Origin of the sequence: Leptospira adleri (assembly GCF_002811985.1) — a bacterium.
Classification (GTDB): domain Bacteria; phylum Spirochaetota; class Leptospiria; order Leptospirales; family Leptospiraceae; genus Leptospira; species Leptospira adleri.
Map to the genome: position 1 here is coordinate 1 of NZ_NPDU01000010.1, position 57671 is coordinate 57671.

Sequence of the window (57671 nt, forward strand, 5' to 3'; positions counted from 1 at the left end):
TTGGCATTGACGAGTTCGATTGTTTTTTCGATCGGTATCACAGCTGTTGTTACAGCAGTTGGAGCCGCAGCCGCCGTTGTCGCCTTCGCACCTTATACCGCGATCTCGATGGCAGTGTTTGCGGTTACTGCTGCGGTTACATTGGGGATGGTATTGTTTGTGACTGCGGGGGCGGTTGCGGTATTTGCATTGGGAAGCGTAGTGAATTGGAATACACCTCAGACATATTTAGCGGGTGGTTATTCGAAGTCGAGCTGGAACAATATCCATTGGGATGAGAAAGCTGCAAGGAAATGGGCTTGTTACATGAGTGCGGGACAGTTGGCAATTATGATTGCAGCAGGTGCGGTTTATGGCGTCCCGGGGCTTGGAGTTCCAGGTTACGTTTATGGACCTGGTGGAACTGCGACGGATAGTCTTTCAGCCTTTGAAATTGCAAAAGGGCTTCCTATCGAAAGGATAGTATTTTTTGGTTCGATTGCTCTTACATTAAAAAGCGCCATACAAGGAGATTGGGAAAATGTTGGTTACGGCATTGTTGGGTTCGCTACCGATTCCCCTATTGGTTTAGCTGTTAACTATGTGAAGGGCACAGTAAGAACTTGTGAAGGTGATTTATAATTTTATGAAACTAAAAATGGCTGTAATAGGCTTTATTAGCCTTCTATTACTGGGTAATTGTTACATGCGAGGTACTATCCGATTTTCATCTTCAGTACCGGACTTTAATAGCACATATGTAAAGTTTAAAATGCCGATTTTAAACAATTATAAGATAAAAAATGAATTCAGTAGTAAAGATTCTTACGTATTTTTTGCAGAGACTAAGAAGATAGGGATATTAAATAATATACAATTCACTGCATTTGATACTGGGTATATGAACCCTAGCGAAAGTTATTATTATCACAAGCAAGATGGGTTATATAGGAATATATTTTTGCAAATCGGCGGAAATATGAGAACGCGATTTTTGCAAGACTGTGAATATCGAATGCCTGCGCCTGTAGGCCGTAATAAGTATTTTTTCGAAGTTGGTTTTCAAGCATATCTTAGATCCGGCAGTTTAGAGTCCGAATTTGATCTTCCACCGAATCATTCGATTCGTTTAAACTTTATTCCCAAAGATATCGAAGTTCAAAGAATACATTTTGCAGATCAGGCTTTTAAAGATCCCAAGGATCGAGTCCCCATGCTTGTAAAAGAAAGGATTTTCGAAATCGTCGCAACCGTTGAACCGAACCCAGACCCGGACGAAGACAAGATTTGCGAGATCCCGAAGGATTAGAATCTACCCCCGCGAGCGATGGAAGCGTGGTCAAGTTATTGCGAATAGTGTAAAAAATATATTTCCAAAGTAAAATGTAATAACTTGACCGGAGCTGAGAGCGCGACCCGTAGGGACGCGGCCGGACGGGCAACCTTCAGCTACGGCGATGCGGCACACGCGAACGCAGTGATGTTTGGGCTTCGTTGAAATTGTGAAGCCTTATGCGTTAGGCGGGATTGAATTTTGATTCGGATTTTATAGGGGGATATATGATAAAAACGATATCTGGGTATTTTAGAAGGATTGTATACAAGCTCTTCGATTTTAGTGATTTTACCAAAGAGAAAAACAGACAAGTAAGTTTTATCATAGATGATTCTTTTATAGACAATGTTGAAAACGGTAGTTTTGAAATCATAGAGCCTCTCTGGTGGGCGATTAACGTTTACGAGGGAGAGGAAGAATATATTGAAGATCTAAAAGGATTTTCAAATGAACAAAAATTCCTATTTGCCATTCACCGATATTCAGCCGAAGTAAATAATGGAGGGCATGATCAATTTTTCTTTAACTCTTCAGGAATTGTTGCGGAGGATGCGCTTGAAGGATTTAGAAAGATAGGTTTAGATGAAAATTATAATATTCTAAAAGAATCGATGGATAGGCTCGGCGGAAAACCGTTTAAAGATAGGGATAAAAGAACGATTCAATTGGAAGAATCAAAAGCTCTTTTCGATGATCTTGATGATTTGTTTTATAAGACGGATCTTGAAGAAAAATTGAGGGACTTTATCATAATGAATAGGAATCAATTCTATTTTATAGGAACCTTCGATGCCCCATCGTATTAGAACTCTTCTGTCTGACGGCCGATTTCAGTTGATTTTAGCTGTAACGTGGAAGGAGCTTCATCTGAGATATGTCTTGGATTCGAATGAGACTAACGGATTATTCAGTTATCTCGCTGATTGACATTTCTCTGAAAAAAAGATATCTATTTTTGTAAAGTAGTTCCTGCCTCCTTTTTTAAGTTTGATCTCCTGAAAGAATACTAGAAACGAGTCCTTTCGGGCACGGTTCTCCCGTTGCCCATTTTTTGTCTTTGTGTCTCGCAACGTGGATTTTAAGTCAAAGTGGGTTTTTCAATAAGCACGAAGGATTTGGTCGCGTGCTTCTTTTGGATCCATTGAGGAGCCGCGCTTGACTCAAAAAACCGACCCTTCCTAAGAAATAAGTCACATTTTCCTCCAGGTCTTTGGCAGAAACTAAGGTCGAGAAATTGAAGGTTCCCGTTTCGGATTCTTAAATTTTTCTTGACATGCAGGTATATGACTGCATAATGATTTTTGCATGCGCAAGGAGTTGCCGGGGGCCGACAAAGTTTTCAAAGCGTTGGCTGATCCGAACCGTAGAAAAGTATTGGATCTTCTTTACGCAGAAAATGGACAAACGCTTTCTGCCCTCTGCGAACACTTGGATATGCAGCGGCAATCTGCGACACAGCACATTGAAATTCTGATCGACGCGCTTCTTGTAACGGTCGTTTGGAAGGGCCGAGAAAAACTTCACTTTATCAATCCCGTTCCGATCTACGAGGTTTACGAGCGCTGGGTAAGAAAATTTGAGCAGAATCGGCTTAGACTTTTGCATGATCTGAAAACACAACTCGAAGGAGAGAACCATGAAAAAACCTAATTTCGTCTACGTTACTTACATCGCGAGCACGCCCGAGAAAGTATGGCGCGCATTGATCGACGCTGAAGTGACGAACCAATATTGGGTCGACCCTCTTTCCGAAAAACCGGCGCACATAAACGTTTCGGATTGGAAAGTCGGCTCGGAATGGAGACACGAACGCGTTGACGACGTAAAAACGGTCGATATTGCAGGTAAGGTTTTGGAAAGTCTCCCTCCTCGACGTTTGGTTCTTTCGTGGGCGAGGCCGAACGAATTGCAGGAAGAATCAAAACACTCGCGAGCCACGTTCGATATCGAACCTTATGGCGAAGGCTTGGTTCGTTTGACCGTAACTCACGAGGATCTGGACGATCAGATGCATTTGGGAATATCCAAAGGTTGGCCGATGGTTCTTTCAAATCTCAAAACATTTCTGGAATCAGGTCGCGCATTCCCGCAGCAAATCGCGTAATAAAAAATATTCATAATTAAGAATATACTATTTTAATAAAATATTAATGGAGAAAAAATATGAAACTTCCCTACTCGGGTGGATGCGCTTGCGGCGAAATTCGCTACAACATTTCCGATGAACCTATCTTTATGAACGATTGTCAGTGTAGGGATTGTCAAAGAATGAGCGGTACCGGTCATGGATCTTATCTTACGTTCCCTTCTCGGAACAACGTAAAGCTGAACGGTGAAGCGGCTTACTTCGATATGGTCGGCGACAGCGGCAATACCAAGGCCGGTCACTTTTGTCCCAAATGCGGATCGCCGGTATATTTGACCTTCGCCGCAATGCCCGAGCTGTTTACCGTGCACGCGGCAAGTTTGGACGAACCAAGCCGGTACAAACCGCAGGTTGTGACATACGTTATGCGCGGTTATGACTGGGATCATCTTGATCCGTCGCTCCCGAAATTCGACAAGATGCCTCCTGCATAAGGGATTCTTAAAGTAAGAATGGTATGAAGATCGTTTTCTCCGAAATCCTTTGGCCTTGGAAAACGAGGATTTCGAAGCCGCGAACACGACAAAGCTTCTTAAGCTCCATCGTTTTTTATAAGAATCGGCTTTGTTTCCAAAAGATTACGATATTCTTTTTTCTGTTTTGCGGAAATATTCAATATACTTTAAATTCGCTTTTCATTTCGTTCATTTGAGAGTATAACTTTGAAGGAAACTTATAAAAGGGAAAAGAATTAGAATGAAACAAAAGAAAGCGGACTCAAATTCTATAGAAGAAAAGCCTAAGATATTCAACACTCCCTTTGCCAAAGTTTATCCCCTTTATATTCAAAAGGCGGAGAAGAAAGGAAGGACTAAGGAGGAAGTCGACGCCATTATCTACTGGTTAACCGGCTATGATAAAAACGGTTTTTTGAAACGGCTAAAAGACGGAGTGAATTTCGAGGAATTTTTCGACCAAGCCCCTCAAATCAACAAAAACGTATCTCTCATCAAAGGAGTTATCTGCGGATACCGCGTGGAAGAAATCGAAGACGATCTGATGCGGAATATTCGATATCTCGACAAGCTGATCGACGAATTGGCAAAAGGGAAATCGATGGAAAAAATTTTGAGGGGATCGAATCCTTAGAACGATCGATTCTTCCCGGATGCGCGCGAGTGCGACTGACGTTAATTTTGCCCGGCCCGCTAATTTGATTAGAATCTTAAAGAGCGTTTCGAGATCCGTCATTCCTTTGATCAAGATTCTTAGTTAGCGTAATTCTTTTTGCGTATTATTGCGGATGGATCGTAGACCTTAAAATTTCAGATTCCAGTTTTTTCTAAAAGGGGAGGTGCGTATCGTATTTCCTGAACGGTTCTGTTTTCTTCGAAGGATGGGTGGTTGAGAATGGGTTTTATTTTGAAAACGATCGTATCTCTCTAAATGGCAGAGTAATTAAGAATTCTTTAATGTTTCACGAAATATTCCATCCTCAGTCGGATGGAATATTTCTGATCGAAAGAAATCAAGGAGCAGTTGTAAATCCGGTGGTTTGCGTAAAGTCCCCTCCGAGAACGTTATCCGTAACATCTCGTATTGCTCCTTTAACCCTGACTTTGTAAGTGGTATTGGGCAATAGGCTTCCTCCGCCGGAATTGACGCGTATCCTATTGTTTCCGGTGAAGACCGTAAGAGCGTTCAAACGAACGCAGTTTGCGAAGTTATCCGGAGAAATCTGAATATTCCCCGTGCAGGCTCCGTTTGAAATATTCCGGGTAAAATCGTTGAAATTCATTTCTTCGGAAAAAATAATTTCGACGTTATAAGCCGTGAAAGGCTGATTTACGCTTCCATCATTCGGAGTAATCGCAAGAATCGTAGGCTGTGTGTTGTCAGAATCGTTGCCCGTTGTAAACCCCGTAGCCTGAGTTCCTCCTGCAAATGCGTTTCCGGACAAGTCTTGAATTCCGTTTGTAAGTCTTATCTTATATACCGTTTGAGCGGCTAAAGGATCTATTAGGAAAAAGGAATGGTTCAACCCGAGATTGGTTCCCTCGTAACGGAAAACAGTATTCAATCTTACGCATGTATTGAAGTTATCGGCGGAAATTTGAACCGTTCCCGAACAAGTATTGTTGGAAGAATTCAAAACGAACGAAGTCGGATTCATTTTTTCAGTAAATCCCAAGGTGAAGATTCGGTTTCTCGCGATTGCGACTTGGTTGTCCGTCGGAAAAATTTGCGCCAGTTGAGGAGTTGTGGAGTCGTTGTTCTGCGTAATGAAACTAAAAATTTCCTGACTCGCCGGGTTCCCGGCTGTGTCTTTAGCGCCTGCGGTGATTTTTATCCGGTACTCGGTAAAGTCGTTTAATGTCGCAGCGGGTTTGATCGCTACGGAGCGCATCTGATTGAAAAACTGCGGCTGAGCCGCGATTCTTTTGCAACTCACAAAATTGTTATCCGAAATCTGAACGCTACCGGAACAAGTCGTATTCAAAGTGTTGACGCTGACTGAGGTCGCGTCCATCGCTTCAGTGAATGTAAGGGCGATCGATGCATTGGTGGCAACCAATAAGTCTCCGTCCATCGGAAGAGTATATTGAATTCCGGGCGCGGTTATATCCGCGCTCGCGGAAGTGCTGAAGGAAGTGATCACGTTAGCCGAAAGCGCCCTTCCACTTTCGTCGATGATCGAATCCGATACCCTGATTCTATATTGAGTCGAGGTCGCCAGGTTGGCCGCCGGATCCAATCGGAAAGAGTTGCTGTTTGTTCCGGAGGGCGAAGTCGGAGCGGAGTTCATTCGAACGCAGGTTACGAAGTTATCGGAAGAAAGGCTTACGGAGCCGGAACAGTTCGTATCCGCGGTGTTGGTCGTAACGGAATTGATGTCGATCACTTTAGAGAAAACCACCGTCAACTTCGCGTTAATCGGAATATTTACAGCGTTGTGAAGCGGTGTGGTTTGGGAAAGAGCGGGAACCGAGGGGGAAGAAGACGGAGGAAGAATTCCGATATCGGAAGGAGTAGACTGCGGATTCAGCGTTCCCGGCGTACTGAGCAAAGGGACGAGTGCGGTTTCTACCCCGCCTTCCTTCTTATCATCGCAGGAAAGAACTGAAATTGCCAAAAAAAGCATCCAAGCGAGGTTCCACAGTGTTAGAACCGAGTTTCGATTTTTTATATTTTTCATTCCGATATCTCCGTTTGCTTTCATCTCAAATGATCGATTTTTTTCCATGAGCCAACGCTCATATTATTATAACCTTTGAATAGATTTTATTACGAAGACGGGCCCCTTTTCCATTCCTCAAAATACGTCGTTTATTCCCGTTCCGCGGAATGAAAACTTCGGAAATTGGAAACGAATTTGAACAAGTGCGTGCGACGTTTATGGATTTCTTTTTATTCGGACCAGCCGTTTTTCAGAATCTTAAAAAGTGTTTCGAGAGTCGCTCTCGGATGCGGGGAATCGCTTGCTCTGTAAAACGCGTCCGAAATGAAATGAGCTATAGACGCCGCCTCGGTTTCGCCTAACTTTGTTTTAGCTTCTTTCTTTAGAACCTTTGCGAGCGAGTTTTCGTATCTCATCATGATTTGTCTTTCGCAAAGGGAAAGTTCCGGCGTCGATTTGATCAGTTTTCTAAAACCTCCGACGAGTTCCCGATTCGCCGGATTGAAAGCCGGATTTTTTAATCCGAAATCAAGGAGAGCGTCCAGTATGGAGGTTCCTTTCTTTCGGGATACGACTGCGTCGATAAGCCTTTCTTCTCTTTCTACATCCTCGTCGAAAACCAGGGACTCCTTATTTGCAAAATAATTGAACAGGGTCGGAACGGAAACGTTTGCGAGTTTGGCAATTTCGGCCGTAGTCACTTCGTGATATCCCCGTTCGATGAAGAGTTTAGTCGCCATGTCGGAGATGGCCTTGCGGGTCTGTTTCTTTTTTAACTCCCTTAATCCCATACAAAAAAGCTCCTTTTTACGAATCGAAATGAAAATATAGGAAAATTATATTGACTTAAATATTTTAGTCAATATAATTTTGTGAATAACCGATTATTCGGAAATATAAAAGGAGACACGTCATGAATCAAATCAACCACGTTCCGATCGCAATCATCGGCGCCGGACTCGGCGGTCTTACGCTCGCTCGCATCCTCCACGTTCACGGAATCGAGGCCGATATCTACGAAGCGGAATCCGCTTCCAACGTCCGCAAACAGGGCGGAATGTTGGATATCCACGAATACAACGGGCAGATCGCGCTTAAGGATGCCGGGCTCTTCGAGGAGTTTATTGAAATCATTCACGCCGGGGCTCAGGCTTCCCGCATACTCGACAAGGCGGGTAACGTTCTTTTGGACGAACCGGACGATGGTGTCGGCGGTCGGCCTGAAGTTCTGCGAGGAGATCTTCGCCGGATTCTTTTGAATTCAGTTCCCGAAAGTTCGATTCACTGGGCGCACAAAGTGGATTCGGTTTCTTCGCTCGGCGACGGGCGCCACGAAATCATTTTCGCGAGCGGCTCCGTCGTCACGACCGACCTTCTCGTGGGTGCGGACGGCGCTTGGTCGAAAGTTCGTCCGCTTCTTTCCGACTCGAAACCGGAGTATGTCGGCGTCACGTTTGTCGAAACGTTCCTATTTGATAGCGACTCTCGTCACAAAGCAAGCGCGGATATCGTCGGAGGAGGAGCGATGTACGCGATTGCTCCGGAGAAAGGGATCGTCGCTCATCGAGAGCCCGGTGGAATACTGCACACATACGTTCAGTTGAATAAGCCGAAGGATTGGTTCGACGATCTCGATTTCTCGAATCCGAAAAACGCGTTAGCCGACATCGCTAAAGAATTTGAAGACTGGGCTCCCGAGTTGGTAGCGCTTATCACCGAAGGCGAAACAACACCCGTACTTCGTCCGATTCATACGCTTCCTGCGGAACATAAATGGAATCGAATACCGGGCGTGACGTTGCTCGGAGACGCCGCTCATCTTATGCCGCCTTCCGGAGAAGGGGCCAATCTTGCGATGTTTGACGCCGCGGAACTCGGGAAGGCAATCGTCGCGAATCCCGGCGATTGGGAAGCGGCGCTTATCGATTACGAAGCGCGCCTTTGTTCCCGCAGCGCTTCGGAAGCCGTAGACTCGGCGGAAGTTCTCGATCTTTGTCTCGGCGCAAATTCGCCGCAGAGTCTGGTAGATTTTTTTACCGGAATGAAGTCGGTTCAAGGGCGGATCTAAATTAGGAAATTATAATGAATCAAAACAATCGAAAATCCGTTTATGACGTAATCGTCTCGGGAGCTGGTCCGGTCGGACTTTTTCTTTCCTGCGAATTGGCGTTGTCAAAATGCTCGGTTCTTATATTGGAAAAGACGAAAAGTCCACATTCTCCATTAAAACAAATTCCTTTCGGGATCAGGGGACTTTCGACTCCTTCGATCGAAGCGCTTTATCGTCGCGGGTTGTTAGAGGAGCTCGAGGTACACAAACGTCTCAAGAATCCTCATCAAAACTCGGGACAGGGATCTCGTCGTCAAGCGGGTCACTTCGCCGGAATTCCATTTTACGAAGAAGATATCGATACTTCGCAATGGACGCATCGTCTTTTAAGTTCGACGGAAACCAGTTTAATCTCCGAAATGGAAGAGCTTGAAACGTTGCTGACTCGAAGGGCTCAGTTTTTAGGAGTGAGAATCGAACGCGGACTTGCTTTGACTTCTTTTGATCAAACCGAAGAGGGTGTGACCGTTCATTCGGACGATCGCACCTTTCAAGGTAAGTGGCTCGTAGGTTGTGATGGGAGTCGAAGTCTTGTTCGTAAGTGCGGCGGTTTTGAATTCGTCGGTACGGAACCGGAATTTACCGGATATTCCGCTCAAGTCGAAATCGCAGATCCGGAAAAGTTAAGGCCGGGCAGAAACGTAACTCCAACGGGTATGTATCTTCAATCACAGCCGGGTTATCTGGTGATTCAGGATTTTGACGGAGGTGAGTTTCATAATTCGAAAAGGAGGATAACGCGGGAACACATTCAAAAAGTATTAAGAAGAATTTCGAACACGGACGTTACTGTCGCCGCTCTTCATACGGCTACCACTTGGACGGACCGAGCGCGACAGGCGACAGCTTATCGAAACGGAAGAGTTCTTTTGGCGGGCGACGCCGCGCACATTCATTCTCCGTTGGGAGGTCAAGGTTTGAACCTTGGGTTGGGAGACGTTATGAATCTCGGCTGGAAGCTCGCCGCGACGCTTCAGGATCGGGCGCCGGAAGGTTTGCTTGATAGTTATCAAAAGGAGCGACATCCGATCGGCGCACAGGTTCTCGATTGGTCGCGCGCACAAGTTGCAATCATGAAGCCGGCTCCCTATGCCCGCGCTTTGAACGCGATTTTTCGCGACCTCATAAATACGCGCGACGGAACCACTTACATCGCGGGAAGAGTTTGGGGAATTTTCACTCGCTACGATTTAGGAAACGCTCACCGTTTTGCAGGTCATAGCGTTCCAAACTTCGAATTTGAAGATGGAACAAAAATCGGCGAACTCCTAAACGACGGACAAGGAATGCTGGTTGATTTTAACGGCGATCCCTCTCTTGAAACTTTAGCGAGAGGTTATAAGAATCTCAATTATATTTCACGTAAAGTAAAAGACCGTTCGGGCTTCAGCGCGTTACTGATACGTCCGGATGGGATCGTAGCTTGGGCATCGGACGACCAACCGGATCACAAAGAACTCCAGACGGCGATCCATCTTTGGTTTGTTCGGAACGAAGGAACGGAATAAACAGAAACCCCGCGCACTCGGGTTTTATACGTTATACGAACTCTCGTTCCCATTAAAGAGTCTGCCTTAAAACCTGAAAATGTAGGATCTCCTACTTCCTCGGAATGAGGCAATAACGCCCAAAATCTCCTAAAAGCAGATTGCAGTGATTTGTAGTATCTCACACAAAGAATTAGAATTTTATAAAACGGTTTTTGTCTTCGGAGATTTTAAGAAAGTCTCTTAATAAAAGTAGAATATATCGAGTTCACGTTCTCGACGTGAAAGAAGGCGATAGGATCTGGTTCATAAAAAATTCTTTTTTTGTCGCGATTATCAAAAAACAAACCTACGAATCCGTTCCGCGGTCGTGAAAAATTTTCGACGGGCGGAGTATCAAAGGAGTCTAACTTCGGTAATTTTGCATTTTGCCGGAGAATACTCAGTATTAAAATCTATAGGGTCGAGGAGGATTCTGTCGTTTTGTTAAACGACATCTTTGTAGATTCTATATGCAATTTTAGGGAATGTTCCCGATTCTTAAATATCAAAACTTGAGGGAGACTGTGTTTAATATAACTTCAATCTATCAAAAGAAAGAGAACTATCATTTCGATTTTTCTTACTATCTGGAGGTCCACATGCCAAAATCGATCTCCCTTCTTTCCAAAGGAAAAGGATATCGCGGAGTCTCGGTCGAACGGGGGATCGATCTTCCGGACGGACAGTTGGATTCTTCATTTGTAGCCGTTTGCAATTATTACTTTGATACGCCGGAAGATTTTTTGAATGCGTTTTTACCGCACGCCGGGGAATTACAAGAAGATATCAAAAACTATACGAATATAGTTCCGATCAACCAGGTGAGTTCCGTTGAAATTTTTGTCTCTCCCGGAAATAAGTAACGTTTGGCTTGATGCGGCTTCGGTAAAAATCGAAGAACGATCCTATGGAAAATAACATATTCAATCAGATTGCGAACGGATACGATACGAAAGAAAGAAAAGAATTGGCAAGGATCATCGTGGACGCAATCAAAGCCGAACTGAAAGAAAGCAAAGACAAATCGTTGTTGGACTACGGATGCGGCACGGGTCTTGTCGGTTTGGAATTGGCGCCTTTGGTCCATAAGATAATTCTAATGGACTCCGCGGAGAAGATGTTGAATATCGTAAGGGAGAAGGTCGCGTACGCGGATATAAAAAACGCAAAGGTGATTCGTTCCGATTTTACGGAAGAGGGGTCGGGCATTAGAGCGGATGTGATCGTCGCTTCCTTGGTTCTTCTTCACGTTTCGGATCCGGAAATACTTTTCAAGAATTTTTACTCTTCGTTAAATACAAACGGGAAGTTGATCGTCGTCGATTTTGATAAGAATGAAAACGTAAGTCATCCTAAAGTTCACAACGGATTTGTTCAAGAGGATCTAAGGTCGAAACTTTCCGGCGCAGGATTTACGAAGACAAAAACGAGGACATTCCATCACGGTAAGAATATTTTTATGAACCAAGACGCTTCGTTGCTGATATCCGTAAGTGCAAAATAAATCCGATATCGAACAGTCGGCTTCGACATTGCCGTTACGTTATCTTATCGAGTCCCGCAAGTCCGTCCGCAAAATCCGAGTTGGTCTATAGGCCGGAGTTACGCCTAACGTTAGCGGTGTATGTTTCGCCTCGGGATTCGATTTTGGATAAGGAAGGCGTCTCCTCGGATGTTATTCCCCTCGGAGAGAAAGGCTTGTGGGACGGAATGCGATATCCGTTATCCAGTTCTTCGATTACGGATTCTTCCAAGAGGACTCGAAAGGATCTGCTGATAGATTCGGGCGTCGTTCCGAGCAGGGAGGCCAATTGTTGTTTTGTGATGGGTAATAAAATAAATCCTTCCGTCGCACCGGATTCTTTTAAAAAAATAAGAATCCTTTCTTTTACCGAATATAACTGATTCTCCAATACCTTGCTTCGAAAGTAGCCGACGTGCTCGATTGCAAGAGCGGAGAAGTGAAACAAAGCGTCTATGTTTTTGAATAGGAAAGATTTGAATTCCTTTTTTGGAAAGTGATTCAGTTCTCCTCCGTATAAAGTTTCACAAAACAAAGGATAAACGCAGGGCTCCTCGGTCTGAAAGATGAGCTGTGTCGCAATAAATTCTCCCGGATAAAAAATCTTTAATATCATTTCTTTCCCTTCCGGATTGAGGGAATATACTTTGAAAATTCCAGAAACTACTTCATAAAAACCTAAATAAGGATCCTTTGCGTTGTACACTCGATCCGACTTTTGATATACCTTTCGAAGTGCGAGCGATTCGATCTCGTTTCTGAATTTTTTTTGAATCTCAGTCCAGTGTTTGTTTCGAATGGATTTTCGGATTGGGTATGTAATTCGCATCGTGTTTCCTAAGTGTTTCTTTTACGGATTTCATTTTAGGTGAAGTAAAATAATATAAAATTGATATAGATCAAGGACAAAATTAAAAATTCTGTTAAGATTCCGTCCTGCGGATTTCTCAAAGGGAATCTTAGAAATCTTTATTATGGAAAAAGGAATGAAACATGCTTACTAAGTTCCAGGCAAAATTATTTTTTCTACTCGGAACCGCTTTGTTTTCCGTCGTCTTCTTATTTCTCACTTTTGATTCCATGTGGTATGTCTATTCGCACAAATCGAACCGGGATCTTTCGCCAAGCGTGATCGCAGGAAAGGAAATCTGGGAAAGAAATAATTGCATGGGTTGCCACACGATCCTGGGCGAAGGAGCCTATTACGCGCCGGATCTCACCAAAGTCTATGAACGAAGGGGACCCGAGTGGATCCGAGTGTTTTTAAAAGATCCCGAGGCGATGTATCCGGGTGAAAGAAAGATGGTGAAATATTCTTTTACGGACGCTCAAATCGAGGAGATCATCGCATTCTTAAAATGGAATGGAGAACTGGATCTGAAAGGTTTTCCTCCGAAGCCGGATTTTAAACAAGAAACAAAGACGGTTAACGTTCAATCGGCGAACGTCGCGCCTCCCGAAAAATTCAAACAGATCTGCACCGCTTGTCACGCGGTCGGCGGTTCCGGTGGAAACGTAGGCCCTGCGTTGGATGCGGTCGGTAACAAATACGACGCCGCGTATTTGGAAAACTGGCTGAAGGACCCGCAGAAGATCAAACCGGGAACCGCGATGCCTAAACTTCCTCTGAGCGATTTGGAAATCAAGGACCTCACGAAATATTTATCCCAATTAAAATAGAATCAGAAACGGAATCATATTGGAGCGATCATGAAATATAAATCTCAGAAAATAGCTTACTGGTTTTTTGCAACTTGTATGTTACTTCTATCCTTGCAGTTAATATACGGATTCATTATGGCTTTTGCGAGAATGGGATTCGACGGATTACACGATTGGATTCCGTTCAATACCGCGAGGGCGACTCACACAAATCTGTTGGTCGTTTGGCTTCTCACCGGTTTTATGGGCGCGGCTCATTATATCATACCGGAAGAATCGGGTAGGGAACTCTATTCCGAAAAACTGGCTTACGCGCAACTCATTTCGCTTATCATTGTCGGAGTCGTTTCCATCTTGGGATTCCATTTCAATTTCTGGGAAGGCAGAAAGTTTTTGGAAATTCCCCGTCCTCTCGATTATCTGGTAGTGATCAACGTTCTTACGTTTCTTTTCAACATCGGAATGACCGTTTGGAAGGGAACGAAGAATTCCACAACCGGACTCGTTTTGTATTTCGGTTTGTTCTCCGCCGCGCTTTTGTATCTGCCGGGTATGATTCAGTTCAACAGTCAGACCGTGGATTCTTATTTTAGATGGTGGGTTGTACATCTTTGGGTGGAAGGTGTTTGGGAACTTATCATGGGCGGGATTCTTTCCTTTCTGTTGATCAAACTTACCGGAGTGGATAGAGAAGTGATCGAAAAGTGGCTTTATGTGATCGTAGGTCTGACTTTTCTTTCCGGAATTTTAGGAACGGGACATCATTACTACTTTATCGGAGTTCCCGAATATTGGAAATGGGTCGGCGGATTCTTTTCCATGCTCGAGCCGCTCGCGTTTTTAGCGATGGCGATGTTCGCGATTTCCATGTATCGTAAGAGCGGAAGAAATCATCCGAACGCGATCTCGCTCTATTGGACGATCGGAAGCGCCGTGATGTCTTGTGTCGGGGCGGGCTTCCTCGGTTTTGCGCATACTTTACCGCAAGTTAACCTATATACTCACGGAACCTTGATCACCGCGATGCACGGGCATCTCGCATTTTGGGGAGCCTATGCGATGATCGTCTTGGCGATCGTAACATACGCGATGCCTCTTCTGACCGGAAGAAAACTCTGGAACAATCCGATGGGCTTATATGCGTTCTGGGCGTCTAACATCGGTATGTTGGGAATGACCGGCGCTTTTGCGGTGGCGGGGATCGCACAAGTCTATCTGGAACGAAAGTTCGGACTCGATTTTTTAGTGGTTCAAAAGGAGATCCAAGTTCACTTTTTAGGACTTACGTTAGCCGCAATCTTATTCACATCGGGAATCGTCGCATTTATCATAAACTTTATCCGCTTCGGGCAGCCGACGGACGAAGCGTTGAATGCGGAGGATTCTTCGGGAGATATCGTTCTTAAGTTTAAATGAAGAATTCTCCGAATGCCGAAGACAAGGATCTACCGCTCGTTACGGTTGATCCGCCCTTTTACAAAGAGACCGGTCACGAGGTGGTCGCATTCGAACAGGCTCATCGAAATAAACTTCCTCTTTTGATCAAAGGGCCGACCGGCTCCGGTAAGTCTCGTTTTGTGGAATACATGGCCGCGAGAATGAGACTTCCCTTGTTGAGCGTTTCTTGTCACGAAGAAACGTCGGCGGTCGATCTTTTGGGTCGTTATCTGATTCAAGGGACGGAGACCGTTTGGCAGGACGGACCTCTTACTAGAAGCATTCGTATGGGGGCGATTCTTTATATAGACGAGATTGCAGAAGCGAGACCCGATACGATCGTGGCGATTCATCCTCTGACGGATTACAGAAGGGAAATTTATCTAGATCGGCGAAACGAAACGATCAAAGCCCCCGACTCATTTATGTTAGTCGCCTCTTACAATCCAGGATATCAAAAGGGTTGGAAAGAATTGAAACCCTCCACAAGACAAAGGTTTGTCGCTTTACAATTCGATTATCCGAAGTCGGACGTGGAAGAGACGATCTTAAAAGGAGAAACCGGAATTTCGACGGAGTTTGCGGCCAAACTTGTCAAGCTCGGTCAAAAAATTCGAAACCTAACCGAGCTGGGGCTTACGGAATCCTGTTCCACGAGGTTGCTCGTAGACGCGGGAAAGATGATCGTAAGCGGACTTCCTCCTCGTCTATCCTGCGAGGTGGCGATCGTACAACCGTTGTCAGACGATCGAGACGTAGTAAACGCTCTCAAAGATTTGGTTTCCTTGTCGCTGTAACTTCCGTGGGTTGGGAAGAATTTACATTCAAACATCTATTGCGCTTTACGCAGCGTTGGATCGGGTTCGGAGAGAATGAAACGCCGATCGAAGCCCGCGTAACTCTGACAGAGATCAAGGATCGGCTTTCCATTCTTGCTAAAGCGCTCACGGGAGAAAACATAGAAATTCTCACCGCCGAAAGAGAAGGCGGCTATCAGAGAAACCGTTTCTTTCTCCCGAAGGAATATTCCCACGCAAACGACGCCGATCGAAATTCCGAATTTTATATATTTAGAATATTATACCTTACCGAACAAAGACGTTTACGTTTAAACTGGAAGGACGGCTCGGATAAGGGAAAGGAAGAATCGAGAGAAAAAGCAAAGTTTTTCTTTGCGATAGTTCTGGAAAGTTTGAAAGAACGTTATCCGGGAGCGGCCGGACTGATTGCCTCGGTGATCGAAATCGAAAATACATTCCAAAATAAGAATATTCAAAATTCTAAAATAATCCCGGATCTGTCTTTTTTACACGGATCGTGGATGTCCGCGCCGTTTGAAACGAACGATAAAAAGGACGTTGGAACCCCGAACGTCGCGTCAAAACGCGAGAATTCAATCGAGACCGAGGAGGAAGGGATCGCGAGAGAAAAAGCGGAAAGCATTGAAATCGATAAAAAATCCCAAGAAGATTATACGCTTCAACATCATTTTGAAAAGGTGGATACGATCGAAGAATTCAACGGGAATTGGAGGGATTTCGACGGCTCTGACGAACTTTCGGAACAGAAGGAGGCGCTTCAAGAATTGGACTTGCGAAATACCGTTCGTTCGGACGATCCGACTCATTCCATCTTTCGAACCGAGTTTCTTTTCGGATCGGGAGTTCCCGATATCCGCGACGCTCGGGCGGATGAAAAATCGATTCCTTACGACGAATGGGACGTTTCCAAAAAGAAATATAAAAAGGGATATTGCAGAGTGTTTCCGCAAGAACTCGTTCGTGAGGATCCCGTTTTTTCAAGAAGAGCGCTTGCCGAAAACATATCCGTCTTGAACACTTTGAGATCCCGCTTCAATCGATTTGTAAACGAACGTACCGCCGTCAAACGTCAGTTAGACGGAGAAGATTTGGATTTGGATTCGATCGTGGATTATCTCACGGACGTTCTGTGCTCGCGAAGTCCTTCGGAACGTATTTATTTATCCAAAAGGAAAATGCTGAGGGATATTTCGATTTTAGTTTTGACGGATACGAGCCTCTCTACGGATTCCTTCGTCGATAACAGACGAATCTTGGACGTGGAAAAAACCTCTTTGATCTTATTCGGTCAGCTTTGTTCCGAGTTCGGAGACCGATTTCAGATGGACTCATTTTCTTCTCGGACTAGAAATCACTGCGATTATTTTTCGATTAAAAAATTCGAGGAACCTTGGGAGAAAGCTAAAAATAAAATCGGCGCGATTCAAGCGAGCGGTTATACAAGAATCGGTCCTGCGATAAGACACGCGTTGGCGCGTATAAAAAGAGAGACGAGTTCAAAACGTTGGATTCTTCTTTTATCAGATGGAAAACCGAACGACTACGACCGATACGAAGGTAGATACGGGATCGAAGACGTGAAACAAGCGATTCGGGAATGTGAAAAATACAAAGTCGGTTTTTACGCGCTCGCGATTGATAAACAAGCGAAACAATATCTTCCTTCCATGCTCGGATATAGCTCCTATCGAATTCTTCCCAATCCTTCCCGGTTGCCGGACGCTCTCACCGACTTTTACATGAAACTTTTGAGATAGATTCTTTATTCGAATCGATAAACTTCTCTCAAGTTTTTCCTTCGTTTAACAAAATTGATCGGCGCATTCGTAAAAAGGAATGTTTTCATGGTCGCATTACGCGCGTTATACGCTGCGCGACCGAAGGCAAGTTGACACAAGTTAATGAATTTCGGCGTGTTTTGTGGGTTAGTTGTAAAAGTCCTATGAAACCAGTTTTAACAAAACAGAATCGGGTTTCCAACGATGTTCTGATCATCGGCGGCGGGTATGGCGCACGCGTCAAGCGGTATCAGAGGCTTATTTGGACGGTATTCCTACATTTCTTGCAGCCGAGCTTTTTCCGGTAAATCAGACGACCGACTTCAATTGTATGGGCTACTGTGTGTCGGCGAGCATCGGAGTAAAACTTATGAACCCGGAAAAAACGGCGGTCGGGATCGTAGGAGACGGAGCGTTTCTTATGGCCGGTCTCGAACTGAATACCGCGAGTTCACAGAATTCGGGAGTGGGTATATTCTATTTTTATGATGGAGAACTTTCTCAGATTTTGCAAGGACAGCAGATATCGTACGGAAGAAAAACTTGTACTGTTTTAGGAGAAATGAATCTCAAGGGAATTGCGTCCGGAGCCGGCGCAGCGTATTTGTGTCTAACTTCCAACGAGGAGATCGTCTCCTTCGTTCAAGAATCGATGAATATTTCGAGACGGGACAGTCGGCTGTGGTCGAGGTAAAAGTTTATTCTTCGAAAGCCGCTCGATTTACAAAATGTAGTAAAGATAAACTTGGGCAGATTTCCTTTGGGAGAGAAGTTTCGATTTATCGGTCGTGCTCTATTGAGAAAAATCATCGAATAACGAACCTCTAATTTTAAAACTATTCTTGCGAAACGGAATACGAAGAAGAATTTTGTGGAGTGAGCTTGATCTCGTATTTCATTTTTTTATTCTTTCACATCTTTGCCGCGGTATTCTGGATCGGGGGAATGTTGTCATATGTTTTTGTCTTTCGCCCCGTTTTAAAAAATCCGAATTACAAAAACATAAAGATAGATTTGTTTTATGAACTCGCATTGCAGTTTAGAAAAATCGCTTATTATATCTTTGCGGTCTCTTTCGTAAGCGGGTCCGCGATTCTTTATTGGAAAGGTTATAGGCCGACCGATTTCCTTTTTCTATTTCAGAACCCGTTTTCGGTGATTGCTTTTAAAATTTTCTTATTTTGTATTTTGATCGTTAGTTCCGTATTTCATGATTTCTTTTTAGGCCCGTTAACTCAAAGACTGATTCACGAAAGCCCGGCCCTTTGGGAAAGATACCGCCGCAAAGCGGCGTTTTTCGGAAGGATCAATCTTCTTCTTTCCATTCTGATCGCCGTCTTGGGAATTTTATTTTCCAGAGGTCAAAATTCCCTTTTGTGATCGTAAATTCTTCGATGCTTTGTGATAACCATAGACGTAGGAACTCACACATTTTTAGCACGGTGGAGAACGATCCGAATTCTTACCAAAAACCGGACGAGGCGTAATTTGTAGGAACTCACACGTCGTATCCGAATTTTATTGAGCCAGACTTTGCCCGTCCGTGGCCGTTTGGACGCGAGCGCCTTGAATCCCATTTTTTAAACGGACATTCTTCTTTCGTCGAATTCTTATTTCCTAAGAGAATCGATCCGAGGTTGGATAAGTATATTCCAGTACTTGAATATTATAATGATAAAGGATAGGATCCAAAACGTTGCCGAGATTCCGTACCCGACAGTGGAAAACCCGAAAAGGGGAAATAAAACCCGGACAAGAACCGCCGATGTAATACAATAATATCCGAATACGATTTCTTTCGACGCAGAAATCATTCTTCCTGTATGACCCAGCGATACGCGTGTGATCATCCCGTAGATAAAACCTCCAATGGCGCCTACCGTGATGATGTGAAAGGCGGCGGATAAAGGAAAAAAACCCAGATGGGCAAGGCCGTAGAAAAAAATTCCGAGAACGAGCCAGGAATATGATAAAAGAAGAATCCACAAAATCGGTGTTTTGCGGGTTTTCCAGGGTTCCCATAAAAACCATCGTGCAGCTTGCAGCGCGGAAAAAATAAGAGCGAAAGATCCGGCCGCAAGTTGAAAATCGGGAAGCCAGGGGAGAACGGATTCCGCTCCGATGAAAAGAAAGGAGCCGTAGTTAGTTAAGGTTTCGATTTTTTGAATTCTTTTCGGACTTGCACTCGCGACCGCTACCGTCGTAAAAAAAGGTAGGATTCTTCCTGCGATTAAAATGACGAAGACCAGAACCAAAAAGATGGATGTATGGATCCAGTGCAAAGTCAGAGAAGAAGGAATAGCTTGCAACATGGAAAGAATCGTAAGTCCGTGGGCAATTCCGAATAACGCGTAGCAGGCGACGATGACACGATTGTGTTCTTGTCCTTTTTGCATCAGCTTCGGAGCGAGTAAATACAAACCGAATCCGTCACAAAGAAGATCGCTCAAGAACGCGACGTTCGAAAGAATTGGAACGTCGATCCAGCAGAATCTTCCCATAAACCAAAGAGAGAATAGAACCTGAAGCGATCTTTCCCGGATCAGTACGGTTTTTGTCCAGTTCTGCGCCGCGGTAAAAAGAAATCCTAATATTGCGGCGCGAGCAAAACCGAATACCATTTCATAAGAATGAAACGAAATCATTCCTGTGATCGAAGGCGGCTTTAAGAATGAAAAAAGAATCAGGATCCACAATAAGATCGATACGAGCGCGTGGATCGACGCAGCGAGAAAAAAAGGACGAAACGCGTTTGTCCACAGATGAGTTCTTAAATTTAAAAGTAGATTCATCCCTTCATACTATGCCCGATCCGTTTGTTTTTCCTTGATTTGAATCAAATATACGTCATAGGAATTGTTTGAGTCCTTCTCTGTTCAAAATTTTAATCTGTCCTCTTTCCGCATCTATGATCTGAAGGTCTTTCAATTGTCTGAGAATTCTTGAAAAAGTTTCCGCTCTCAGAATCAACATAGATGCGATTTGACCGTGATTGAGCGGAGGACAATCCACGGGCAGATGATATAAAAAATGAGCCACTCTCTGCATCGAATCCATGGTAAGACCCCGATTGATCGTCATGTTCAACGCCTGTATCTTTTGAAATAAAGACTGCACTAGCAAGTGATTGAGGGAGATATTGTTTTTGATCTCGCTTTTTAGTAAAGACAACGGAAGTCGAATCACGACGGCGTCGGTGATGAATCTTCCTGAAGCGGGATATGGAATTCCGGTTATGATCGCGAGCTCCGCGATCAGAGAATGCGGCGAAAAGAAATTCATCGTGATCTCGTTTGAATTTCCGTCGTATTTAAAAATTTGCACTCGCCCTTCCGTGAGTAGATCCAAAGAATTCGGAATGTCCCCCTCGTGAAAAAGGAATTCTCCCTTTTTATAATGTTCCGTTTTTCCTTTGGAGAATATGGAAAGAATCTCCCGGTCTTCGAGTTCTTCGAATAAATTCAGTAACACAATTCGTTTTCCTCCTTGCGTTTCATTTGATCAAAAATCCGTTTTATACCTTAGCAAGAATCCTAATTCTTTCTCCTCGTGTTTCATTCTTTTTTTAAAAGGGATAAGATGACAATTGTCAATGCGCTCTTTTGCCTCCACTTGATTTGGATCAATTTAGAAAAATGAATTTCGACTATAATCGAAGAACGATTCTGCGACGTGTTGATCGGATGTTTTGACCTGCGGGACGGATTCAAGTTAGAGTGAGGAACCAAATGAAGATTCGATTTTTTAAACAGCATTTTGGACGTATATCGAAAGAACTCGCGACGGTAGTCGCAATTTCTTTAATATTCGGAATTTCATGCGGGAAGGGAAAGACCGAAGAAAATTCGGCATCCTCGGAAAATTCCAAAGGAGTCGGTCCGGTGGCTTCGGTTACATTGGCGGCGTTGGATGAATCTCTTGCAGACAAAGGCAAGAAACAGTTCGAGGCGAAGTGCAGCGCCTGTCATAAGTTCGAAGAGAAGGTAGTTGGTCCCGCGCTGTCGGGCGTTACCAAACGGAGAACTCCGGAATGGATCATGAACATGATTCTAAATCCCGTCGAGATGACTCAGAAGGATCCGATCGCTCAAGGACTTCTCGCCGAACACCTGACCCAGATGACTTTTCAAAACGTACAGGAAAGTGAAGCGCGGGAGATCCTTGAGTATTTTAGAAAAATGGACAGTAAGAAATAGGAGGAATTTATATGAAGATAAGATTGATATTCTTTAGATGTCTTTATCTACTCTTAATCGCAATGGCCCTGATCACGGGTTGTAAGGGAGGCGCGTCGACCGCGACGCTCGCTTCGGACGCCGCAAAAAGGGTTTACGTCGCTCCCGGCGATAAGGACGAAGTCTACGCGTTTTTATCCGGCGGCTTTAGCGGTCAGATGTCCGTTTACGGAGTTCCATCGACTCGTTTGTTTAAAATCATTCCGGTCTTCTCAGTGTTTCCTGAAAACGGTTACGGTTACGATGAAGAAACCAAAAACATGTTAAAAACTTCTTATGGATATATTCCTTGGGATGACAGTCATCACATCGAGGCTTCGATGACCGACGGGAAACAGGACGGCAGATGGCTGTTTATGAACGCGAATAACACTCCTCGGTTGGCAAGAATCGATTTGAAATCCTTTGAAACAAAAGAGATCATCGAAATTCCGAACACCGCAGGAAATCACGCTTCTCCTTTCGCCACCGAGAATACGGAATACTTGATGGCGGCGACCAGATTCTCCGTACCAATTCCGCAGAGCAGCGTGAAAGTCGAAGATTTTTCCAAAGGCGCGCTCAAAGGAACCATTACGATGGTTAAGGTCGATCCAAAATCGGGAAGACTTTCAATCGAATTACAAGTGTTAGTTCCCGGATTCGATTACGACCTTTCCCACTGCGGAAAAAATAAATCGCACGACTGGTGCTTTTTTACGAGTTATAACTCGGAACAAGCGCACAAGATGCTGGAAGTCGGCGCTTCTAAAAACGATAAGGATTATATCCTGGCGTTCAACTGGGTGCGTGCGAAACAATGTTTGGATCAGGGAAAGGCGACTAACTTCGGCGGAGAATACTACAGAAACTTTCTTCCCGAAAATCAGCCCGCGGTTTCAGAAAGGTTGAGCGGAGTTAAAATGCTTCAACCCAAGGATTGTCCGGGCATTATGTACTATATGCCTACTCCGAAAAGTCCTCACGGAACCGACGTGGATCCAACGGGAGAATATATCGTGGGCGGAGGTAAGCTGGCGACCGTGATTCCCGTTCACTCTTTTACAAAATTGATGGAAGTAAAAGACAAGCCGGATCATCGATCGGGAGAAATTTCTAATATTCCGGTTTTAAAATATGAATCCACTTTAGCGGGAGAAGTCAAAAAACCTTGCTTAGGTCCTCTTCACACCGAGTTTGACGGAAAGGGATTCGCTTATACTTCCTGCTTTGTGAGTTCGGAAGTCATCAAATGGGAACTCGGAACTTGGGAAGTTGTGCAACATCTCCCCGCTTATTACAGCGTCGGTCACTTGTCGATCGTAGGGGGCAGCTCTAAAGATCCTTACGGGAAATATCTCATAGCCTTGAATAAGATTACAAAGGACAGATATCTTCCGGTGGGAATGGAACTTCCGCAGAGCGCGCAACTCTACGATATCTCCAGCGGTAAGGCGGAACTCTTATCCGATTTCCCAACGGTGGGGGAACCTCATTACTCGCAGATGATTCCCGCGAAACTTCTGATGGATAAGGCCGCAAAGATCTATCCTTTGGAAGAAAATAAACATCCTTACGCAGTTAAGAATGAAAAAGACGCTCGTGTGGTGAGGGAAGGAAATACGGTGAGAGTTTATATGACTCAGATCAGATCTCACTTCAAACCCGACATCATCGAAGTAAAAAGGGGAGACACCGTCTATTTCCACGTAACCAACTTGGAACAAGACTTCGACATCCCTCACGGTTTTGCGGTCGCAGGAGCTCCGGAAATGCCGAATCTTTTGATCATGCCCGGTCAGACAAGAACCTTCAAATGGCAGGCTTCTAAACCGGGAGTTTTTCCTTTCTACTGCACCGATTTTTGTTCCGCTCTTCACCAAGAGATGCAACAATACATCCGGGTGAGTCAATAGGCCAAAGAGATGAAGAGCTTATTCTTCAACAAGCTGACTAACGTTCACCGGCTCCTGATTTTAGGGGTCGGTGTCGTTTTAATTTTCGTCTTTTTTGTTCCTATCTGGTATATTTCCCTCGCGGCTCCTCAGTATCCGGAAGGTTTGGGAATGCAGATTTGGATCTACAAAGTAACAGGAGCGACTCCTTATGATTTACAGAACATTAATTTATTAAATCATTATATAGGGATGCACGAGATAGTTTCCGATTCGATACCCGAGCTTCTGTTTATGCCTTATGTTTTGGGTTATCTGATCGTTGGGGCTTTGTTTACCGCGGTTTTTCCGAGAGTGTATATGGTCTTTCTGGGAATCTTCAACTTTGTATTGTTAGGTCTCGTGGGTTTGATGGATTTTTGGCGTTGGGAATACAACTACGGCCACAATCTAAATCCTGAGGCGCCGATCATTGTGCCTGGTATGGCGTATCAGCCTCCTTTACTCGGCTGCAAGGAGATGTTGAACATAACCGCCTGCAGCTTTCCGTCTTGGGGCGGAATCGTATTGTTGATCGCGATTTCGATTCTTGTATTGATCGTGGTTCGGGAGAAGTCCAGGTCAAAAAATGAAGTTTAGAATTTCCTTATGGACCATTCTTTTTGCGTGCTTGAGTTTTGTTTCCTGTGTGAGGAAGGAACCTGTGATTCCGGAACGAGGTAGGGAGAAATGTTCCCACTGTTCCATGTCTATCGTAGATATGAGATTCCAATCGCAGCTTTTGACCGATAAGGGTAGAAGATACTACTTCGATTCCATCGAATGCCTTCAGTCTTATCGGGAAAATCTGAACTCGGAAGTAATTCTTTCCTGGGTGACCGATTTTGAAGATACAAATCGAATGCTGAAGGAAAACGAGGCGACGATCGTTCAATCTCCGGATATCCATTCTCCAATGGGAAAAGGATTGGCGGCGTTCGCCTCCTTTGAAAAGGCGAGCGAATATTTGAGAAATCATCAGGGTTTCGTCGTAACCTCCGGCGTAAAAAAATAGGACAGAATGAAGAAGGGTCTAAAACAATTCCGCTCCTTCGAACGGAGATTACTTTCTAAATTCTTAATATTGTTCCTGATATCTTCCGGAGGATTTTTCAAGGAACTGGAATCGAAAGAAATCCGCGTATGTCGTAGTTGCCAGTTCGTTTCGATCCAGAAAGCGGCCGATTCCGCAAACTCGGGGGACAAAATTCTTATCGAAGAAGGAATTTACGAAGAGCCTTCCATCATCGTGAAAAAGCCTCTCGTGATCGAAGGAAGCGCCGAGACGGTGATAGACGGAAAAAAACAAAAACACGTGATCGACGTACGGTCGAATCAAGTAACGATCAAAAATCTAAAAATCAAAGGAAGCGAAGTTTCGGACACGAGCGAATATGCGGGAGTTCACGCCGAAAAGGTTCAAGGTTGTGTTTTTGAAAATTTAATATTCGAAGACAACGCTTATGCGATTTATCTTGCGGAAGTCGACGGGTGTAAAGTTCTCAACAATCGTTCGAACGGAAACGCGGAAAACGAAGTCTCGGGAGGAAACGGAATCCATCTGTGGTCTTCCAAGAACGTACAAATCGAAGGAAATCGATTGGAGCGCCACCGCGACGGAATCTATTTGGAATTTTCATCCAATCTAAAAATAGAGAAAAATTTATCCAGAGACAATATTCGATACGGAATGCATTTTATGTTTTCTTCGGATAACGATTTCAGAAAGAACACATTCGAACATAACTCTGCGGGAGTCGCGGTAATGTATAGTAAGAATATTCTGATCGAGAACAACGTTTTTGCGGACAACTGGGGTGAAAGTTCCTACGGACTGTTGTTGAAGGAAATTTCGGACAGTATTCTTACGAAAAACGTCTTTCAAAACAATACGATCGCGATCTTCGCGGACGGAGCGAATCGAAATTATTTTACATATAATGAAATTCTAAATAACGGATGGGGAATCCGGATTCTGGGAAACAGCGATCAAAACGTACTTGCAAAGAACGATTTCAAAGAGAACGTATTCGACGTCAGCACCAATACGAAACAAACGACCAATACTTTCAAAGAAAACTATTGGGACGATTATAAGGGTTATGATTTGAATCTAGATCGATATGGAGACGTTCCTCACAAACCCGTTCACTTCTTCGGATATTGGGTGGCGGTATATCCTTTTTTAATGATACTCTATCAATCACCCGTTGTAATCTTTTTACAAGGAATCGAAAACGCCTTTCCGATCGTAACTCCGATCGACTTTGAGGACGGCAAGCCGAGTATGGGAGTGAATCTATGATCCAGGTAACCGACTTAGAGGTAGTTTACGGAAAAACGGTCGCGGTAAGAGACGTGTCGTTTTATGCGAAAGGAGGTTCCATTCTTTCCATCATCGGACCGAACGGATCAGGAAAGAGTTCTCTGCTCAAAAGTCTGATCGGACTTGTGCGGCCGATTCAAGGAAGAATCGAGATCGAAGAGAGCGCGATTTTCGATGCGGATTCGAACGTTTCCGCGATCGGATATATGCCTCAGTCCCCTTTCTTTCCGAAAAATATGAAAGTCGCCGAATTGATCGATTTTTTTAAAAGGCTGGAAGCGGTGGATGCCGCGGAATATTCCGCGTTGTATGAAACACTCGGACTAAAAGATTACGAAGATCGTAAATTCGGCTCTTTGTCCGGAGGAACTAAACAAAAAGTGAATATACTTCAGTGTTTCTCCACAAAAAAACCGATCTATATCGTGGACGAACCGACCGCGAGTTTGGATCCGTATATTTCCCATCTCTTAAAAGATTTGTTAAAACGGAAAAAAGAAGAGGGCGCTCTGGTGATTTTTTCAACGCATATTCTCAGCGAAGTGGAGGAGATTTCGGATCGATTTTTATTGATGGCCGAAGGCAGATTGTTGATCGACGATTCTCCCAAAGAGTTTATCGCTAAGAAGCAAAAAGAGAATCTTCAATCGACTCTGATGGAATTTTGGAATCAAGAGTTTTTAAAAACAAAATGATAGAAATCCTTTTATTCGAATTGAGAGAAAATATCCGGAGCCGTTGGTTGTTCGTCTTCGCCGGTTTTTTGGCGCTTTCCGTATCCGCGCTCAACTATTTCGGAGACGAGAACGGAACAAGATTGATCACGAGTCTTATGAACATCGTTTTACTCATCGTTCCTTTGTTCGCGATTTCCTTTGCCGGACTTTCCTTTTTGGATTCGATCCCGTTTGCGGAGGTGCTCTTGTCCAAATCTGTGACGAGATCAGAATATTTTTTCGGTAAATACTGCGGGGTTTCCCTTTCTCTTTCTCTCGGACTCGTTGCGGGAGTCGGTGCTCCAGGGGTTTTATCTTTCTACTCGAATATAAACTTCCTGATTCTATTTTTGGAATTGATCGTGTTCGGTCTGATTTTGATTTTTATCTTTGTATCGCTTGCGTTCTTATTGGCTTCTTTTTTTAAAAAGGGAGAATTGATCATCTCGGGCGCACTTTTGATCTGGTTCTATTTTTTTATTTTTTTTGATTCGATCGTGTTTATGTTCAGCATTTATCTAGGGGAATACCCGGTGGAGATCCCTTCTTTGATCATCATCCTATTGAATCCGATTGATCTCGTTCGGATCGTCTTGGTTCTACAGACGAAAGCGTCGGTTTTACTCGGATTTTCCGGAGCGTTTTTGTTAAAGACGATCGGATTCAAATCCGTAATTCTACTCTCCGTTTTTTTTCTCTCGGGGTGGATTACGATTCCTTTATGGATTTCTTATAGAAGATTCACAAAACGGAACTTTTAAGATTCCATATTCGGTTCTTTTCCAAGACATAGAAGTCTTTAAGTGAGAAAAGAATTTCTTTTTAAAAAATTCAAATTCTTTGTGTGAGGTACTACAAAATAAATCCCGCACCTTTTTAAGGGACATTGGAATCTTCCGCACAATTTTAAACCAGTCTCGTATTAAAATAAAATAATATAAATAGAATATTGTTATATTCTAATTTAACAAAATTATTATTAACAAGGATATCAAATAATATATATCATTCGATCTGGAAGCTCGCGAAAAGATTGACCGTGGATTGCGCCGCCATTTGTGGACCGTTCAAATGTTGATGAAACGGTTTTCCCGCTTCGATGCCGAATTTCGTTCCGCGAAAGGGACCTCCGTTTATCAGAAAGTTGACTCCCAAAAAAGCCTCCGTCCGGATTCCACCCTGACGATTCGGATCGTTTTGAGGATCCATTTTCGGATCTAGTGAAGAATCGCGACCGCGTAGATTCTCCACTAGAGTCGACTGAACCCTCGCGGAAAAGCTCATCCACTGGACTAAGGAGTAGGCGATCCAAGAAGTAGTTTCGTATCGATTTCCGAATCGATAGTTGTTTTGATTTTTAGAACTTTTTAGATTGGCGGAAGAATTGAATCCCCATGAAAGACGATCCGACTTGCCGGTGTAAGTGACGCCGGGGAGATAGTTGACGGTTCCGGTTCCCGGCTGCATGTTATAAGGAACTTTTTGTTTTCCCATCATGGGCATCCAGTCGCTCTCGTCGATGGAACCGGTGGGAAGAGAAACTCCGAAATTTAAAAAGAAGTCATGATTCTCCCTTTTAAAAAGTCGATGAGTGATCGAAAAAGAGATATCGCCGACTCCTCCCGAAGACATATTGGAGCGATCAAAATTGCTCGTTTCCATGACCATTGTATTTTTTACGATCGGAAGCATAAACATAAGCATCGTATCGTCGGTCAAGCCATACATAACGTTTGCCATATACATTTCCATTGTCATCGACTTAGGGATCGACATGTAACGGTAATCGTTAAGAGAAGTTTGAGGAACGCTCGGTCCTCCCGTAAGAAGGCTGCCCGAAGGCATTGCTACCGTAGGATCGAATTGAGGAAACCAAAGCGCTTCCAATCCTCCGATCGACTTATCACCCATAAGAAGTCCGGACATCTGCATCGTCATGGATCGGAAATCGAATATCCACGAACCTTTTTTATGCGGATGCGGAGCCATCACACCTGCCGGAGCGACTTGATCCGCTCTCTCTTCGTGAAGATGAGACGTTTCGTTTTTCGAATCGGTCTCGACGTGATGATGCTCGTGAGAATTTTTTACGGTCCCTTTTTCTTGAGCGGTCAAAAAACCGAAGCAAAAAAATACGGAGAGGAGGATCAAAAATTTTAAAGTATAGAACATGGCGAGTTCCCGTTAAGTTTGTTAAAAAAAGAAGGCCGTTTTAAAAACGGCCCTCAGGGTGAAGGGTTCAATCGATTTGGGAGACGATTCCGCCGATCGTAAACGAAGTTACCGTGGCTCCGTTCAGAACGAATCCGACCTTGGAATCGGAAAAGGTAGGAATATTCATCATCTGCATAACCGGGAACATCATCATGGAACTCTTTTCCGAAAGACCGACTTCGCTGCATGCCTTCGGCCATGCGTTGATCCACTGTTGAGATTGGGCGTACTGAAAGTCTATGCAATAAGTGTAATTTACCTGCGGACTAAGAGGAGCAGTTCCCTTGCTTGTTGTGGTAAACCCGCCTAACATACTTGAATAGAATTCTTCTTTTTTGGAATCGCTGACTCTAAAGGAAGGGCCGCTCAGTATGGAATCGGATCCGAGTCCGTAAGTATAGATTTCAAGACTGCCGCCCGCTTTAATGGAAAAGGTCACTTCCACATTGGTCCCGCCTTCCGAGATCGGCCGAGAATACGCTCCGCTTGTCGCAAAGGAACTCGCCGCGGATTGGCCGGAGATTCCCGAATTTAATTTGGAGGAATTGGCGACCAGGTTCAATTTGGAGAGATCTTCAACGGCGCAAGAGCTGATGTCAAACTTGGTTCTTTTGTTTTTCACATAAGCGAGAGCGTTCGGGATCGGAGGGGCCGTTGTGACGGAGCAGCCTGCTGTTTGAGGAGATCCGGTCAATAAGGCCAACTGGATCAACTGTTGATCGATCTGATTCCCTTTCGGAGTCGTTTGAAGTTGAGAGCAACGTACGGTCGCAGTAAAAAATGCAATAATTATAATATTCTTAATAACTTGATACATGGTAATATCCTAAAATAAAGATGAAACTAATTTTGATCCTTAACGAGCGTAAAACCGGACGCTTTTGTCTCGGATCGTGGAATCAAAGGACGTTAGGGAATTCAGGGGGTTTGATCGGTTTTTGAAAATGTCCGCTCGCGAGTTTTTCGACGGATGCTTTGGAAATCTCTGAAAACGAATCCACGACGATTCCGAATTGAAAGCTCGCAACAAAAAGATAATAGCAGTTGAGACCGATCTGAAAAAAGAAAGAATCCGAATTTTTTTCCTTACAACCGCATCCGTGCGCCTCTCCCTTTTTAGCCGAATGACAATCCGGAAAATTCTTTTCCCGCGCGGATTCGGAATTAAAATTGGAACTCGTCTTAGAATCAAAATAAACGTCTTCTTCGTCTTCGTGCTTTTGTATTTTAGAATCGTGATTGCATTTACAAAGCGAAGTCCGCATTAAAAAACTTGGTGAAATTATTTTTTCTTTGGAGATTAGAATTTGGGGGAACATCGTCAGTATGATAATGATAGCGATCTGTTTTTTCATGCGGTTTGGACGAAGTTCAAAATCTTTCCTTTCAAACCACACTAAGTCCTTTCTTACCGATTTTCATTGATCCGGGTCAATGGACTTCCGTTCGGATGAAATTCTATCTTTGATATAGATCAATGCCAAGAATCGGAAGAGGTGTTATCTTTATTGGAGAATCATCGAGAAAAGATCTGCATGACCTGATACAAGGCCGGCGGGAGGCGCATATGACTCGCTATACTCGTTATATCGATAACGAATTGGAAAAGGTTGAAGAACGATTATTGAGACGATTGCAGAGCAGCCAAAATAGAACAATCGATTCCTTCGAAATCGAATGCAGTTTGGATTCTAACGGAAAAATTTTGGAGATGAGTTCTCAATCGCTGAGACTGCTTCAGTTCGCATCCTCTGAAATGATCGGAATGAATCTCGAAGTCTTTATTTCGGAAACTGACATAGCGAAGTGGGGAAAAATTTTACTTCGGATATTGGATGAAGAATCGGTCATTCACACTGAACTCAGTCACAATCTTAAATACGAAGGAATCACCATACTTCGATGGTCTTTTTTTATGAACGAAGACCGTGTGATCCATTGTAAAGCCAAGGATGAAACTGCATTCTTAAAAAACATATTAGACGCGCTTGTTCTATCGAAAGAGATCGATAAAATTCAAACGTTGCTGCGAAAAGTAAAATCCTAAGAATGGCGCAATCGTGACGCTAATTAAAGTTTAATGATTTATGAAATTGTAATGAGTTTGATAGTTAGAATCAACATTAGAATCAAGCTCGAGTGGATTTTGATCCTATTTTTTCATCTATTCTTTGTGTCATCGGCAAACGGATTTCAAGGAATCATGCAGACGTCTTACGGCGCTCGACAGGCCGGGATGGGAGGCGCTTTTCAGGCGATCGGAGGTTCGGTTCTGGATTTGGAATCGAACCCTTCGCACTTGTCCCGTCTTCTGAATTCTAAACTGGAATTCGGAGGCGCCGCACATTTTGCACAAATTGAATATTCGGATTCCTTTATGGACATACGTCCCGACTTGTCTTATTCGAATAGAATCACACAAAGACAGAGAGCGCTTCTGCCTTATATCGGATATATCTCCAGACTTTCGGACCGATTGGGAATTGGAATCGCACTCTATTCCCAGGGAGGAGGCGGAGCGAGATTTTCAAATATCACGAGGTTGGCTCCCGAAAAAAAGAATCTGAACGAGACGCTAGGTTTGGAGATACCAATAGTGGGTTCGGAGAGAAAGATCCGAGAAGACATGGTCTTTAAGTTTATGGTTACGAAGATGACTTTCGGTTTCGGTTACAGATTCGACCGTCTTGCAATCGGCGCCGGCGCGGACTTAGTATATTCTTTTATGCAGATGGAGAGAACTTATCGGGATGAGACGCGAAGTTTAGAATTGCCCGGGAGTTTTCAGTATTCAAGCGACCCCTCCTATACCCTGGGAGGTAAATTAGGAATATCTTATGAACTAACGCAAAAGATACGGATCGCTTATTCTTATACGTTAAAAAACGTATTGCACTTGGACGGAGAGATGAAGGTCGAAAGTCCGGATCCCGGCAATTTGGGGGCGACGCGGGTCTCTCGTTTTATGATTTGGCCGGATCGGCATATTTTCGGAATTTCTTATAGAACCGATGTTTGGCTTTTCGATTTCGACGTTAAGTTTGTTCCTTGGTCCGAAAGTTTTAGGACGAGCAAGTTCATTTTGGAACAATCTCTGATTCAAACTCCGGTGGGTGCCAATACAAACACGATGCAAATGAATTTCAGATGGAGAGACCAATATACGTTTGCGATTGGCGCGGAATACAACTGGAGTCGGATTCTAAGATTGAGAATTGGTTATAACTACGGCAAGTCTCCGGTGACGGATCAAGGTCTGAGTCCGATGTTGGGAAGTACGACGGAACACCATCTATCGGGTGGAATCGGATTCTATCGAAACGACTATGCGCTTCACGTCGCGCTGGAATACGGATTTCCGAAACGTATGAAAGGGGGAGCATCCTCGGATTGGAGTATTTCTCATTCCGTTTTTTCAGAGAACGACGTCTCGTTGCAGTCGTTTCAATTTGATAAGTCGGTAAGCGTTTTTAGTCTTTATTTCGGTTTTGAATTGAATACATAAAGGTAGGATTATGAATTTCAAAAACATTCCTTGGGGTATATTCTCGTTTATTTTATGGATAGGAACTACCGGTTTGCTTCTTTTCTTTTTTGTAAAAGGAAACACAGAGGCTTCCAGGGACGGAAGAACCTCGATCCATCTAACGGAGGATGAAAAACTTTTGGTGTTAGGCGAGATGAGAGGTCTACTCACTTCCTTAAACGGAATCATCGAAGGTTTATCCGAAGACGATTCCGAAAAGGCGGCACAAGCGGCGTCGAATTCCGGAATGGGTCTTGTCAAAAGCCTGGAGAATGAGGAAAAGGCAATTCTATTAAAGCTCCCTCTGGAATTCAAACGCCTCGGCTTTGGCACACACGAACAATTCGATAGAATCGCGGTTCAAATCCGCCAGAAGCAGGATCTTAAAGTCATACTGAAAGGAATGGACGATCTAACCAAAAAGTGCGTCGCTTGTCACACCGCGTACAAGATCGAACAGATCGACAAATAAGAACATTCAATCAATATAATATTCTTACCCGATATTCGAACGACTCAAAAAATTAAAGCCGATCACCCCGCGATCGAAAGAAATCACGGGAGATTGGGCCGGTTTAGATAAACAAGTCGTCCGACTTTGTTTTTTTGGCCTCGCTAAATTTTAAAAGCGATATGAAATGCGTCAGTATGATCACCGGGACTCCGAAGGCAGGTATGAGAACCAAGGGAAACGAAGCGATCGCGTTGGAAGGAACACTCTGAAAGATCAGTCTCTGCGGGCCTTCCGCAGAAAGAGTGCCTAACGTAACCGCTGCGGCGAAGTCCAAGAGTCCGATCAAATGAAAGAATCGGAAAACTTTCGGCGCAAAGGATTTTTTCCGGTTGACCGCCCATATAACGAACGGGGCCGATATCGCGACCAAACAATCTCCGAAAGCGGCGCTCATGGAAAAAATTCCGGGAAGTCTATTTTGAAAATAGTAGAACAAAAAGATCAACCCCACCAACCGCGCTATATGCATTTCGATAAGATTTTGCTGAGAGATCGATAGTAAGAATTTTTTGAGCCTAGGAATTCGGTATATGGCGATCACGCTGAGAACAACCGGAATCATCACAGCCGCGCCGACAGGAATCGGAGAATGTTTCGCAGGCGTAAACACGTTGTTTGTCGCAAGAAGAATTACGACGCCGAACCAGGCGCTAAGAAAAAGATAGATCGAAAATGCGCCTTTCGCGTTCGATTTATAAAGATCTCTCGTAGCGAGAGCGATTCCTAAAACCAGAGAAAATAGAATTAACGTTATTTCGATACCCAAGGACATGTTTGCCTCCTTTATTGGAACGATTCAAAATTCGAAGTTAGTTACTATGTAAATAATAGTGACTATGTTAAAGAAAGTTATTTGACATTTTTTGTCAATCGAATAAATGATCCGTTATGGAAAGATCGTATCAGCTGGATTGTCCGGTCGCGCGTACTTTGGATTTGATCGGGGAACGTTGGACTTTACTCATTTTGCGGGATTTTTTTATCAAGGCCGATGTACAGCGGTTCGGCGATTTGGAAACCTCCTTATCCGGAGTGACTCCGGCCGTCCTGTCGACCCGGCTCAAAGAATTGGAAAAGAATGGAATCATCGTTAGGCGATTGTATTCGGAACATCCTCCGAGGATGGAATATCGTTTGACCCCGCTCGGAAAATCCTTAGGCCCGGTCTTAAAAACGCTGAGAGAGTGGGGCTTAAAGCACACATAACGTTAGCGAAAAAGAAAGGAAGCCGACTTGAACGGCCGACTTCCCGGTTGATTCTTCTCCAAACACGATCCTATTCCGGAACGATCTGGCCTGATCCGCCGATCTCGGCCGGATAATCTTTCAGCTTAGGAAGTCCGTCTTTGATTCGCATAACGTTTTCCGGATAATTTACGTGAACTGCGGGAGAGAACGGGTAGCTCGGAATTGTCGCGGCGTAAACATCCGTAAGACCGAACGTAGGATGAACCGTAAGCAGATGTCCGCCGCATTTGGTGCAAAATTGCCGATCACTCGCCGGAGTTTTCGTAAACTTTCCGACGAACTCGGCGCCTTTTGTAATCTTCACATTTTCCGGTTTCCAAAGAGTGAAAGCGTTAACCGGGGCGGCGGACCATGATCGGCAGGAACTGCAATGACAATAACCCATCGCCTCGGGCGATCCACTTACTTCGATTTCAACGGAACCGCAAAAGCAGGCTCCGGAATATTTATCGGCCATAAAATTCTTCCTTTATTAAATTGGGGTCGATGCTTGTTTCGATCATTATTGAGTTGCGTATCAAGCATAAATAGACTAGTTGTCTATTTATGGCAAGAATTCTTTGAAATAGACGATTAGTCTATTTAAAAATGAGGCGATTATGAAAAAAAGACGTTATTCCAAGTCCGCGTATGAGGACATCCTAACGACTGCCGATGATCTTTTTTATAACAAGGGATATTCGGCTTCCAGTCTGGCGGAAATTCTCGCATCCTCCGGCTCTCACAAGGCCAGTTTCTATCTTCACTTTCCCACAAAATCCGACCTCGCGAAGGCCTACATTCGCCGGAGAACCGATCAGTTCCTTGAATCGATGCAGGTGTTGATGGATAAGAATCCCGACTATCGAAAATTCGTGAAAGCCTGGGTGCGCGCTCTAAAGGAACAAGCGATCGCTCAAGAATTGCAGGGCTGTTCGCTCGGTAATTTAAGAACGCAAGCGCTCATGGACGAGGAATTAGCGGAAGAGATTAAAATTCTCACCGAACGTTGGTTGGAAGCGGTCCGTCATTTTATCAAAAGAAATATTCAAGAAGGGACCATTCCCAAATCGATCGATTCCGAAATCGCCGCTAAGAGATTTTTAATTTCTTTTGAGGGAACCGTTCAAATGTTTCAATTGACAGGAGATCTCTGGTATCTTGAAAGATTGGAGACGGAATGGTTGGCCTCCGCCGGATTTGATAAGAATTGATCCTAAGCTCATCGAGCGGCGGTAAAATTTTCATAGTCCGAAAAAATCGGATCTGCTTGCAAATTCGAACAAAGGTCAAATCGAAAAATTTTTAATTCCGAAATGGAAATAAAAAAGTACATTATAATATTCTGTTATTTTATGATCTCCGAAGAGGAAAGGGTTCCGTTTAGATATTGGAGAACTTGTGTGGACGCGATCTGTGCAAATTCTTCGAATACTTCCTCGACGGTCCATCCGATATGAGGAGTCAACAGTACGTTGTCAAGATTTCGAAGCGGCGAATTTTTATCGAGAGGTTCGGTTTCAAAGACGTCCAAACCTGCGCCCGCGATCGGACCTTTTTTGAGAATTGAAACTAGGGCCGTTTCATCTATGATGGCGCCGCGAGAAGTATTGATTAAGACGGAACCCTTCTTAAACAACTCGAGTTTTTTGCGGGTCAATAATCCCGCCGATTCCGGAGACAAACGGAGATGAACGCTTACGGCATCGCTCGTTTTCAAAAGTTCGTCGAGGGGAAGTCTCGGATAACCTACGTTAGACGCCTGTTCGTTTTTCGACCTTTCCCAAGCGACCACATCCATCTGAAACGCCGATTTGGCGATTTCAGCGACCTTGGAACCGTGCCTTCCCAATCCTAAGATTCCTAATCTACGGTTGTTCAAGGTTCTGCCCAGCGATCTTGGCCATTCGCCTTTTCGCATTTCAATCTGCGCTTGGGGGATCAGATGAAACAAATTCAACATCATTGCGATCGTTAACTCCGGAACGGAAAGAACGGGAGCTTTCGCCCTTCTTCCCAGCGCGATTTGAATTCCCCGTTCCGAAGCGGCTTTGAGGTCGATATGATAGGCGTGACCTCCGGTTTGCAGAATCAATTTTAAATTCGGAAGCAGATCAAAAACTTTTGCGATGAGAGGCGTTCGTTCGCGGATCGCCATTAAGAACGTAACGTTTGCGATTTCTTTTTCCGGCATTTCCTCCAAAGGTTTTGTTGCGTATTTGATAGTTACGTGATCCTCAATTTGATTCCATGCGGAAGAGGCGGCGATCCTTCCTTCCCAGTCATCCAATACTAACATCAAAGGTTTCATATCTTAAAGAATGTGCAAGTATCGGACGTGCACAAGTTCAAAAATGAAAATTTTTAAAAAACGAAAATCGAATCCCTTCGCCGTAATCAAATTAAGAATTCGTCTTGTTTCAACTAGAAACGTTTTTGTTTTTGAAACCGCGTAGTTCGAGAAGATTTATATAGAGTTCATTCCTTTTCGATTCTTTTTAGATCGTAATTTTCCGATCGGTATAAACGAAAATGTGAAGAATTAAGGGTTTCTAATGTTCCTGGAGGTTGGTTGTGAATGACTTTAGTGTCGCTTTGTTTAGAGCCTCATGACGTCCATCAGGCATTCTGCTTTTTTGTTTTTTAAAGCGCTGCTTTCGATTACGAAACTTAGGAAAGTGTTTAACGAAGGATTTTTATTTTCGGGGATCCAAAATACGGATACGGGTAAGTATAATTTTTTGATCGGAACAAACTGAGTTTCGGATGGGGCGACATTCTGTGCGCCTAATATCGTCAGAGAAACTCCTTTGCCCGTGGCGACTAAGATAGGACAACTTTCTCTTTCGTTCTTTACATACACTTTCGGTTTGATTCCGCCTTGTTTGAAAAGTTGAAAGATCGTATCGTAAAAATTTCCGGTCTCTTTTTTTGGGTGAAGGATGATCGTTTCGTTTTTAAGTTCGTTCAGTTCGATTTCTTTTCTTTTTGCCAAGGGATGTTTTTTAGGAACTAAAACTCCAAAGCCTTCGTCGTTGACGGAATGTCTTTCGATTCCTTCTTCGTTTACGGAACCTTCCATAAAACAGACGTCGAACTGACCAGATCTCAGACCTTTTAGGATTCGACTTCTTGATTCCTGATGAAGTTGAAATTTTAACTTTGGAAATCGATCTTGGAATTCTCCGATGATCTGAGGTAAACTCGCTAAGAAGGTTGCGGTGGAAAAGCCGATGCTGAGTCCGCCCGATTTGAGTTTGCCGATCGAGCGGACTTCTCTTTCCAGATTTTCCACTCTCTCTATGATTTCCCTTCCTTCTTTCAACAGATAAACTCCGGCTCCCGTCAACTTGACCTGTCTTGTCGTTCTTTCAAAAAGTTTTGTGGAAAGTTCCTCTTCGATGGAGGAGATCAATCGGGTCAATGGCGGCTGCGCCATTCCCAGCACTTCCGCACTTTTTCTGAAGTTGAGTTCTTCCGCTACGACGATGAACGATTTCAATTTCGATAAATCCATATTCTTATTGATACTTTATTGGTATCAATAAATCAATTCAATTAAAAATAAATAGAAAAAAATCGGCTCTTTTTCTTATAAGTCTTTACATTCTTCCGTTGCTTGTTCCAATTTAATTTAGATTCCGTTTGGAATTTTAACGCGGATCTTGACCGAAGAAGCGATTTCAAGAAGAAGATTCGTATTCGAACGCGCCGCGTTCAACGCGATCAGAGGTTTAGATTTCTTGAATATATTTTTTAGGTCGAAAGGAGTTTAAAATGAAATTTGATTATGAAGTTTTGATCGTCGGAGGCGGCCCGGCGGGATTGAGTGCGGCTCTTTCCCTCGGTCGTATGAGCAGAACGGCTTTGGTTTGCGACGATAGCCGTCCTAGGAATGCGCCTTCTTCCCACCTCAACAACTTCCCGACGAGGGACGGAATTCATCCGGCGGAATGGAGGCGATTGGCGAAGAAGGACTTGGAAAAATACAAAACGATAGAGTTTTTTGACGGATCGGTTTTGTCCGTTGAAAAATCCTCTTCGGGTTTCGTTGCAAAGTTATCTTCCGAGACGTTTGCTCGTTTTCGGAAAGTCATTCTCGCTTACGGAGTGGAAGACAAACCTTTGTCTGTTCCCGGCTTCAAAGAACTTTGGGGAAAAACCATCTTTCATTGTCCATACTGTCACGGTTTTGAAATTCGAGGTTCTCGCTTGGGTTTGATTTCGAACAGTGAAATGACGTTTCACATGTTGCCGATGGTGAACGATCTTGCGTCCGATTTGATTCTTTTTACGAACGGGAAGGCGGAGTTCGGCGAGGAACAAAAGGATTTATTAAAGCGAAATCGAATCGAATTGATAGAGGAAAAAATTTCCGGTTTTATCTATGAAGGAGAACAACTGAAAGCGGTTTCTCTGGAAAACGGGAAAGTCAAAGAGCGACAAGCCGTTTTCTTTCAACCGACTCTGCCGTTCTCGCTGAAATCTCCGATCGGTGAAACGCTCGGTTGTGAAAAAAACCAGTTCGGTTTTTACAAGGTCAACGAAAGAGGGGCGACTTCGGTGGAAGGCGTTTTTGCCGGAGGGGACAACGTTAGTCCCGCTCATTCCGTTTTGTTGGCCGCCGCTTCGGGAGCGATGGCCGGAGTCGGAACGGTTCTATCTTTATTGGGAGAACAATTCGCAAAGAATTGAATGAAAGCGGAATTATAGAATGAGAAGCGTCGAAAAAACACAAATATTGTAGTTTGAACGCGGATAAAACGTTATGCGAAACCCGTCTTGTCCCAGTTTTGTACGTTACGGAGTGATCACGCTCTCCTTTGAATTTTATTGATTTATAATGCAATAGGAGTCGGTTGTTATAATTGTATAACGAAATATAGTCTCAATGAAGATAGTCGAATCAAAGTTGGACGCGTTGTATGAAACACATTATCTTTTCATTTTTAGTTTCCCTCTCTTTTTTATCGGGCTTTGCGAGTTGTCTCAACGGAGGCTCCAATCGTCTTCCGCCGATCTTTTCTTACATCGATTGGAGAGGCGGATCTTCTTCCGTTCCGTTTGGCGTTTCACAGATTACACCCGGAGTCGACGTCAACGGCGTTTCTATTAACACTTCGATCCAAGTAGGCTTTAATCGGAATCTTGATTCTTCTTCGATCTCGAACGTTTCGTTTCAACTCTCGGACGGTTCCACTCGGATTCCTGGAATCGTCAGCGCCGGAAATTCGAATCTGATCTTTACGCCTTCTTCGCAGTTGGCTTCGTCTACGATGTACACCGTGATTCTTTCCAAAGATCTAAAATCGTCGGACGGCACTTCTTTGGGGGCGGATTTTATTTGGAACTTTACTACCCTTTCCATCGCTGATCTAACACCTCCGATCGTATCTCTCACTGCTCCGATCCATTCGAGCGTTTCCGTTCCGGTAAACACTTCACTCAGCGTCGCCTTCAGTGAAACGATGAACTGTTCTACCTTAACGACCGCAAGTTTTACCTTGAACGACGGATCGTTCATTCCCGGAACCGTGGGTTGTTCATCCACCTCCGCGACATTCACGCCGGTCGCTACTTTATCGTATAACACAACTTATACGGCTACGATCACCACCGCGGTAAAAGATCTCGCAGGAAATCCGCTCGCCGCGCCTTTTGTTTGGACTTTTACGACCGGTTCGGATCCGGATGTTACGGCTCCCACCGTTTCGATCGTCAACCCGATTCACTCATCCGTTGGAGTCGCGACGACTGCGAACGTTACGGTGGCCTTCAGCGAAGCGATAGATTGCACTTCCATAACGACTGCGACTTTTACTCTCAACAACGGATCTGCCGTGCCTGGAACTGTGAGTTGTTCCGGTACGAGCGCCGTCTTCACGCCGAGTTCGATTCTTCTTTCCGGAACTTTATACACGGCTACGATCCAAATCGGCGCAAAGGATCTCGCGAACAATTCGATCGCTTCCGCATACAACTGGTCCTTCACGACCGGCGCTTTGCCTGATACGATTCCTCCCGGCGTTTCGATTCAGAACTTGAAGAACAAAAGTCTTGTGGAAACCGGATTTATGATAGGAAGCGCGAGTGACGCAGGTGGAGTTGCGCTCGTTGAAGTCTCCGTAGACGGAGGAGCTTACGCGTCCGCTTCCGGAACGACCGTTTGGAATTTTAAACTTCCGTCCGGCGCCGCAACTTGGAGCGTCGGTTCGCAACATACGATTGCGGTTCGAAGCAAGGATTCTTCCGGTAATCTTTCCGCGATTTCTTCGGTTCAAGTCCGAAAAGGCACGAATAAGGACGTGAACGGAGACGGCTATGTCGATATGGTGATCGGCGAATACGGTCAAGGAATCGTCTATATCTTTCATTCTTCCGGAACGTCCGGAATTGCCGCGACGAATGCTAGTTTAGCAAATCGTTATATAGTCGGCCTTGCTTCGGATGAATTCGGAAAGTCGGTTGTTTTGGGAGATCTGAACGGAGACGGATATTCGGACGTGATCGCAGGCGCTCCCGCCGCAAACACAAACACGGGTAAAGTATATGCGTTTTATTCCACCGGGAATTCGGGGGTGAATATTTCCTTTGTCTCTTTTGCTTCCGCGAGAATCGACGGGGCCGTCGCGAGTGAGCGATTCGGTTTTGCGTTGGAAACGGGCGATTTGGACGGGAACGGTTTTACGGATCTTATCGTAGGCGCTCCGTATTCTTCGACTAACACGGGTAAGGTGTACACGTTTCATTCCGCCGGCGCTTCGGGGATCTTAGATACGAGCGCTACGACTGCGGCCGCCATTCTTATCGGATCGGCGACTAACGAATTTTTCGGAAGCTCGTTAGCGCAAGGAAACATCAACGGCGATATCTACTCCGACTTGGTTGTAGGCGCTTACGGCTACAGCGCGCAGAAGGGAAGGGTTTCGATCTATCACGGATCTTCCACCGGAATCGGCGCGGTCTCTTCTACGCTCGCGAACACGGCGGGCAGTGGTCAATTCGGATTCTCTGTAGCCGTTGCGGACGTAAGCGGGGATGGCTTCGGAGATTTAATCGCGGGAGCTCCGTTTCTCAACAGCGCAAAAGGGCAAGTCGTAGTGTATGTTTCTTCTTCTACTTCCGCGGGGATTTTGACGAGCAGCGGCCTGAGCGCCGCGAACTTTATCATACTGGGAACCGTTATCAGCGATCACCTTGGCAACTCGATTGCTTCGAGAGATTTGGATTTGGATGGAAAGGCGGATTTAATTTTAAATTCGACTCCGAACGCACCCGCGCAGGGAATCGTCTATGTCTATATGTCCCCAATTCTTTCTTATACGGATACCACTACCGCTTCTCTTACGATGACGGGTCCGATGGGTGATCTCTACGGTTGGGGGCTTTCAACCGGCGATGTGAATGGAGACGGTTACGGAGATCTTTATGTAGGCTCGCCCGGTTATAACAACGGAAATTATTTAGGAAGAACGTTTATCTTCCATTCTTCGGGAAGCGGTTTGAATACGAATCTTCCTTCTTCCGCTTCGAAAATTCTTGACGGTTCGGGATTGACGGGAGGATCGGGGAATTGGTTCGGTAGAAGTCTTTACTAAAAATTAAGTTTTAAATTTTCGGCTTCCGCTTTTGCGATTAAAGCCGGAGGTCTTGATCAATATTCTAATATTGAACGATACGGAGTGACGACAGGCGAGTTAGAGTATTTGTATATTTTTATATACAAATACTCTAATAAACTCAGGTCGATCCGTTTCTAATGCCGATCGTGGAATTCCGCGAGTTTATAGGCCCTTCCGTCCCGCCATAGCGTTTCCAAAACGGAAGCCGCAACCGGCGCGTTCCAAACGGTTTGAAAGTTGATCTTGATCTTTATTTTCGGGTTGGAATCGGAAAACAGATGCAGATGTCCCTCCTGGGAATACTTCCGGAGATCTTTCCATTCCACAAAATGGTCTTCGTCTTTTTTAAACCACTTCACCACGCGCATATTTACTCCTCGCGGTGCGATTTCTAGATTCTTTATCTTATAGGGTCTGCCGTTGTCCAGATTTTCGAGCGCTTGCTCTGCGAGTCTTTTCGTAAGATTCTCCCATAGAGAATCTATGATCTGCATATACCGATCCTCGATTTTTTTGTTCGTAACGAAAAGACGTAGGGATTGAAATCCGATCTGAATCGTTTGATTTTTTCCGTCCCGAATTCCGATGGAATAAAGCCGATTGGCTTTGATTCCGTTGATATAGAGTTGAGTGATTCCGTATCGGATTTCTTTGATATCGTAACAACGCAGTTGTTGATCCCCGTATTGAACGGTCTTTGAATCGATCCGAAGTCTTTTCTGAAAGGGATCCAAAATACTTTTTCTGAGATAAATATCGATGTCTTGATTCATCTTGGAAAGATATGGATCTTTAGAAAAAGAAAGCGGTCAAGATTTACTTGAGAAGAATTTGGAAAAATGAAACGAACTCACGGAAATTCGGATTCTAACTCGGAATCTTTCTCAAAGGGTTTAGGATTTTTTCCATTTCCTCGTTTTGAATATACCAATGAATCGTTTCCCCCTTTCCGAATACGGCGGAAGGCGAGATTCCGAAAATTTCACGAAACATGTTCGTGAAATGAGCCTGATCGTAAAACCCCGCGGCAAGGGCTGCGTCCGCGAGCGAAGCGCCCCGTTTGAGTGCGATCACCGCGCTCTTGATGCGGAACCATTTGCGGAAGGCGCGAATCGGCAATCCGACCACGTTCTTAAATTCGTGTTGCAGCCAAGAGGAGGACATTCCGATTTCTTCAGCGAGCTCTTCGACGTTTACGTTTTCTTCGGGATATTCCACCAACTTTCGTAAAACATGGATTAGGCGGTCGTCTTCCAGAATATTCTTCAAAGGTGCCAAACGGTTGAAGGGAAATGATTTGCCTAAAACATTCGGATAACCTTCCGGAGCAGTATTAAGAATTTCGAAACAAGTCGCAATCAACTCCGGAGCCCAGGACGGGTTTTCGGAAAGTCCGCTCGGTCCGGCTTCGTTTGCAAGAATCGCTCCTATCTCGCTGCCCGGATCTGCGAACAAAATACCAACCGTTCCCCTGAGAACGGTCTCATGGCTCAATGTTCCGTCGAATACGAAACAACGTGCGCTCATCCATTCTTCCTTTCCTTCGATTCGTTTTTTGATATCCATATCGAGACCGACGACCGTAGCGGATGTAACCGTCGAATGAAAAGCGAGATCGGGCAATTTTCCAACGAACAATACCGCGCCTCTGAGTGCACAAATCACGTTCTGCATCGCTTCATCCTATACGCAAAGGAGAAGGATGCAATAGAAAACTTCCTCTGATCAAGTCGCGGTTAACAAAAAAAATCAACGAGGCTCCGCAATCGCATATCTGTATTTTGCTTGCGCGGCTCTTTTATTTTCTTCGTTGAAAAAATCGCAGACGTATTCCAAAAGTTTTCCGTCTTTTCGAACGAGTCTCGCTTTAGCGCGTACTGTGTCCGTTCGCACCGGACGAAGATAACGGATGGACGCGTCCATCGTCAGCGTTCTTTCTTTTTCGTTTTGCACGTGAAAGAAAGCCATGAGCGAAGTAAGAGTATCTCCGACGCTGAAAAAGCAACCTCCGTGCATAAATCCGTGGAGCGCACGATTGCTCTGTGAATATGGAATCTCCGCTTCCGAAATTTCGGAAGTCACTTCTAACACTTTCATCTTAGTCGCACCCGGATGACATTGGTCGATCAGATTCTGGGCTTGTTCTATGAGGCTGCAGTTTTCCTTTAAGGTGAAAATATCCGCAGGTACATTGTGGTTTAGCAATTCGGCGACGGTCATCTTGTTGCCTTCTTCTTTTTTTATGGAAGAAGAATAACAGATCCTCTCTTGGAAGTCTTGGAAAAACGTGCAGCTTCCAAAAAAAGGCCGACTAAAAATCAAAAAAAAATGAGGGAACTCGCGCGTCTTTGGATCGATCGGAAACGACTCGGAACATAAAGGAGAATCCTTTGAGAGAGGATTTGTGTGAACCCGCGGAAAAATTAGAACTTTGTAAAGTGAATTCTTTTCGTTTCGCAAAATTATTGGATCAATTTTAAATTTAGAACGTCTCTCCAAAACAATGGAAGCGCCCGATTCTTACTTGAAAATTCTTTCTAAGTTGTAGATTTTTTTCGGACTCGCAGGAGCGTTTTGTTCTCTGAGGTCGTCGATTTCGTTGGAAGTCTTACGATCGTTGCGGACGTTTTCCAAACTTGTCCACATCGACTGAGGGATTTCGATCGAATAGGAAAAATCGAATTTTTCTTTTTCTCCAGGTTTGATAAGAAGATTCCAGGAAAGGGTTCCGTTCGCGTCTTTCTTATATCCCTCGTGACTCGACCCTAAAAATTTTGTGGAGATATTCGGATCGGCGGCGACCGGATACTGATCGTAGACGGTTACTTGACGGGGACGTTTCGTAAAATTGGAGACTTCGATCTGCCACTGGTTTTCGATCTGCACCGTCTTGCCCAAAAACCCGCCGCCGGCAACGTCTCCCTTTACGAGAGTTCTTTTGAGTTTCATTCTTTGATCGGGTCCGAGATACATTTCAAATTCTTGACCGATCGCGGTTCTATTTCCCGGAGTATAACTTCCTATAAAACTTCCGTCCATAAAAACTTTTACGTCGTTCCAGAGTAAGGGCATCTTCGTGGTATTCTTAAATTTAGCTTTAAGAAAGACGTAATTGGAAAGAGTAGGGACGGCGACATGAGACACGATTCCCTTGATCTGTGCGCTGTCCATCGAGACTCTGTGTTCGGAATTATCGCTGACAACGGTTTCTTTATTAGGTAAACGGAATGTGAAATTGGCGACGTCCTCTCCTTCCGAAACTTCCGAATCGGTCGGGCTTTGTTCGTCGGAGTCGACCGCGTTCTTATTGTATCCGGGTTGAGAAAGGCTTCCTTGGCTGACCCTCCAAGGTTTGAGCAGAGGTAAGGAGATCGCTGCGGAAGGTTTCGCGCTCGAAATCGTTAGGTCCACATTCTTCCAGTCTTCTCCCGTATATTGACGGAGGGCGACGCGGGATTCCAAACGGAAGTCGCCTCCTTCGGAAGAACCGTGAAGATCGTAGACTCCTCTCCAAGAAACGTTCGTGACTAAGTATTCGATGGAGACCGTTCCTTTGGAACCTGGTTTGCCCGAACAGACGACTTCGACTTCGGAATTGGACCATCTTTTTGCGTCGGCCATTCGTAAGAATGCCGAGTTCGCTTGCGCGTATTCTTTATTCAAAAATTCTAATCTTTCTTCGGACTTCTGTATTTTTTCGAGATATCCGTTTCTGCGGTTCTCTAAAAATTCCAAACTCGAAGACCAAGTTTTGACGTCGATGGAATTGGAACGAAGTTGTCGATCGGATTCTTCGGTTGTCAGTTGTCCCAAGGTCGAGAGAAGTTTCAGTTGCTCTCGAAAACTCGTTTGTCGATCGGTTTCCGAACGGATCTCTTGTTGAATCGAAATCATTTTCTTTTTTAAGGGATCGTTTGTGAGTTCGGAATCTTCACCCGCCGGAATCGTACGAATGGAAACCGAAGAAATACCCAACCCCCCGTCAGAGGAAGCTCGAATCGAATCTAAAATCACGGTCGCGGGGAGGCGCACAAAACGAAGAGCCGTATCTTCTCCCTGAAGTTTGACCTCGTGATTTCTTCGGATCAAAGCCCGATCGGAAAAGAGCGTCACCGATTGAATTTTTCCGACCACTCTGGAAGAATCCGGATCTTCCGCGTTTAAAAAAAAGAAGAATGGTAATAGAACGAAGGACAATGTTACGGGAAGAATTCTTTTTAAAAACGAAGGGTTTGTGATTTTGAGCGTTGGTTTCATTCGGAGCCTCGTATTTCATTCTATCGTCTCAAAAGATCGATACGGACTCGAAATCGTTTCATATCGTTTGGAATTTTGCAATCACAAACAGACAACGATTTTATTCTTAAAAATCGGGTGTTCCTTCCTAGCCTTTTTTTGAATTCGACTTTCCGAAAACATCTCTCCGTTCGATGAGTTTCAAGCATATTAGAAAAACAAAATAAACTAAAGTGATTTCGAGAGGTTTTGAGCGCGGGAAACGCCGAGTTTTAGGATTTTTTCTCCCGATTTTTTAAGCGGTAATTGAAGAATTACGCTTTATTTTGGGAAATGAAAGGCTCGGATTACCGGCTGTTCCTGAAATTCTCTTCAAAGGAAAGAATTCACGGGAACTTTCCGTCCTTTCAAAATAAGATTGACACGAGCAAGAAATTCCATCCAGGTACTTTGCAAGAGTGGTTTCATAGTTCCATTTTTAGATCGAGGTAAGTCCGAGCATTATGCAAGAAACAGGTCTACGCGAGACGATCTTAAACGTCGCGGGTTCGCTTTTTATCAGTCGCGGTTACAATGCGGTTTCTATAAAACTCATCGCAGAGGAAGCGCGTTGTACTACGGCGGCCCTTTATTATTATTTTCCGGAAGGGAAGGAGGCGATTCGTAAGGTCGTTCTTTATTCTCACTTGCCCGACCCCGAACAAATCGTCGAAGTGGGCAAATCCGCGAAGTCGCTTCAGGAGCTTTTTACCCAGATTGCGTTGAGGGTTTGTGACCACGATTCGGATACCGTTCGAAAAGAGCGTTGGCTTTTGGCGGAGTTTCCGAATTTCACCGAGGCGGATCGGGAAGTAATTCACGAAAAGCTGCAATCGATCCATTCGGCTCTCGTGGTTGAAACCGGTCGATTTCTTCCCGATTCCGAAGCGGCGAAACTCCTGTCTTGGTTATTTATGTCCGCCAGTTTCGGTTATGGTCAACTTTTCGGAAGTCTTCAGTTCAATAAAGTGACGCAATTTCCTACGGCAGAATTTGCCGAAAAAATCGCCTGGCTTCTTTCCAGAGACACCAAGTCTTAAAAAAAGACAAAAAGGCAGAATTATTTCGGATTTTCTTTGAAATTCTTACTCGAGGAATGTTAATTTTTTATTGACTTACTGATCGATTAGTATGGTAATTCCCAGAGTAAGAATCTGCTCTTTTTAATATGAAAGATCGAATTATAGAAAAGGCGGCTCTAATTTAAATTCGGTATTTATATGGAAGAAAGGTCCAAACTCAATTTCATCCAACAGCAAGGATTCAATTCCATACATTCTCTTTCGTGCGGTCTTCAATATTCTTCCTTGCTGTGGCAACCGAGGGTGATCGGGGTTCTTGTGCTCTTCGGAATCGGATTTCAGCTCGAATCCCTTTTTTTAATCCTTTCTCTTGCGTTGTTTTGGGGAGCGCTTTTTCCTCGCTTTAATATTTTTGATCTTATCTACAATCGATTCTGGGGAATCCGAAAGGATCGTGTTTTCCTAACTCCCGCTCCGCCGCCGCGGCGCTTTTCTCAGGGCTTAGGAGGCGGATTGATGCTCGGAATTTGCGTTTCTCTTTTTGCAGAATGGAAAATCGCCGCGATTTGTTTCGAAATGCTTTTGGTTATCGGACTGAGCGCCCCGATTCTTTCTAAATTTTGCATTCCGGCTTATATCTATCACATAATCCGAGGGGAAATTCGTTTTGCAAATCGGACCTTGCCTTGGTCTAGAGGTTAGGCCGTATTCCTGAGCAGTTTATATTTTGACCAATACTTACTGATCGATTAGTAAAAGTAGCGATATAATGGGTTTAATTTAGGATTTAATAGGTTTTTAGTCTAAATGAGGAAATGGCGGACAAAATGGAACTTCACTTGCAAGAAATAAGCGAACAACAAAGGGAATCTTGGAATCGTTTTTCCCCGGGTTGGAAGAAATGGGATGACCTGTTCATGGATTTTTTAAAACCGATGGGGGATGAAATCATTCATCGGCTTGATCTCAAAGAATCGGATCGGGTTTTGGACGTGGCAGCGGGGACGGGAGAGCCCGGTTTGACGATCGCTTCTCTTATCAAAAGCGGAACCGTAATGATCACCGATCTCGCCGAGGAGATGTTGGAGATCGCGCGGGAAAACGCGAAGCGGAGGGGGATTCCGAATATTCAAACGCAGGCTTGCGACGTGAGTGAGCTTCCTTTTGCGGATAACAGTTTCGACGCGATCAGTTGTCGCTTCGGTTTTATGTTTTTCCCCGATATGGAATTGGCGGTGAACGAAATGGTTCGGGTTTTGAAACCGGGCGGAAAAGTAGCGACCTCGGTTTGGAACGTTCCGGAAAAGAATTTTTGGATCACAGCCATTATGAGTGCGATTCAACGAAATATGAACTTGCCCGCTCCCATCCCCGGCGCTCCGGGAATGTTTCGATGTTCGGAGCTAAATCTGATTTCCGATCTTTTTCGACACGCCGGTCTTCGGAACGTTTTTGTCAAGGAAGTGGGCGGAAAACTGAAATGTCAAACCGCCGAAACTTACTGGAACGTTATGACGGAGGTCGCCGCTCCGATCGTTGCGGCGCTTTCAAAAGCGGACGAGGACACAAAGGAAAAGATCCAAGAAGAAGTGTATCATACGATCCACCATATGTATCCGAATGGAGACGTTCAGATCGAGTCGAGCGCACTGATCGTCTGGGGAGAAAAGGCTTAGGCATATATTTAGATAGGCCCGGCTTCCGGCCTATCTAAATACTATCGATATCTTTTAATATTTAGAATAAAATGATACTCTAATATATTTTATTGTTTGAATAGGGAGTTGCGAAGGGAAATGGATTTAAAGAGATTTTATGCGTTGTATTACTTCGCATTATTTTATATCGTATTGTTGCATATCCTAGTCTATTATTTTCTTCTATTTTACTTTCAGAATCGAAAAATTCAATGGAACTCGGGAAGTATTTTTGGATTCTTTCTTTGAAGGATTGATTCTTAGAGTTTGTTCTGGAGCCTGAAAAATGTAGGAACTCTTACGCGCTCGCAGTGATGGGAAACGATTCTAAATCTTATGGAAATTCCTATGAAACAAAACTTGTAGGAACTCACACAACGATCGGGATTTATAAAACAAGTTCTTTTGCTTTGTTGGGATTTTAGGACGCGCTCTAAGGATTCTTAGAAGAATCTGGTTCGAGAGAAAGTCTTCTTTGAATTCTTCTTTTTATCTTCCGGGTTTTACAACAAATTGTAGTTCCCGGTTTTTTTTAAAACACCGCTTGTCAAAATTCTTCTTTATGTAACGTTCGTTCCCTTTTTAGGAGATAATTTATTTCCTAACCGTTTGATAAGTCAGCGGTTCGATTCTTTTTCAGTTTATAGTTTGACTCCTAATCGATTCAACTCAAAGTTTACTTCTTAAATAGACTATTGGTCTATTTTTATTTTACAAAAACAAAAATAAAGTGTAAGAGGAGTTGATCGATGAATCGTAGGATACTGATTTTATGGATTGTGTTTTTTTCAACGCTTGGCATTCACGCTAAGTCGTATGCGATCGTAGGTCTCGGTTTGCAATTGGATTTAGGTGAGATGGGCGGTACCATTACGAAGGATGGGATCGACGCGGCCACTTACTTCGGCCCGGTGAGATCTTCCGATCCCTGTTCCGTGGGTGTGGACGCGGGTTGCGTTCAAGATCCTTCTAAAGCTCCGGGAAAGGGCACGTATCTGGGTGTAGGCGTTAGGCGAGCCGTTCCTTCCGAAAATAGACTGATCATTTTAGAACGAACCACGGGTGGACTTGTCAATGCGAGAAGCACGAAGGGCGCGATGGTCGGCGGCAATTTGATGTTCGGTTACGAATCCGATTTTTCAAAGTATTTCTTCTGGAGAATCGCCGCGGAATATACGCAAAAGATTGCGGGCGGTATTACCAAAGCGGATATGTTGGGCATCAGTTTGGTCGATATCACTTGGGGATTCAGCTCGGTCGTAATTCCCGCGACGGTCGGTTTTAAAATCAACTTCACGGAAGATACCGCCCTTTACATGGGAGCAGGTCTGAATTATTTCAGCGGAGGCTGGTCTTTAAACGGAACTAACAACATAAAGGCGGGATACGACGTTCTCAGCGCGATCGGCCTTTCCACATTGGCAAATCTTGTGAGCGACGGAACGGATCCCGTGACTACGCGCGAGCATACTCGTTTCAGGGCTTCCGGTGTTGCGCCTAACTTCTTGTTGGGAACCCAAGCAAGGGTTTCCGAAAAAGGTCATGTGTTCATAGAAGTCGAAACGATTCTTTCGGAAGCCTATTCCGTGGGTAAATCGCATACGGTCGGAGGGGCAGTGAACATTTCTCCTTATCCCGCATATTCGATCGCCGTTGGCGGACAAGTGTATCGGTTCGGTTTTAAACAAGAGCTTTGAATCGATCGGGTCATTTGCGGAAATAATCCACTTCCCTGTTGAGAACAGAGGCTTGTCCCGCGAGTTGCGAAGCGAGTATGTTGATATTGTCCGAATTTGCAGAAACCGATTGTGTATTCTGAGAAAGACGCAGGACTGATTCCGCAAATTCGGTCAAGGTTAGAGATTGTTCTTCGGTTGAGTTTTTGATGTCCGCCGCTAATCGATTGATCAATTCGAAGTTTTGTTTTACCGCTTCGTTTGCGGTAAGCTGACGCAGCGAAAGCGCCGATATTTTTTCGACCATAGGAATGGATCTTTTGATGCTTGATTCGATTTTTGTAAACGAGTCGGCGGATTCCGCCATATCATGTGTTCCTTCCTTGACTCGGGTGATTGCGTCCTCGATCAGACTTTGAATTTTCACCGCGTTGCTGTTCGTGTTCTCTCCCAACTTCGATATTTCCTCCGCGACTACGCTGAATCCTTTGCCGGATTCGCCGGATCTTGCGGCTTCGATCGAAGCGTTGATCGAAAGCAGTTTGAGTTTATCCGCGATCGCCAAAATGATCGTGAGAGCGGATCCCATCTTATCCGTACTCGTTTCGATCTTTGTCATCGTTCGAACGGATCTTTCTATCGATTCGCGCCCGCTTTCCGCCACTTCGGCCATTCTACTCGCTTCCTCTTTGGCCGAACCCGATTCTTGATGAATGGCTCCGATCGCCTCGCTGAGTTCTTCGACGACCTTCTCTGCGATATGAACTCGTTCCTCCTGATTGTTCGTTTGATTGAGAACCGAGGTTCCGCTTGCGGATAATTCTTCAACCGCCGAAGCCAATTCTTCGAATGAAGCGGCTTGATCCTGAGAGTGAGTCGAAAATTTTTGCGTGTCGTCCGCGAGAATATCGGATCGTTCCTGCAGAATTTTTGCTTCGGTTCGGATCGCACCGACGACCGAATTGATCTTCGATAGAAAGGTGTTGATGTTATGACTGACTTGTCCTATTTCGTCGCTGGAAATCAGAGGCATAGAATTTCGTATGTCGCCGGAAGCGATCGCCGTTACGATTCTAGAGATCGCCGTCGAATTCTTCTTTAACGAATTTAAGAACAAATTGGACGTAGTGTAGATCATTAGGGCAAGAAAACAAAACGCGACGCTGAGAGAATATTCGATCGGATACGTTTCGGAATAGGTTCCCCTTAGGATGAGGACAAAATAGGCGAGAAAGATGATCGGTAAAAGAACGATCGAGGAAAGAGTAAACACGAATCTTTGAGTCAGTGTGACTTTTTGATATTGCTCCGGTTTTAATTCTATTTTTCCGAGGTTCTCGTTCTCTAAGATCGTCGCGATTTCTATTTCTGAAACGAAAAAATGAGAACACGCGACAATGCCGATGATCATGCACCAGAGTATCGGATAGAGCAATGTTTCGCGTAACGTGAGAGGCGAAAGCGCGTTAGTCGTAACATAAGAGATTCCGATTCCGAAAGTCCATTGAACGATCGTGATGATCACTTCCGCACGGGGGAAGTTCAAGAGGGAAATTTTTCTTTTTTGACCGAGTTCTTCGACGGACGTCGGATCGATTTTTGTCGACCCCGGAGGAGTTAGAATTCTTCTTAGAAGCCGCCAGCGGATCAACACTACGACCAGGGTGATCAAGGTCGCTGTCATCACTCCCTCTAAAAAATATAAGAGCTTCTCTCCGGTAAATCCGCCGGCGACTACGATAAAAACGACGCCGACCGGAACGCCTTGCAAATACGTGACGGCTTCCAATTTTAGGGAAAGTCGAAGGAGAAACCTGGATTCATCGGACATGAGCGACCTCGTTTTGAACCGAACCGATTTCTCCGTCCCGGATCAGGCTATATACAATGGATTTACCGGGATAAGTCAAAAATAAATTCCATTATTTTTCTCAAATACGGATTTATAGAGAAAGATATCCGTTATTTTTTTGTTCTTTTGTTCCAAAAAATGCGCGGCTCATTCTATTCTTAAACGAAAAATAAGAGCGGACGTTTTCGGGAAGGTTTTCAAATTTCAAAAGAAGGAAGAATTTTATAAAAGTAGAATATTATAGAAAGTATATATTCTACCGTGAAAAGATCGGGTTCCTATCGGCTGATCGCTTGTCCGAAGAGCGAATTGGCCGTTCCGGATATGGCGAGGTTTGCGTTTGCGGCGAGTGAAACGGCAATACCGCCCGCTCCGGGACTATAAAAAAGATAGGCTCTTCCCGCGTTGCTCGTATTTCCTCCGGAACCGGAGATCCAATCGGCGTAACCGTCCCCGTTTAGATCTGCGAAGCCTCCGGCTCCGAAACCGTCTCCCGCCGCTTCTCCTTGGATCGTTACGGAGGGCGTTCCCGATATCGTGGTTCCCGTCGAATGAAAGACGACCGTTTTTCCAAGTCCCGAACTGAAGTTTGTCGCTCCGACTGCGAGGTCCAAAAAACCGTCTCCGTTCACGTCGCCTAACGCCATTCCGTTGCCGAAGGATTCGGAAGCCGTTGTTCCGGTTAACGTTTGATTTGCTCCGCTTACCGCGACCGCGGTCAGTCCGGCGGAACTTCCGTGAAACGTGTAGACTCTTCCCATCGATGCGGAATAGCCGTTGGACGCCGCGATCAAATCCTCGAATCCGTCTCCGTTCACGTCGCCCGTTTCCATGGAGATTCCGAAAGAATCGTTGGCCGAAGCGCCAGTGAGAGTCAGCGTCGGCGACGAAGTATCCGTCGCAGTGATTCCGCCCGGACCGCTGTGAAAGATCCAAAGCCTGCCGGAAGAGGAACTAAACGTATTTCCGTTTACGATCAGATCCGAAAATCCGTCTCCGTTGAGATCACCCAAACGGATCGCCGAACCGAAGTTAGTTCCCGGTCCGATGATGGAAGTATTGGGAGTGGCAGAGACTCCGTTGTTTCCGCCGTGATAAATTTGCGCGATTCCCGAACCGATATAACCGCTCGCCGCGATGTCAGTAATTCCGTCTCCGTTGACGTCTCCTAAAGAAACGGAATAACCTAAAGTTGTGGAAGCTCCCGCGTTGAGTGTTACGCTTGCGTTTGCAAAACTGGAGGCGAGAATTCCGTTAGCGCCGTTGCTATAAAATACGTAAATCTTTCCGTTGCCTCCGCCGTACTCGAAAGAACCTCCGGCGACTAGATCCGCGAATCCGTCTCCGTTTACGTCTCCCAATTGAAGCGCGTATCCGAAGGAAGCCGCTGCGTCTCCGGTGATGATCACGTTAGCCATGGTTGCGTTTGTCGGATTGAAACCATTTATTCCAATTCCATAATATAGATAAACGTCTCCGTTTCTTGTGGTTGAAAATAGCGAGGCTACGATCGCAATATCCGGAAATCCGTCTCCGTTGACGTCTTTGTTTCTTCCTTTTCGAATTCCAAATTTAAGAATCTCGGAAGAATTTCCCGAAAAATCGATACTGCGTACTTGAATCGAATGCAAACTCACATCTTTCCAAGAGGATGGAATTTGATACCGCCATTTGGAAGTTCCAACCGCAGGAAGAAAAGGACCGGAGTCCAAGCTGACTTCGACGCGGGAAAGGAATAGATCGTCGCTCGCGGTTCCAACGATAAAGCCGGATTCTAAAATAGAAGTATGAGAAGAGGAAAGATTTACGACGCTCAGAGACGGAGGCGTATGATCCAGGCAGGCTCCGGAGAGAATGCACTTTAGAATTTCAGTTTCCGTCCAGGCGCGGGAATACGCGATTTCCGGATTGAAGACGGGCTCCACACAACCAGTCAACCAAATGGAAAAAGAAATAACGGCAACGTTGATTTTCAAAATTCTTTTCAAGTTATTAAGAATTAAAACGAAAATAACTCCGATTAAATTACAAAGAATTCGCAATTTGGAGAACTTTCGTTCAGACCTGGAAAAAGATTTCGAGGGCAGGTAAAAATGAAAAGCCGATTTCTCGGAAGAGAGAAAAGTTATTTCTGAATATTTGAAAAACGTTATAAAGAATGCAGTTCGCTTAACATTTCTACTTTTTTAATTCGAAAAAATCCCCCAAACGAGGGAGATCGGACGAAGTCCGTATCGAATTCTTCTTACAAGACGAAAGAGATTTACGGATTTACCGTGACCCAAGAAGGTCCGGTTCCGGTCGGGAAGCTGGAGTTTGCAAGAGTTCCGTTTATATACGCACCCGTCGTCGCGTTGTATAAAGTCACCGTAGCCGCAGTCGAATTGGTTACATAGGCTATGTTTGCGATCGGATTGACGGATACGCTGGAAGGTCCGGTTCCGGTCGGAAAGCTGGAGTTTGCAAGAGTTCCGTTAAGATAAGCGCCGTTAGTCGCGTTGTGAAGACTTAGGGTTTGCGAGGTCTGATTTACGGAATAAAGAATATTGGAAGTAGGGTTGACGGCAATGGAAACGGGACCGGTGCCGACGGGAAGACTGGAGTTCGTAAGAGTTCCGTTTATATACGCGCCGTTAGTCGCGTTGTAGAATGTAACCGAATCCCCGGCGTTGTTTCCTACGTATAAAAGATTCGCGGAAGGATTGACGGCGATCGAAGTCGGACCGGATTGGGTCGCAAAACTCGACGTCACAGTCACGGTGGAAGCTGTATAATAGGAAACGTTATCTAAATCAAAATTCGTAATATACATACGATCGGTGGCCGGATCGAGTGCGATCGCTTGGGGTGTGTTTCCCGCGGTAGCTACGCTCGAGTTTGCGAGCGTTCCGCTGCTGTAAGCTCCGGTTGTCGCGTTATAAGAGGTCACCGTTCCGGAAATCGAATTGGTGACGTAGGTTAGATTCGCTTTCGTATCGACCGCGATGGAATAAGGATCCGAACCCGTTGGTAAAGTGGAGTTAGCGAGCGTTCCGTTGAGATAAGCTCCCGTCTTTGCGTTGAAAAATGTCACCGAGTTTGCGGTTTGAGTCGTCACGTAAAGTACGTTTGAGACCGGATTGACCGCGACAAAATTCGGACCCGCTGGAGTCGTAAAACTAGAATTCGCCAGCGTTCCGTTGAGATAAGCGCCCGTCTTTGCGTTGAAGTATGTGACCGTATTTGCGTTGTAGTTGGCGACGTACATGATGTTCGGAGTTTCCGTCGCAGTTCCTCCTTGTTGGATCAGCAGAAGCAAGGCCAGAGGTCCTGCGTTCGAATTTGTAGATTTATCATCGGAAACCAAATAAGTCAGGGCCGGCCAAACCGTGCAGGACACGAGACAAAGAAGAAGGATAAAAAAAAGCAAAGGTCTCACGATTATTCTTATGTAAAGGCTCATCTTAGTTGCGTTCATCGAAATCGATAATTTCTTGACTTAGTTTCCAATGATAAAACAAGGCCACAAGCGGATCTCTGCGTTCCTTTTTTGCAAAAGAATCAACGACAAAAAAAAAGGAACAAAGCGTGGAGTTTCATAAGAATATTATAGAATTCTGCAATGATCGACTTATTTTTCAGAATCTACTCGAATCATTTTGGATTGTCGGATCGGGGAAAGTAGATTAGCTTAGGTCGGGTAAACCGAGATGGAACGCAATTTAGTGATTTTATTCATCCCTTTTTTATTTCTGTTTATCGGAATTGAAATCGTATTCTCTCGTGTTCGCAATTTGAAACTCTATCGTTTTAGCGATTCGCTTAACAATTTTGCGACGGGTATCTCCAACCAAATTTTTATCATCGTCTTTCATTCGATAACGATCGCAGGCTATCTCTGGATCTACTATCACTGGAGAATTTTCGACCTCCCCGCTTGGCCGGACGAATCCGTATGGCGGATGTCTTCTCCGGATTTTCTCGGTATTCCAGCTTCTTATCGTTCCGCGGGAATCGTAGTGTTGACTTGGGTCTTCTGTTTGTTCTTTTACGAATTGGCGTATTATTGGAACCACAGATTGAGTCACGAGGTGAACTTTCTATGGGCGGGTCATATCGTTCATCATCAAAGCGAAGAATACAATCTGGGGGTCGCGTTTCGCCAGGCGAGTTTCCGCGGACTTTTCACTTGGGTGTTTTATCTTCCTCTTGCCATCATCGGATTTCCGCCGATAGTGATGGGGTTAGTCGCTCAGCTGAGTCTGATCTATCAATTTTTGATTCATGTACGGTGGATCCGAAAATTGCCGAGCTGGTTCGAAGCGGTTTTTAACACGCCTTCGCATCATCGAGTTCATCACGGAATCAATCCAAAGTATATCAATAAGAATTACGGGGGAATGTTTATCTTTTTCGATAAATGGTTTTGTACTTTCGAGCCGGAAGCTGAGGAGCCGGTCTACGGAATCACGACTCGGCTCGACAGTTTCAATCCGTTTTGGGCCAATCTGCACTATTGGTTCGCGATGTTTGAACTTGGAAAGGGTTGCAAGGATTGGAAGGATCGGATTAGAATTCTTTTCGCCGCTCCCGGATGGATGCCGAAAACGTTTTCGGAAACGGAAAATAAAACGAAATCGTACAATGAGACATTCGAAAAATATGATGTACCTTTGCCGAAGGGCTTGATGATATATTCCGCTTTTTGGTCCTGCGTAACTTTGTTCGGATCTTTTTCGGCCCTTTGGCTCGCTTCCGATATTCCGATCGTGATTTTGGACACGATCTTTTTTATGAGCATCCTATCCTTTGTTTGTATCGGAGGGATCTGCGATCTTAGAAAATGGGTTCTTTATCTGGAGCCGATCCGTCTTTGTTATCTCGGTTATATGAGTTTCGTCATACTGGAGAGATCTTCGATCGTCTATCCTTTGCTTGGTTTTTTTTCGGTCTCTTGGGTCTGGCTTTTGGTTCACCGGGAATATTTCGGAGTCGGAAAAGAGGGGATCGTGGAAAACGAATTGTTGAAAGAAAATTGATTCTATTTCTTGAATTCGACACGAACGGAGCGTTGCGGATTCTGCGGGTCGATCCGAAGGAAGCCTTTGTAGAGTCCATCCTTCCGCATAAAGGAAATAAAATATTCATTTTTTATGGTATTTGATTCTATGGAATAAATCCGCAGACCTTGTTTTCGGGTTTCGACCATAGGAAGACCGTCGATTTTCGGGAGATCCACGACGAGGGGCGATTTTCCGAAACCTCTGTTTTCCCGTCCGTCGAGGATTTCGCCGATTTCACGGTAAAATAAAAATTCGAATCGGATCTTTTCATTCTCCTTAAAGATGAGAACTTCCGAAAAGATTCCGCTTATTTCCCTATCGTCCTTTTGGGAAGCAAGACAAAAGGATAGACTTAAGATCAGAAAAGAAAGACAAA

Annotated in this window: 56 protein-coding genes; 37 read left to right on the forward strand and 19 right to left on the reverse strand. The window is 44.6% G+C overall.

What is annotated here, in order from left to right:
- The 7 genes from CH376_RS05275 to CH376_RS05310 all read left to right on the forward strand — a co-directional run.
- A partial coding sequence (locus CH376_RS05275) for a hypothetical protein (RefSeq protein WP_243398240.1) occupies positions 1–621 on the forward strand: 621 nt, incomplete at its 5' end.
- A 4-nt stretch (positions 622–625) separates the two neighbouring features.
- Entirely contained in the window at positions 626–1288 is a 663-nt protein-coding gene (locus tag CH376_RS24540) for a hypothetical protein (RefSeq protein ID WP_243394788.1), read from the forward strand.
- A gap of 251 nt (positions 1289–1539) precedes the next feature.
- Positions 1540–2121, forward strand: a complete 582-nt coding sequence (locus CH376_RS05285) for a DMP19 family protein (protein WP_100786855.1) — start codon at positions 1540–1542, stop codon at positions 2119–2121.
- A 499-nt stretch (positions 2122–2620) separates the two neighbouring features.
- Positions 2621–2965, forward strand: coding sequence for an ArsR/SmtB family transcription factor (locus tag CH376_RS05290; RefSeq protein WP_100786856.1), 345 nt, complete (start codon positions 2621–2623; stop codon positions 2963–2965).
- Positions 2952–3419, forward strand: coding sequence for an SRPBCC family protein (locus tag CH376_RS05295; protein ID WP_100786857.1), 468 nt, complete (start codon positions 2952–2954; stop codon positions 3417–3419). The genes CH376_RS05290 and CH376_RS05295 overlap by 14 nt, the downstream gene beginning before the upstream one ends.
- A gap of 59 nt (positions 3420–3478) precedes the next feature.
- The gene (locus CH376_RS05300; protein WP_100786858.1) at positions 3479–3895 is read left to right on the forward strand and encodes a GFA family protein; all 417 of its coding nucleotides are present in this window, start codon (positions 3479–3481) and stop codon (positions 3893–3895) included.
- 262 nt (positions 3896–4157) lie between these two features.
- Positions 4158–4550 (forward strand): DUF2200 domain-containing protein, encoded by a 393-nt coding sequence (locus tag CH376_RS05310; protein ID WP_100786860.1) that lies wholly within the window; start codon positions 4158–4160, stop codon positions 4548–4550.
- 379 nt (positions 4551–4929) lie between these two features.
- On the opposite strand, the gene CH376_RS05315 is transcribed toward CH376_RS05310, so the two are convergent.
- Both CH376_RS05315 and CH376_RS05320 read right to left on the reverse strand, forming a co-directional pair.
- Positions 4930–6597: an Ig-like domain-containing domain gene (locus tag CH376_RS05315; RefSeq protein ID WP_165781795.1), complete on the reverse strand. Its 1668-nt coding sequence runs from the start codon at positions 6595–6597 to the stop codon at positions 4930–4932.
- A 212-nt stretch (positions 6598–6809) separates the two neighbouring features.
- Complete coding sequence (locus CH376_RS05320; protein ID WP_100786862.1) at positions 6810–7370, reverse strand: TetR/AcrR family transcriptional regulator; 561 nt, start codon at positions 7368–7370, stop codon at positions 6810–6812.
- A 122-nt stretch (positions 7371–7492) separates the two neighbouring features.
- Here CH376_RS05320 and CH376_RS05325 point away from each other — a divergent pair, with 122 nt between their 5' ends.
- The 4 genes from CH376_RS05325 to CH376_RS05340 all read left to right on the forward strand — a co-directional run bounded on the left by CH376_RS05325 (position 7493) and on the right by CH376_RS05340 (position 11722).
- Positions 7493–8647 (forward strand): FAD-dependent oxidoreductase, encoded by a 1155-nt coding sequence (locus tag CH376_RS05325; protein ID WP_100786863.1) that lies wholly within the window; start codon positions 7493–7495, stop codon positions 8645–8647.
- Positions 8648–8661: 14 nt separating this feature from the next.
- The gene (locus CH376_RS05330; RefSeq protein ID WP_100786864.1) at positions 8662–10197 is read left to right on the forward strand and encodes an FAD-dependent monooxygenase; all 1536 of its coding nucleotides are present in this window, start codon (positions 8662–8664) and stop codon (positions 10195–10197) included.
- A gap of 506 nt (positions 10198–10703) precedes the next feature.
- Positions 10704–11081, forward strand: a complete 378-nt coding sequence (locus CH376_RS05335; protein WP_100786865.1) for an EthD family reductase — start codon at positions 10704–10706, stop codon at positions 11079–11081.
- A gap of 44 nt (positions 11082–11125) precedes the next feature.
- Positions 11126–11722, forward strand: a complete 597-nt coding sequence (locus CH376_RS05340) for a class I SAM-dependent DNA methyltransferase (protein WP_100786866.1) — start codon at positions 11126–11128, stop codon at positions 11720–11722.
- A gap of 85 nt (positions 11723–11807) precedes the next feature.
- Here CH376_RS05340 and CH376_RS05345 read toward each other — a convergent pair whose 3' ends face one another.
- A complete protein-coding gene (locus CH376_RS05345) occupies positions 11808–12569 on the reverse strand; it encodes a Crp/Fnr family transcriptional regulator (RefSeq protein ID WP_100786867.1) in 762 nt (253 codons plus the stop codon).
- A gap of 164 nt (positions 12570–12733) precedes the next feature.
- Between CH376_RS05345 and CH376_RS05350 the strand changes: the two genes are divergently transcribed.
- The 6 genes from CH376_RS05350 to CH376_RS05375 all read left to right on the forward strand — a co-directional run bounded on the left by CH376_RS05350 (position 12734) and on the right by CH376_RS05375 (position 18818).
- Positions 12734–13420 (forward strand): c-type cytochrome, encoded by a 687-nt coding sequence (locus CH376_RS05350; RefSeq protein ID WP_100786868.1) that lies wholly within the window; start codon positions 12734–12736, stop codon positions 13418–13420.
- Between the two features lie 30 nt (positions 13421–13450).
- Positions 13451–14818: a cbb3-type cytochrome c oxidase subunit I gene (locus tag CH376_RS05355; RefSeq protein WP_100786869.1), complete on the forward strand. Its 1368-nt coding sequence runs from the start codon at positions 13451–13453 to the stop codon at positions 14816–14818.
- Positions 14815–15636, forward strand: a complete 822-nt coding sequence (locus tag CH376_RS05360; protein ID WP_100786870.1) for a CbbQ/NirQ/NorQ/GpvN family protein — start codon at positions 14815–14817, stop codon at positions 15634–15636. Before CH376_RS05355 ends, CH376_RS05360 begins: the two co-directional genes overlap by 4 nt.
- Positions 15637–15641: 5 nt before the next feature.
- Positions 15642–17417, forward strand: coding sequence for a nitric oxide reductase activation protein NorD (locus CH376_RS05365; protein WP_100786871.1), 1776 nt, complete (start codon positions 15642–15644; stop codon positions 17415–17417).
- A gap of 283 nt (positions 17418–17700) precedes the next feature.
- Positions 17701–18132: a thiamine pyrophosphate-dependent enzyme gene (locus CH376_RS05370; RefSeq protein WP_243394789.1), complete on the forward strand. Its 432-nt coding sequence runs from the start codon at positions 17701–17703 to the stop codon at positions 18130–18132.
- A 182-nt stretch (positions 18133–18314) separates the two neighbouring features.
- Positions 18315–18818 carry a hypothetical protein gene (locus tag CH376_RS05375; protein ID WP_243394790.1) on the forward strand — a complete coding sequence of 168 codons (504 nt, stop codon included), beginning with the start codon at positions 18315–18317 and terminating at the stop codon, positions 18816–18818.
- A 230-nt stretch (positions 18819–19048) separates the two neighbouring features.
- On the opposite strand, the gene CH376_RS05380 is transcribed toward CH376_RS05375, so the two are convergent.
- Both CH376_RS05380 and CH376_RS05385 read right to left on the reverse strand, forming a co-directional pair.
- A complete protein-coding gene (locus tag CH376_RS05380; protein ID WP_100786873.1) occupies positions 19049–20230 on the reverse strand; it encodes an NnrS family protein in 1182 nt (393 codons plus the stop codon).
- A 55-nt stretch (positions 20231–20285) separates the two neighbouring features.
- A complete protein-coding gene (locus CH376_RS05385; protein WP_100786874.1) occupies positions 20286–20909 on the reverse strand; it encodes a Crp/Fnr family transcriptional regulator in 624 nt (207 codons plus the stop codon).
- A gap of 257 nt (positions 20910–21166) precedes the next feature.
- Here CH376_RS05385 and CH376_RS05390 point away from each other — a divergent pair, with 257 nt between their 5' ends.
- The 7 genes from CH376_RS05390 (at position 21167) to CH376_RS05420 (ending at position 27389) form a co-directional block, all read left to right on the forward strand.
- The gene (locus tag CH376_RS05390) at positions 21167–21634 is read left to right on the forward strand and encodes a c-type cytochrome (RefSeq protein WP_100786876.1); all 468 of its coding nucleotides are present in this window, start codon (positions 21167–21169) and stop codon (positions 21632–21634) included.
- Positions 21635–21696: 62 nt separating this feature from the next.
- Positions 21697–23568, forward strand: coding sequence for a Sec-dependent nitrous-oxide reductase (nosZ, locus tag CH376_RS05395; RefSeq protein ID WP_243394795.1), 1872 nt, complete (start codon positions 21697–21699; stop codon positions 23566–23568).
- A 9-nt stretch (positions 23569–23577) separates the two neighbouring features.
- A complete protein-coding gene (locus CH376_RS05400; protein WP_100786878.1) occupies positions 23578–24186 on the forward strand; it encodes a hypothetical protein in 609 nt (202 codons plus the stop codon).
- Positions 24176–24601, forward strand: coding sequence for a nitrous oxide reductase accessory protein NosL (locus tag CH376_RS05405; protein WP_100786879.1), 426 nt, complete (start codon positions 24176–24178; stop codon positions 24599–24601). The genes CH376_RS05400 and CH376_RS05405 overlap by 11 nt, the downstream gene beginning before the upstream one ends.
- 6 nt (positions 24602–24607) lie before the next feature.
- The gene (locus CH376_RS05410; RefSeq protein ID WP_100786880.1) at positions 24608–25891 is read left to right on the forward strand and encodes a nitrous oxide reductase family maturation protein NosD; all 1284 of its coding nucleotides are present in this window, start codon (positions 24608–24610) and stop codon (positions 25889–25891) included.
- Positions 25888–26607 (forward strand): ABC transporter ATP-binding protein, encoded by a 720-nt coding sequence (locus tag CH376_RS05415; protein ID WP_100786881.1) that lies wholly within the window; start codon positions 25888–25890, stop codon positions 26605–26607. The genes CH376_RS05410 and CH376_RS05415 overlap by 4 nt, the downstream gene beginning before the upstream one ends.
- Positions 26604–27389 (forward strand): ABC transporter permease, encoded by a 786-nt coding sequence (locus tag CH376_RS05420; protein ID WP_100786882.1) that lies wholly within the window; start codon positions 26604–26606, stop codon positions 27387–27389. The genes CH376_RS05415 and CH376_RS05420 overlap by 4 nt, the downstream gene beginning before the upstream one ends.
- 244 nt (positions 27390–27633) lie before the next feature.
- Here CH376_RS05420 and CH376_RS05425 read toward each other — a convergent pair whose 3' ends face one another.
- The 3 genes from CH376_RS05425 to CH376_RS05435 form a co-directional block, all read right to left on the reverse strand.
- On the reverse strand, positions 27634–28800 hold the full coding sequence (locus tag CH376_RS05425) for a transporter (protein ID WP_100786883.1): 1167 nt from the start codon (positions 28798–28800) through the stop codon (positions 27634–27636).
- A 67-nt stretch (positions 28801–28867) separates the two neighbouring features.
- A complete protein-coding gene (locus CH376_RS05430) occupies positions 28868–29659 on the reverse strand; it encodes a hypothetical protein (RefSeq protein ID WP_100786884.1) in 792 nt (263 codons plus the stop codon).
- An 82-nt stretch (positions 29660–29741) separates the two neighbouring features.
- Entirely contained in the window at positions 29742–30197 is a 456-nt protein-coding gene (locus CH376_RS05435; RefSeq protein ID WP_100786885.1) for an LIC_11090 family protein, read from the reverse strand.
- 212 nt (positions 30198–30409) lie between these two features.
- On the opposite strand from CH376_RS05435, the gene CH376_RS05440 reads away from it, so the two are divergent.
- The 3 genes from CH376_RS05440 to CH376_RS05450 are packed head-to-tail and all read left to right on the forward strand — an operon-like array spanning position 30410 to position 32840.
- Complete coding sequence (locus CH376_RS05440) at positions 30410–30889, forward strand: PAS domain-containing protein (protein ID WP_100786886.1); 480 nt, start codon at positions 30410–30412, stop codon at positions 30887–30889.
- A gap of 51 nt (positions 30890–30940) precedes the next feature.
- Entirely contained in the window at positions 30941–32347 is a 1407-nt protein-coding gene (locus tag CH376_RS05445) for an OmpP1/FadL family transporter (RefSeq protein ID WP_100786887.1), read from the forward strand.
- A gap of 10 nt (positions 32348–32357) precedes the next feature.
- Positions 32358–32840, forward strand: a complete 483-nt coding sequence (locus CH376_RS05450; protein WP_100786888.1) for a hypothetical protein — start codon at positions 32358–32360, stop codon at positions 32838–32840.
- 103 nt (positions 32841–32943) lie between these two features.
- Here the strand turns inward: CH376_RS05450 and CH376_RS05455 are convergent, their stop codons facing one another.
- A complete protein-coding gene (locus CH376_RS05455) occupies positions 32944–33654 on the reverse strand; it encodes a hypothetical protein (RefSeq protein ID WP_100786889.1) in 711 nt (236 codons plus the stop codon).
- A gap of 116 nt (positions 33655–33770) precedes the next feature.
- On the opposite strand from CH376_RS05455, the gene CH376_RS05460 reads away from it, so the two are divergent.
- Positions 33771–34088: a winged helix-turn-helix transcriptional regulator gene (locus CH376_RS05460; RefSeq protein ID WP_100786890.1), complete on the forward strand. Its 318-nt coding sequence runs from the start codon at positions 33771–33773 to the stop codon at positions 34086–34088.
- 70 nt (positions 34089–34158) lie between these two features.
- On the opposite strand, the gene CH376_RS05465 is transcribed toward CH376_RS05460, so the two are convergent.
- A complete protein-coding gene (locus tag CH376_RS05465) occupies positions 34159–34587 on the reverse strand; it encodes a GFA family protein (protein WP_100786891.1) in 429 nt (142 codons plus the stop codon).
- 142 nt (positions 34588–34729) lie between these two features.
- On the opposite strand from CH376_RS05465, the gene CH376_RS05470 reads away from it, so the two are divergent.
- Positions 34730–35323, forward strand: a complete 594-nt coding sequence (locus CH376_RS05470) for a TetR/AcrR family transcriptional regulator (RefSeq protein ID WP_100786892.1) — start codon at positions 34730–34732, stop codon at positions 35321–35323.
- Positions 35324–35457: 134 nt separating this feature from the next.
- Here CH376_RS05470 and CH376_RS05475 read toward each other — a convergent pair whose 3' ends face one another.
- Positions 35458–36408 (reverse strand): NAD(P)-dependent oxidoreductase, encoded by a 951-nt coding sequence (locus tag CH376_RS05475; protein ID WP_165781796.1) that lies wholly within the window; start codon positions 36406–36408, stop codon positions 35458–35460.
- Between the two features lie 300 nt (positions 36409–36708).
- Complete coding sequence (locus CH376_RS05480) at positions 36709–37611, reverse strand: LysR family transcriptional regulator (RefSeq protein ID WP_243394791.1); 903 nt, start codon at positions 37609–37611, stop codon at positions 36709–36711.
- Between the two features lie 275 nt (positions 37612–37886).
- On the opposite strand from CH376_RS05480, the gene CH376_RS05485 reads away from it, so the two are divergent.
- Entirely contained in the window at positions 37887–38804 is a 918-nt protein-coding gene (locus CH376_RS05485; RefSeq protein ID WP_100786895.1) for an NAD(P)/FAD-dependent oxidoreductase, read from the forward strand.
- Between the two features lie 230 nt (positions 38805–39034).
- Positions 39035–41707 (forward strand): Ig-like domain-containing protein, encoded by a 2673-nt coding sequence (locus CH376_RS05490; RefSeq protein WP_100786896.1) that lies wholly within the window; start codon positions 39035–39037, stop codon positions 41705–41707.
- A gap of 158 nt (positions 41708–41865) precedes the next feature.
- Here CH376_RS05490 and CH376_RS05495 read toward each other — a convergent pair whose 3' ends face one another.
- The 4 genes from CH376_RS05495 to CH376_RS05510 form a co-directional block, all read right to left on the reverse strand.
- On the reverse strand, positions 41866–42504 hold the full coding sequence (locus tag CH376_RS05495) for a hypothetical protein (RefSeq protein WP_100786897.1): 639 nt from the start codon (positions 42502–42504) through the stop codon (positions 41866–41868).
- A gap of 94 nt (positions 42505–42598) precedes the next feature.
- Positions 42599–43405 carry a helix-turn-helix domain-containing protein gene (locus tag CH376_RS05500; protein ID WP_243394792.1) on the reverse strand — a complete coding sequence of 269 codons (807 nt, stop codon included), beginning with the start codon at positions 43403–43405 and terminating at the stop codon, positions 42599–42601.
- 75 nt (positions 43406–43480) lie between these two features.
- Positions 43481–43951, reverse strand: coding sequence for a PaaI family thioesterase (locus tag CH376_RS05505; protein ID WP_100786956.1), 471 nt, complete (start codon positions 43949–43951; stop codon positions 43481–43483).
- A 300-nt stretch (positions 43952–44251) separates the two neighbouring features.
- Positions 44252–45988, reverse strand: coding sequence for a mucoidy inhibitor MuiA family protein (locus CH376_RS05510; protein ID WP_100786898.1), 1737 nt, complete (start codon positions 45986–45988; stop codon positions 44252–44254).
- Between the two features lie 482 nt (positions 45989–46470).
- Here CH376_RS05510 and CH376_RS05515 point away from each other — a divergent pair, with 482 nt between their 5' ends.
- The 5 genes from CH376_RS05515 (at position 46471) to CH376_RS05530 (ending at position 50422) form a co-directional block, all read left to right on the forward strand.
- Positions 46471–47046 carry a TetR/AcrR family transcriptional regulator gene (locus CH376_RS05515; protein ID WP_100786899.1) on the forward strand — a complete coding sequence of 192 codons (576 nt, stop codon included), beginning with the start codon at positions 46471–46473 and terminating at the stop codon, positions 47044–47046.
- A gap of 180 nt (positions 47047–47226) precedes the next feature.
- Complete coding sequence (locus tag CH376_RS05520; RefSeq protein ID WP_100786900.1) at positions 47227–47730, forward strand: DUF4395 family protein; 504 nt, start codon at positions 47227–47229, stop codon at positions 47728–47730.
- Between the two features lie 125 nt (positions 47731–47855).
- On the forward strand, positions 47856–48704 hold the full coding sequence (locus CH376_RS05525; RefSeq protein WP_100786901.1) for a class I SAM-dependent methyltransferase: 849 nt from the start codon (positions 47856–47858) through the stop codon (positions 48702–48704).
- Between the two features lie 120 nt (positions 48705–48824).
- Positions 48825–48974 (forward strand): hypothetical protein, encoded by a 150-nt coding sequence (locus CH376_RS24195; protein ID WP_165781797.1) that lies wholly within the window; start codon positions 48825–48827, stop codon positions 48972–48974.
- A 500-nt stretch (positions 48975–49474) separates the two neighbouring features.
- Positions 49475–50422: a porin OmpL1 gene (locus CH376_RS05530; RefSeq protein ID WP_100786902.1), complete on the forward strand. Its 948-nt coding sequence runs from the start codon at positions 49475–49477 to the stop codon at positions 50420–50422.
- A gap of 10 nt (positions 50423–50432) precedes the next feature.
- On the opposite strand, the gene CH376_RS05535 is transcribed toward CH376_RS05530, so the two are convergent.
- From CH376_RS05535 to CH376_RS05545, 3 genes are all read right to left on the reverse strand, one after another.
- Positions 50433–52232 (reverse strand): methyl-accepting chemotaxis protein, encoded by a 1800-nt coding sequence (locus CH376_RS05535; RefSeq protein WP_100786903.1) that lies wholly within the window; start codon positions 52230–52232, stop codon positions 50433–50435.
- Between the two features lie 299 nt (positions 52233–52531).
- Positions 52532–54229, reverse strand: coding sequence for an FG-GAP-like repeat-containing protein (locus CH376_RS05540; protein ID WP_125231963.1), 1698 nt, complete (start codon positions 54227–54229; stop codon positions 52532–52534).
- Positions 54230–54516: 287 nt separating this feature from the next.
- The gene (locus tag CH376_RS05545) at positions 54517–55710 is read right to left on the reverse strand and encodes a YncE family protein (protein WP_243394793.1); all 1194 of its coding nucleotides are present in this window, start codon (positions 55708–55710) and stop codon (positions 54517–54519) included.
- A 232-nt stretch (positions 55711–55942) separates the two neighbouring features.
- Here CH376_RS05545 and CH376_RS05550 point away from each other — a divergent pair, with 232 nt between their 5' ends.
- Positions 55943–57271: a sterol desaturase family protein gene (locus tag CH376_RS05550; protein WP_100786905.1), complete on the forward strand. Its 1329-nt coding sequence runs from the start codon at positions 55943–55945 to the stop codon at positions 57269–57271.
- Positions 57272–57671: the final 400 nt, after the last annotated feature.

Bases quoted from the DNA above. Each gene is read 5' to 3' on its own strand.
- CH376_RS24540 (WP_243394788.1), top strand. From the start codon at position 626: ATGAAACTAAAAATGGCTGTAATAGGCTTTATTAGCCTTCTATTACTG.
- CH376_RS05285 (WP_100786855.1), top strand. From the start codon at position 1,540: ATGATAAAAACGATATCTGGGTATTTTAGAAGGATTGTATACAAGCTC.
- CH376_RS05290 (WP_100786856.1), top strand. From the start codon at position 2,621: ATGCGCAAGGAGTTGCCGGGGGCCGACAAAGTTTTCAAAGCGTTGGCT.
- CH376_RS05295 (WP_100786857.1), top strand. From the start codon at position 2,952: ATGAAAAAACCTAATTTCGTCTACGTTACTTACATCGCGAGCACGCCC.
- CH376_RS05300 (WP_100786858.1), top strand. From the start codon at position 3,479: ATGAAACTTCCCTACTCGGGTGGATGCGCTTGCGGCGAAATTCGCTAC.
- CH376_RS05310 (WP_100786860.1), top strand. From the start codon at position 4,158: ATGAAACAAAAGAAAGCGGACTCAAATTCTATAGAAGAAAAGCCTAAG.
- CH376_RS05315 (WP_165781795.1), bottom strand. From the start codon at position 6,597: ATGAAAAATATAAAAAATCGAAACTCGGTTCTAACACTGTGGAACCTC.
- CH376_RS05320 (WP_100786862.1), bottom strand. From the start codon at position 7,370: ATGGGATTAAGGGAGTTAAAAAAGAAACAGACCCGCAAGGCCATCTCC.
- CH376_RS05325 (WP_100786863.1), top strand. From the start codon at position 7,493: ATGAATCAAATCAACCACGTTCCGATCGCAATCATCGGCGCCGGACTC.
- CH376_RS05330 (WP_100786864.1), top strand. From the start codon at position 8,662: ATGAATCAAAACAATCGAAAATCCGTTTATGACGTAATCGTCTCGGGA.
- CH376_RS05335 (WP_100786865.1), top strand. From the start codon at position 10,704: ATGTTCCCGATTCTTAAATATCAAAACTTGAGGGAGACTGTGTTTAAT.
- CH376_RS05340 (WP_100786866.1), top strand. From the start codon at position 11,126: ATGGAAAATAACATATTCAATCAGATTGCGAACGGATACGATACGAAA.
- CH376_RS05345 (WP_100786867.1), bottom strand. From the start codon at position 12,569: ATGCGAATTACATACCCAATCCGAAAATCCATTCGAAACAAACACTGG.
- CH376_RS05350 (WP_100786868.1), top strand. From the start codon at position 12,734: ATGCTTACTAAGTTCCAGGCAAAATTATTTTTTCTACTCGGAACCGCT.
- CH376_RS05355 (WP_100786869.1), top strand. From the start codon at position 13,451: ATGAAATATAAATCTCAGAAAATAGCTTACTGGTTTTTTGCAACTTGT.
- CH376_RS05360 (WP_100786870.1), top strand. From the start codon at position 14,815: ATGAAGAATTCTCCGAATGCCGAAGACAAGGATCTACCGCTCGTTACG.
- CH376_RS05380 (WP_100786873.1), bottom strand. From the start codon at position 20,230: ATGAATCTACTTTTAAATTTAAGAACTCATCTGTGGACAAACGCGTTT.
- CH376_RS05390 (WP_100786876.1), top strand. From the start codon at position 21,167: ATGAAGATTCGATTTTTTAAACAGCATTTTGGACGTATATCGAAAGAA.
- nosZ (WP_243394795.1), top strand. From the start codon at position 21,697: ATGGCCCTGATCACGGGTTGTAAGGGAGGCGCGTCGACCGCGACGCTC.
- CH376_RS05400 (WP_100786878.1), top strand. From the start codon at position 23,578: ATGAAGAGCTTATTCTTCAACAAGCTGACTAACGTTCACCGGCTCCTG.
- CH376_RS05405 (WP_100786879.1), top strand. From the start codon at position 24,176: ATGAAGTTTAGAATTTCCTTATGGACCATTCTTTTTGCGTGCTTGAGT.
- CH376_RS05410 (WP_100786880.1), top strand. From the start codon at position 24,608: ATGAAGAAGGGTCTAAAACAATTCCGCTCCTTCGAACGGAGATTACTT.
- CH376_RS05415 (WP_100786881.1), top strand. From the start codon at position 25,888: ATGATCCAGGTAACCGACTTAGAGGTAGTTTACGGAAAAACGGTCGCG.
- CH376_RS05420 (WP_100786882.1), top strand. From the start codon at position 26,604: ATGATAGAAATCCTTTTATTCGAATTGAGAGAAAATATCCGGAGCCGT.
- CH376_RS05425 (WP_100786883.1), bottom strand. From the start codon at position 28,800: ATGTTCTATACTTTAAAATTTTTGATCCTCCTCTCCGTATTTTTTTGC.
- CH376_RS05430 (WP_100786884.1), bottom strand. From the start codon at position 29,659: ATGTATCAAGTTATTAAGAATATTATAATTATTGCATTTTTTACTGCG.
- CH376_RS05435 (WP_100786885.1), bottom strand. From the start codon at position 30,197: ATGAAAAAACAGATCGCTATCATTATCATACTGACGATGTTCCCCCAA.
- CH376_RS05440 (WP_100786886.1), top strand. From the start codon at position 30,410: ATGACTCGCTATACTCGTTATATCGATAACGAATTGGAAAAGGTTGAA.
- CH376_RS05445 (WP_100786887.1), top strand. From the start codon at position 30,941: ATGAGTTTGATAGTTAGAATCAACATTAGAATCAAGCTCGAGTGGATT.
- CH376_RS05450 (WP_100786888.1), top strand. From the start codon at position 32,358: ATGAATTTCAAAAACATTCCTTGGGGTATATTCTCGTTTATTTTATGG.
- CH376_RS05455 (WP_100786889.1), bottom strand. From the start codon at position 33,654: ATGTCCTTGGGTATCGAAATAACGTTAATTCTATTTTCTCTGGTTTTA.
- CH376_RS05460 (WP_100786890.1), top strand. From the start codon at position 33,771: ATGGAAAGATCGTATCAGCTGGATTGTCCGGTCGCGCGTACTTTGGAT.
- CH376_RS05465 (WP_100786891.1), bottom strand. From the start codon at position 34,587: ATGGCCGATAAATATTCCGGAGCCTGCTTTTGCGGTTCCGTTGAAATC.
- CH376_RS05470 (WP_100786892.1), top strand. From the start codon at position 34,730: ATGAAAAAAAGACGTTATTCCAAGTCCGCGTATGAGGACATCCTAACG.
- CH376_RS05475 (WP_165781796.1), bottom strand. From the start codon at position 36,408: ATGTTAGTATTGGATGACTGGGAAGGAAGGATCGCCGCCTCTTCCGCA.
- CH376_RS05485 (WP_100786895.1), top strand. From the start codon at position 37,887: ATGAAATTTGATTATGAAGTTTTGATCGTCGGAGGCGGCCCGGCGGGA.
- CH376_RS05490 (WP_100786896.1), top strand. From the start codon at position 39,035: ATGAAACACATTATCTTTTCATTTTTAGTTTCCCTCTCTTTTTTATCG.
- CH376_RS05495 (WP_100786897.1), bottom strand. From the start codon at position 42,504: ATGAATCAAGACATCGATATTTATCTCAGAAAAAGTATTTTGGATCCC.
- CH376_RS05500 (WP_243394792.1), bottom strand. From the start codon at position 43,405: ATGCAGAACGTGATTTGTGCACTCAGAGGCGCGGTATTGTTCGTTGGA.
- CH376_RS05505 (WP_100786956.1), bottom strand. From the start codon at position 43,951: ATGACCGTCGCCGAATTGCTAAACCACAATGTACCTGCGGATATTTTC.
- CH376_RS05510 (WP_100786898.1), bottom strand. From the start codon at position 45,988: ATGAAACCAACGCTCAAAATCACAAACCCTTCGTTTTTAAAAAGAATT.
- CH376_RS05515 (WP_100786899.1), top strand. From the start codon at position 46,471: ATGCAAGAAACAGGTCTACGCGAGACGATCTTAAACGTCGCGGGTTCG.
- CH376_RS05520 (WP_100786900.1), top strand. From the start codon at position 47,227: ATGGAAGAAAGGTCCAAACTCAATTTCATCCAACAGCAAGGATTCAAT.
- CH376_RS05525 (WP_100786901.1), top strand. From the start codon at position 47,856: ATGGAACTTCACTTGCAAGAAATAAGCGAACAACAAAGGGAATCTTGG.
- CH376_RS24195 (WP_165781797.1), top strand. From the start codon at position 48,825: ATGGATTTAAAGAGATTTTATGCGTTGTATTACTTCGCATTATTTTAT.
- CH376_RS05530 (WP_100786902.1), top strand. From the start codon at position 49,475: ATGAATCGTAGGATACTGATTTTATGGATTGTGTTTTTTTCAACGCTT.
- CH376_RS05535 (WP_100786903.1), bottom strand. From the start codon at position 52,232: ATGTCCGATGAATCCAGGTTTCTCCTTCGACTTTCCCTAAAATTGGAA.
- CH376_RS05545 (WP_243394793.1), bottom strand. From the start codon at position 55,710: ATGAACGCAACTAAGATGAGCCTTTACATAAGAATAATCGTGAGACCT.
- CH376_RS05550 (WP_100786905.1), top strand. From the start codon at position 55,943: ATGGAACGCAATTTAGTGATTTTATTCATCCCTTTTTTATTTCTGTTT.